General features: G+C 64.3%; 58 protein-coding genes, 1 tRNA gene, 1 pseudogene and 1 riboswitch (2 of these 61 running past the window's edge). Of the genes and pseudogenes, 32 read left to right on the forward strand and 28 right to left on the reverse strand.

Annotation, left to right across the window (positions count from 1 at the left end):
• Positions 1-1,055 carry the 5' portion of a sn-glycerol-3-phosphate ABC transporter ATP-binding protein UgpC gene (gene ugpC / locus CK226_RS23665; protein WP_095793196.1) on the reverse strand. The gene continues 31 nt to the left of window position 1, outside the view, so 1,055 of the gene's 1,086 nt are visible here — the first part of the coding sequence; its start codon is at positions 1,053-1,055; the stop codon falls past the left edge of the window.
• Positions 1,056-1,221: 166 nt separating this feature from the next.
• Here ugpC and CK226_RS23670 point away from each other — a divergent pair, with 166 nt between their 5' ends.
• Both CK226_RS23670 and CK226_RS23675 read left to right on the forward strand, forming a co-directional pair.
• Positions 1,222-2,730, forward strand: coding sequence for a multicopper oxidase family protein (locus CK226_RS23670; protein WP_095793277.1), 1,509 nt, complete (start codon positions 1,222-1,224; stop codon positions 2,728-2,730).
• 6 nt (positions 2,731-2,736) lie between these two features.
• Positions 2,737-3,159 carry a YqaA family protein gene (locus CK226_RS23675; RefSeq protein ID WP_095793197.1) on the forward strand — a complete coding sequence of 141 codons (423 nt, stop codon included), beginning with the start codon at positions 2,737-2,739 and terminating at the stop codon, positions 3,157-3,159.
• Positions 3,160-3,205: 46 nt separating this feature from the next.
• On the opposite strand, the gene CK226_RS23680 is transcribed toward CK226_RS23675, so the two are convergent.
• From CK226_RS23680 to CK226_RS23690, 3 genes are all read right to left on the reverse strand, one after another.
• Positions 3,206-3,748, reverse strand: coding sequence for a cytochrome b (locus CK226_RS23680; RefSeq protein WP_245437822.1), 543 nt, complete (start codon positions 3,746-3,748; stop codon positions 3,206-3,208).
• Between the two features lie 135 nt (positions 3,749-3,883).
• Positions 3,884-3,960: transfer RNA gene (locus CK226_RS23685), tRNA-Arg, on the reverse strand.
• Between the two features lie 84 nt (positions 3,961-4,044).
• A complete protein-coding gene (locus CK226_RS23690; RefSeq protein ID WP_095772362.1) occupies positions 4,045-5,208 on the reverse strand; it encodes a M20 aminoacylase family protein in 1,164 nt (387 codons plus the stop codon).
• Between the two features lie 253 nt (positions 5,209-5,461).
• Here CK226_RS23690 and CK226_RS23695 point away from each other — a divergent pair, with 253 nt between their 5' ends.
• Complete coding sequence (locus tag CK226_RS23695) at positions 5,462-6,628, forward strand: D-alanyl-D-alanine carboxypeptidase family protein (RefSeq protein ID WP_095793199.1); 1,167 nt, start codon at positions 5,462-5,464, stop codon at positions 6,626-6,628.
• 68 nt (positions 6,629-6,696) lie between these two features.
• A complete protein-coding gene (locus CK226_RS23700) occupies positions 6,697-7,806 on the forward strand; it encodes a GTP-binding protein (RefSeq protein WP_179301113.1) in 1,110 nt (369 codons plus the stop codon).
• 16 nt (positions 7,807-7,822) lie between these two features.
• Here the strand turns inward: CK226_RS23700 and CK226_RS23705 are convergent, their stop codons facing one another.
• The 5 genes from CK226_RS23705 to CK226_RS23725 form a co-directional block, all read right to left on the reverse strand.
• Positions 7,823-8,062 (reverse strand): sulfurtransferase TusA family protein, encoded by a 240-nt coding sequence (locus CK226_RS23705; protein WP_179301114.1) that lies wholly within the window; start codon positions 8,060-8,062, stop codon positions 7,823-7,825.
• 8 nt (positions 8,063-8,070) lie between these two features.
• Complete coding sequence (locus CK226_RS23710) at positions 8,071-9,402, reverse strand: murein L,D-transpeptidase family protein (protein ID WP_095793202.1); 1,332 nt, start codon at positions 9,400-9,402, stop codon at positions 8,071-8,073.
• 238 nt (positions 9,403-9,640) lie between these two features.
• Positions 9,641-10,591 carry an acetyl-CoA carboxylase carboxyltransferase subunit alpha gene (locus tag CK226_RS23715; protein ID WP_095772234.1) on the reverse strand — a complete coding sequence of 317 codons (951 nt, stop codon included), beginning with the start codon at positions 10,589-10,591 and terminating at the stop codon, positions 9,641-9,643.
• A gap of 98 nt (positions 10,592-10,689) precedes the next feature.
• Positions 10,690-11,607 (reverse strand): site-specific tyrosine recombinase XerD, encoded by a 918-nt coding sequence (locus tag CK226_RS23720; RefSeq protein ID WP_095793203.1) that lies wholly within the window; start codon positions 11,605-11,607, stop codon positions 10,690-10,692.
• 24 nt (positions 11,608-11,631) lie between these two features.
• Complete coding sequence (locus CK226_RS23725; RefSeq protein WP_019861463.1) at positions 11,632-11,784, reverse strand: hypothetical protein; 153 nt, start codon at positions 11,782-11,784, stop codon at positions 11,632-11,634.
• Between the two features lie 210 nt (positions 11,785-11,994).
• Here CK226_RS23725 and CK226_RS23730 point away from each other — a divergent pair, with 210 nt between their 5' ends.
• The 5 genes from CK226_RS23730 to CK226_RS23750 all read left to right on the forward strand — a co-directional run bounded on the left by CK226_RS23730 (position 11,995) and on the right by CK226_RS23750 (position 17,183).
• A complete protein-coding gene (locus CK226_RS23730) occupies positions 11,995-12,606 on the forward strand; it encodes a shikimate kinase (protein ID WP_095772363.1) in 612 nt (203 codons plus the stop codon).
• Positions 12,603-13,739, forward strand: coding sequence for a 3-dehydroquinate synthase (gene aroB, locus CK226_RS23735; protein WP_095793204.1), 1,137 nt, complete (start codon positions 12,603-12,605; stop codon positions 13,737-13,739). Before CK226_RS23730 ends, aroB begins: the two co-directional genes overlap by 4 nt.
• A gap of 1 nt (position 13,740) precedes the next feature.
• On the forward strand, positions 13,741-14,625 hold the full coding sequence (locus tag CK226_RS23740) for an HlyC/CorC family transporter (RefSeq protein ID WP_095772238.1): 885 nt from the start codon (positions 13,741-13,743) through the stop codon (positions 14,623-14,625).
• A gap of 85 nt (positions 14,626-14,710) precedes the next feature.
• Positions 14,711-15,511 (forward strand): alpha/beta hydrolase, encoded by an 801-nt coding sequence (locus CK226_RS23745; RefSeq protein WP_095793278.1) that lies wholly within the window; start codon positions 14,711-14,713, stop codon positions 15,509-15,511.
• 118 nt (positions 15,512-15,629) lie between these two features.
• Positions 15,630-17,183, forward strand: a complete 1,554-nt coding sequence (locus CK226_RS23750; RefSeq protein WP_095793205.1) for an acetolactate synthase large subunit — start codon at positions 15,630-15,632, stop codon at positions 17,181-17,183.
• A gap of 30 nt (positions 17,184-17,213) precedes the next feature.
• Here CK226_RS23750 and CK226_RS23755 read toward each other — a convergent pair whose 3' ends face one another.
• Positions 17,214-17,516: a BolA family transcriptional regulator gene (locus CK226_RS23755; RefSeq protein WP_095793206.1), complete on the reverse strand. Its 303-nt coding sequence runs from the start codon at positions 17,514-17,516 to the stop codon at positions 17,214-17,216.
• 158 nt (positions 17,517-17,674) lie between these two features.
• On the opposite strand from CK226_RS23755, the gene CK226_RS23760 reads away from it, so the two are divergent.
• The 4 genes from CK226_RS23760 (at position 17,675) to CK226_RS23775 (ending at position 22,349) form a co-directional block, all read left to right on the forward strand.
• On the forward strand, positions 17,675-18,304 hold the full coding sequence (locus CK226_RS23760) for a J domain-containing protein (protein ID WP_019861454.1): 630 nt from the start codon (positions 17,675-17,677) through the stop codon (positions 18,302-18,304).
• A gap of 123 nt (positions 18,305-18,427) precedes the next feature.
• Positions 18,428-19,414, forward strand: coding sequence for a cobaltochelatase subunit CobS (cobS, locus tag CK226_RS23765; protein WP_027047444.1), 987 nt, complete (start codon positions 18,428-18,430; stop codon positions 19,412-19,414).
• A gap of 11 nt (positions 19,415-19,425) precedes the next feature.
• Positions 19,426-21,324, forward strand: a complete 1,899-nt coding sequence (gene cobT / locus CK226_RS23770) for a cobaltochelatase subunit CobT (protein WP_095793207.1) — start codon at positions 19,426-19,428, stop codon at positions 21,322-21,324.
• Positions 21,321-22,349, forward strand: a complete 1,029-nt coding sequence (locus CK226_RS23775; protein ID WP_095793208.1) for an esterase-like activity of phytase family protein — start codon at positions 21,321-21,323, stop codon at positions 22,347-22,349. The genes cobT and CK226_RS23775 overlap by 4 nt, the downstream gene beginning before the upstream one ends.
• Before the next feature lie 67 nt (positions 22,350-22,416).
• Here the strand turns inward: CK226_RS23775 and CK226_RS23780 are convergent, their stop codons facing one another.
• From CK226_RS23780 to rpmB, 3 genes are all read right to left on the reverse strand, one after another.
• Positions 22,417-23,103, reverse strand: coding sequence for a spermidine synthase (locus CK226_RS23780; RefSeq protein ID WP_095793209.1), 687 nt, complete (start codon positions 23,101-23,103; stop codon positions 22,417-22,419).
• 3 nt (positions 23,104-23,106) lie between these two features.
• Entirely contained in the window at positions 23,107-23,787 is a 681-nt protein-coding gene (locus tag CK226_RS23785; protein ID WP_095793210.1) for a queuosine precursor transporter, read from the reverse strand.
• A 153-nt stretch (positions 23,788-23,940) separates the two neighbouring features.
• The gene (gene rpmB / locus CK226_RS23790) at positions 23,941-24,237 is read right to left on the reverse strand and encodes a 50S ribosomal protein L28 (RefSeq protein WP_010911765.1); all 297 of its coding nucleotides are present in this window, start codon (positions 24,235-24,237) and stop codon (positions 23,941-23,943) included.
• Between the two features lie 259 nt (positions 24,238-24,496).
• Between rpmB and CK226_RS23795 the strand changes: the two genes are divergently transcribed.
• The 3 genes from CK226_RS23795 (at position 24,497) to CK226_RS23805 (ending at position 26,950) form a co-directional block, all read left to right on the forward strand.
• Positions 24,497-25,285, forward strand: a complete 789-nt coding sequence (locus tag CK226_RS23795; protein WP_095793211.1) for a DUF3108 domain-containing protein — start codon at positions 24,497-24,499, stop codon at positions 25,283-25,285.
• Between the two features lie 82 nt (positions 25,286-25,367).
• Positions 25,368-26,279, forward strand: a complete 912-nt coding sequence (locus tag CK226_RS23800; RefSeq protein ID WP_095793212.1) for an EamA family transporter — start codon at positions 25,368-25,370, stop codon at positions 26,277-26,279.
• Entirely contained in the window at positions 26,276-26,950 is a 675-nt protein-coding gene (locus CK226_RS23805) for a lysoplasmalogenase family protein (protein WP_095793213.1), read from the forward strand. The genes CK226_RS23800 and CK226_RS23805 overlap by 4 nt, the downstream gene beginning before the upstream one ends.
• On the opposite strand, the gene CK226_RS23810 is transcribed toward CK226_RS23805, so the two are convergent.
• Positions 26,925-27,365 carry a cupin domain-containing protein gene (locus tag CK226_RS23810; RefSeq protein ID WP_095787899.1) on the reverse strand — a complete coding sequence of 147 codons (441 nt, stop codon included), beginning with the start codon at positions 27,363-27,365 and terminating at the stop codon, positions 26,925-26,927. The two genes, CK226_RS23805 and CK226_RS23810, sit on opposite strands and share 26 nt — an antisense overlap.
• 13 nt (positions 27,366-27,378) lie before the next feature.
• Positions 27,379-28,146 carry a hydroxyacylglutathione hydrolase gene (gene gloB / locus CK226_RS23815; protein ID WP_095793279.1) on the reverse strand — a complete coding sequence of 256 codons (768 nt, stop codon included), beginning with the start codon at positions 28,144-28,146 and terminating at the stop codon, positions 27,379-27,381.
• 141 nt (positions 28,147-28,287) lie between these two features.
• On the opposite strand from gloB, the gene CK226_RS23820 reads away from it, so the two are divergent.
• From CK226_RS23820 to CK226_RS23840, 5 genes are all read left to right on the forward strand, one after another.
• Positions 28,288-29,076 carry a methyltransferase domain-containing protein gene (locus CK226_RS23820; RefSeq protein ID WP_095793214.1) on the forward strand — a complete coding sequence of 263 codons (789 nt, stop codon included), beginning with the start codon at positions 28,288-28,290 and terminating at the stop codon, positions 29,074-29,076.
• Between the two features lie 129 nt (positions 29,077-29,205).
• Positions 29,206-31,026: an ABC transporter ATP-binding protein/permease gene (locus tag CK226_RS23825; protein ID WP_095793215.1), complete on the forward strand. Its 1,821-nt coding sequence runs from the start codon at positions 29,206-29,208 to the stop codon at positions 31,024-31,026.
• An 87-nt stretch (positions 31,027-31,113) separates the two neighbouring features.
• On the forward strand, positions 31,114-31,917 hold the full coding sequence (locus CK226_RS23830) for a DUF1194 domain-containing protein (RefSeq protein ID WP_095793216.1): 804 nt from the start codon (positions 31,114-31,116) through the stop codon (positions 31,915-31,917).
• A 139-nt stretch (positions 31,918-32,056) separates the two neighbouring features.
• Positions 32,057-32,377, forward strand: coding sequence for a DUF1330 domain-containing protein (locus CK226_RS23835; protein WP_095793217.1), 321 nt, complete (start codon positions 32,057-32,059; stop codon positions 32,375-32,377).
• Complete coding sequence (locus tag CK226_RS23840; protein ID WP_095793218.1) at positions 32,377-32,844, forward strand: macro domain-containing protein; 468 nt, start codon at positions 32,377-32,379, stop codon at positions 32,842-32,844. The genes CK226_RS23835 and CK226_RS23840 overlap by 1 nt, the downstream gene beginning before the upstream one ends.
• Before the next feature lie 2 nt (positions 32,845-32,846).
• Here the strand turns inward: CK226_RS23840 and metW are convergent, their stop codons facing one another.
• Together metW and CK226_RS23850 are read right to left on the reverse strand one after the other, a co-directional pair.
• On the reverse strand, positions 32,847-33,464 hold the full coding sequence (metW, locus tag CK226_RS23845) for a methionine biosynthesis protein MetW (protein WP_095793280.1): 618 nt from the start codon (positions 33,462-33,464) through the stop codon (positions 32,847-32,849).
• A 58-nt stretch (positions 33,465-33,522) separates the two neighbouring features.
• On the reverse strand, positions 33,523-34,692 hold the full coding sequence (locus tag CK226_RS23850) for a homoserine O-acetyltransferase (RefSeq protein WP_095772253.1): 1,170 nt from the start codon (positions 34,690-34,692) through the stop codon (positions 33,523-33,525).
• Positions 34,693-34,797: 105 nt separating this feature from the next.
• Positions 34,798-34,875: riboswitch (SAM riboswitch) on the reverse strand.
• 172 nt (positions 34,876-35,047) lie between these two features.
• On the opposite strand from CK226_RS23850, the gene hisC reads away from it, so the two are divergent.
• Positions 35,048-36,157, forward strand: a complete 1,110-nt coding sequence (hisC, locus tag CK226_RS23855; RefSeq protein ID WP_095793281.1) for a histidinol-phosphate transaminase — start codon at positions 35,048-35,050, stop codon at positions 36,155-36,157.
• 23 nt (positions 36,158-36,180) lie between these two features.
• A complete protein-coding gene (locus CK226_RS23860) occupies positions 36,181-37,116 on the forward strand; it encodes a prephenate/arogenate dehydrogenase family protein (protein ID WP_179301115.1) in 936 nt (311 codons plus the stop codon).
• Here the strand turns inward: CK226_RS23860 and CK226_RS23865 are convergent.
• Positions 37,113-38,042, reverse strand: coding sequence for a sugar kinase (locus CK226_RS23865; protein ID WP_095793219.1), 930 nt, complete (start codon positions 38,040-38,042; stop codon positions 37,113-37,115). The two genes, CK226_RS23860 and CK226_RS23865, sit on opposite strands and share 4 nt — an antisense overlap.
• A 6-nt stretch (positions 38,043-38,048) precedes the next feature.
• Positions 38,049-39,047 carry a DUF2125 domain-containing protein gene (locus tag CK226_RS23870; protein ID WP_095793220.1) on the reverse strand — a complete coding sequence of 333 codons (999 nt, stop codon included), beginning with the start codon at positions 39,045-39,047 and terminating at the stop codon, positions 38,049-38,051.
• A gap of 153 nt (positions 39,048-39,200) precedes the next feature.
• On the opposite strand from CK226_RS23870, the gene CK226_RS23875 reads away from it, so the two are divergent.
• The 3 genes from CK226_RS23875 (at position 39,201) to CK226_RS23885 (ending at position 41,507) form a co-directional block, all read left to right on the forward strand.
• The gene (locus CK226_RS23875) at positions 39,201-39,722 is read left to right on the forward strand and encodes a gamma-glutamylcyclotransferase (RefSeq protein WP_095793221.1); all 522 of its coding nucleotides are present in this window, start codon (positions 39,201-39,203) and stop codon (positions 39,720-39,722) included.
• A gap of 123 nt (positions 39,723-39,845) precedes the next feature.
• Positions 39,846-40,793, forward strand: a complete 948-nt coding sequence (locus CK226_RS23880; RefSeq protein ID WP_095793222.1) for an aldo/keto reductase — start codon at positions 39,846-39,848, stop codon at positions 40,791-40,793.
• Between the two features lie 87 nt (positions 40,794-40,880).
• Complete coding sequence (locus tag CK226_RS23885; RefSeq protein ID WP_095793223.1) at positions 40,881-41,507, forward strand: LysE family translocator; 627 nt, start codon at positions 40,881-40,883, stop codon at positions 41,505-41,507.
• A gap of 18 nt (positions 41,508-41,525) precedes the next feature.
• Here CK226_RS23885 and CK226_RS23890 read toward each other — a convergent pair whose 3' ends face one another.
• Together CK226_RS23890 and CK226_RS23895 are read right to left on the reverse strand one after the other, a co-directional pair.
• Positions 41,526-42,314 carry a 1-acyl-sn-glycerol-3-phosphate acyltransferase gene (locus CK226_RS23890; protein WP_095772260.1) on the reverse strand — a complete coding sequence of 263 codons (789 nt, stop codon included), beginning with the start codon at positions 42,312-42,314 and terminating at the stop codon, positions 41,526-41,528.
• Between the two features lie 114 nt (positions 42,315-42,428).
• Positions 42,429-43,330: pseudogene (locus CK226_RS23895) on the reverse strand (LysR family transcriptional regulator).
• A gap of 107 nt (positions 43,331-43,437) precedes the next feature.
• Between CK226_RS23895 and CK226_RS23900 the strand changes: the two are divergent.
• The gene (locus tag CK226_RS23900) at positions 43,438-43,908 is read left to right on the forward strand and encodes a DUF1348 family protein (RefSeq protein WP_095772261.1); all 471 of its coding nucleotides are present in this window, start codon (positions 43,438-43,440) and stop codon (positions 43,906-43,908) included.
• An 81-nt stretch (positions 43,909-43,989) separates the two neighbouring features.
• The gene (locus tag CK226_RS23905) at positions 43,990-44,622 is read left to right on the forward strand and encodes a pyridoxamine 5'-phosphate oxidase family protein (RefSeq protein WP_095793283.1); all 633 of its coding nucleotides are present in this window, start codon (positions 43,990-43,992) and stop codon (positions 44,620-44,622) included.
• An 18-nt stretch (positions 44,623-44,640) separates the two neighbouring features.
• On the opposite strand, the gene CK226_RS23910 is transcribed toward CK226_RS23905, so the two are convergent.
• The 3 genes from CK226_RS23910 to ftsE form a co-directional block, all read right to left on the reverse strand.
• The gene (locus tag CK226_RS23910; protein WP_095772263.1) at positions 44,641-45,366 is read right to left on the reverse strand and encodes a YdcF family protein; all 726 of its coding nucleotides are present in this window, start codon (positions 45,364-45,366) and stop codon (positions 44,641-44,643) included.
• Between the two features lie 110 nt (positions 45,367-45,476).
• Positions 45,477-46,469, reverse strand: a complete 993-nt coding sequence (locus tag CK226_RS23915) for an ABC transporter permease (protein WP_095772264.1) — start codon at positions 46,467-46,469, stop codon at positions 45,477-45,479.
• Positions 46,462-47,121, reverse strand: coding sequence for a cell division ATP-binding protein FtsE (gene ftsE, locus CK226_RS23920; RefSeq protein WP_010911739.1), 660 nt, complete (start codon positions 47,119-47,121; stop codon positions 46,462-46,464). Before ftsE ends, CK226_RS23915 begins: the two co-directional genes overlap by 8 nt.
• A 189-nt stretch (positions 47,122-47,310) precedes the next feature.
• Between ftsE and CK226_RS23925 the strand changes: the two genes are divergently transcribed.
• The 3 genes from CK226_RS23925 to CK226_RS23935 all read left to right on the forward strand — a co-directional run bounded on the left by CK226_RS23925 (position 47,311) and on the right by CK226_RS23935 (position 49,164).
• Complete coding sequence (locus CK226_RS23925) at positions 47,311-47,952, forward strand: hypothetical protein (protein ID WP_095793224.1); 642 nt, start codon at positions 47,311-47,313, stop codon at positions 47,950-47,952.
• A gap of 178 nt (positions 47,953-48,130) precedes the next feature.
• A complete protein-coding gene (gene hpt / locus CK226_RS23930; protein ID WP_010911737.1) occupies positions 48,131-48,673 on the forward strand; it encodes a hypoxanthine phosphoribosyltransferase in 543 nt (180 codons plus the stop codon).
• A 119-nt stretch (positions 48,674-48,792) separates the two neighbouring features.
• Complete coding sequence (locus tag CK226_RS23935; RefSeq protein WP_010911735.1) at positions 48,793-49,164, forward strand: response regulator; 372 nt, start codon at positions 48,793-48,795, stop codon at positions 49,162-49,164.
• On the opposite strand, the gene CK226_RS23940 is transcribed toward CK226_RS23935, so the two are convergent.
• Positions 49,165-50,112, reverse strand: coding sequence for a DMT family transporter (locus CK226_RS23940; protein ID WP_095793225.1), 948 nt, complete (start codon positions 50,110-50,112; stop codon positions 49,165-49,167).
• 224 nt (positions 50,113-50,336) lie between these two features.
• Here CK226_RS23940 and CK226_RS23945 point away from each other — a divergent pair, with 224 nt between their 5' ends.
• Entirely contained in the window at positions 50,337-51,218 is an 882-nt protein-coding gene (locus tag CK226_RS23945; RefSeq protein ID WP_095793284.1) for a LysR family transcriptional regulator, read from the forward strand.
• Here the strand turns inward: CK226_RS23945 and CK226_RS23950 are convergent.
• The 3 genes from CK226_RS23950 to CK226_RS23960 form a co-directional block, all read right to left on the reverse strand.
• Positions 51,197-51,568: a glyoxalase superfamily protein gene (locus CK226_RS23950; RefSeq protein ID WP_095793226.1), complete on the reverse strand. Its 372-nt coding sequence runs from the start codon at positions 51,566-51,568 to the stop codon at positions 51,197-51,199. The two genes, CK226_RS23945 and CK226_RS23950, sit on opposite strands and share 22 nt — an antisense overlap.
• 47 nt (positions 51,569-51,615) lie before the next feature.
• Positions 51,616-54,222, reverse strand: coding sequence for a TIGR02302 family protein (locus CK226_RS23955; protein ID WP_095793227.1), 2,607 nt, complete (start codon positions 54,220-54,222; stop codon positions 51,616-51,618).
• 116 nt (positions 54,223-54,338) lie between these two features.
• Positions 54,339-54,444 carry the 3' end of a threonine/serine dehydratase gene (locus CK226_RS23960; RefSeq protein ID WP_095793228.1) on the reverse strand. 836 nt of this gene lie beyond the right edge of the window, so the window shows 106 of its 942 coding nt (coding positions 837-942); its start codon lies off the right edge, out of view — the gene reads right to left on this strand; its stop codon occupies positions 54,339-54,341.

Raw genomic sequence — 54,444 nt, forward strand, 5'->3', positions numbered from 1 at the left:
GATCCGTCCGCGGCGAAGAGATGCAAGGCCGTGGTGTCGAGCTTCAGCCGAACGGCGTCGCCCGGTTTGACGCTCGAAAGCCCACGGTCCTGTGCCGTGACCTGCGTCCCATCCGCAAGCCGCGCATAGACCAGCGTTCGCTCGCCAAGGCGCTCGACGACGGTGGCCGTGGCCGATGTTTCACCGCCTTCGGCGACGACAGTCAGCGATTCCGGCCGCACCCCGAGTTCGTGCCAGTCCATGTTGACCTGCGCGCTGGGAAGTTCGACCAGCGATCCGTCGGTCAAGCGCGCATTGAGCCTGTCGCCCGAGCCCGAAACCGTGACAGGCAGAATGTTCATCGCCGGAGACCCGACGAAGGTCGCGACGAATCGCGACGCCGGACGTGCATAGACATCGACGGGTCTGCCCATCTGCTCTATCCGGCAATTGTTGAGGATGACAATGCGGTCGGCGAGCGTCATCGCTTCCACCTGGTCGTGGGTGACGTAGATCATCGTCGACTTCAAACGCTGATGCAGTTCGGCAAGCTCGACGCGCGTGCGGGCTCTAAGCGCCGCGTCCAGATTGGAGAGCGGCTCGTCGAACAGGAATGCCTTGGGCTCCTTGACGATCGCACGCCCGATGGCCACGCGCTGGCGCTGCCCGCCAGAGAGCTGCGACGGCCGCCGCTGAAGCAGCGCTTCGATCTCCAGGATACGCGCAGCCTCACCGATCCGATGGCGTATGACATCCGGCGCGACCCGAATGTTCCTCAGCCCAAAGGCCATGTTCTCCGCGACCGTCATATGCGGGTAAAGCGCATAGTTCTGGAAGACCATTGCAACGTTGCGCCTGCCCGGCGCAAGGTTCTCCGAGCGCACCCCGTCGATCGTCAGCGTGCCTTCGTCAATGCTTTCGAGGCCGGCGATCATCCGCAGCAGCGTCGTCTTGCCGGAACCGGACGGACCGAGAAACACGACCAGCTCTCCTGGCTGAATGTCCAAGCTCACGTCGCGGATCACCTCGACTGTGCCAAAGTGCTTTGATACGCCCGAAAGCGCGATTCCGGCCATGCCTGCGATCCTTCTTTCCTACATAATTTCGGATAAATACCCGATGTCAAGGAACTATGGGCGCCGAGTCGATCAGGCGGCCCAAACGCCGCATTGACCTGGCCAGGCATCGGCAGTCTTCTAGGATTGCCCTTGGGTGTTCAACGACTGGTCGAGGAAACGAAAGATGCATCGGCGAGGTTTTCTGGCGGCAGGTCTTGCGACGGTTCTTGTGAGCAAGCGTGCCGTAGCGCAGATGAAGATGGACGACATGCCCGGCATGGATATGGGCGGTCACTCAGGTCACGATATGGCCGCCGTGCCGCAAGGCACGGTGGTTCTGCCCGAGGGCGAGGCGCTACGCGAATTGCCCCTGCTGGCGAACCAAGCCAGCAGGCCGGGCCTGTTCAAGGCGACGCTGACGGCCGGGTCCGCCACGGCACGTTTTGCGGAGGGATTGGACACGCCGATCCTCGCTTATAACGGCACCAGCCCCGGACCGCTGATCGAGGCAGTCGAGGGCGACCGCGTCGAGATCACCTTCGCCAACCGGATCGCGAACGAGGCAAGCACCATTCATTGGCACGGCATGCCGGTGCCGGCCGATCAGGACGGCAACCCGATGGACCCGGTCGTCGCCGGCACCGACCGCACCTACAGTTTCGATCTGCCGGAAGGCAGCGCCGGCTCCTATTGGTATCACCCGCATCCGCACGGCAAGACCGCCGAGCAGGTCTACCGCGGCCTTGCCGGCGCGTTCGTGGTCAAGCCGAAGGCCGATCCGATCCCGGCCGCCTATGGCGATACCGTGCTGGTGTTCACCGACCTGCGCCTTGCGGCCGATGGCAGCTTGCCCGACAACACGATGACGGACCTGATGAACGGGCGCGTCGGCGACCATGTGCTGGTCAACGGCCAGAAGAATCCCACACTGACGGTGCCCTTTCGTGCGAAGCGGCGCTTCCGGCTTTACAATGCGACCAACGCGCGCTTTCTGCGGCTCTCCTTTGACGGCGCGGCGATGACAATCATCGGAACCGACGGCGGTCTGCTGGAGATCCCGGTCGCGGCCGGCGACATCCTGCTCAGCCCGGCGGAACGGCTCGAACTGGTCGTCTCTTTCAACAAGCCCGGCGCGGCCGCGCTTACCACGCAAGATTATGACCGCGGCTGGATGGGTCCCGGGCGACCAGCCGATGCCGGACTGACGTTGCTGACGGTCAATGTCTCGCAGACCGAGGCGGACCCAGTTCCGCCAATTCCCGACAGGCTGCGGCCGATCGCGCAACTCGGCGCTCCGGCTGTCAGCCGCCGGTTCGTCTTCACCGAAACCATGGCCATGAACGCCGGCGGCATGGAGATGGGCTTCCTCATCAACGGCGCCGCTTTCGACATGAAGCGCATCGACGTGGTCGCCAAGGCCGGTCAGGTCGAACTCTGGGAGATCGTCAACGAGGCGGACATGGATCATCCATTCCATGTGCATGGGACGCAGTTCCAGGTGATCGAACACGAACGCGGCGGCAACGTATCAAAGCCGGCCTATCGCGCCTGGAAAGACACCGTCAATGTCGCGCGCGGGGAGACGGTAAGGCTGCTGCTGCGGCAGGACCGGCCGGGGCCGAGGATGTATCACTGCCATATCCTCGAGCATGAGCAGCTCGGCATGATGGGCGTAGTCGACGTGCAGGCATAGTCCGGCGTGGCGGCGCTCTATGGCGCACTGTTCCTCAGCGCCTTCCTCGCCGCAACCGTCCTGCCGGTTTCGTCGGAGGCGGTGCTCGCCGGCCTTGTCGTCTCGGGCCGCGGTGACCCCTGGCTGCTCCTTATGGTGGCAACGATCGGCAACACGCTCGGCTCCGTGTTGAACTGGGTTCTGGGGCGTGGCATTGACGGGCTGCGCAACAGGCGCTGGTTTCCGGTCACCGCCGATCGCTACGAGCAGGCGTCTCGAACGTTCCGGCGCTTTGGCGAATGGACACTTTTGTTTGCCTGGCTGCCGGATGTCGGAGATGCTCTCACCCTTGCCGCGGGCGCTGCGCGTACGAACCTCGGTGTGTTCGTCGCTCTTGTCGCGACGGGCAAGGCTGCACGCTATGCGGTGATCGTCGCGGCAGGGTTGTAGGCGACGGCGTGAGCCATCTCCACATCATCGACCGCAAGCAGCATTGTCATCCGCGCGAGGCCGTTTTCGGCCGGCCGAAGACCATGCTTCGCATGACGCCATCGCGCAACAGCCCCAAATGCACCGTGGCAGCCAGGACGTGAATGCCGACAAGTCCAAGCATTATCCAGACCAGCTTCTGATGCACGAACGCGAAACCCCTTGCCGACAGCGCGCCAACCGATGGCGCCAGCGGCACGGGCAAGGTTCCAAAAAGCCGTGCGGGGGGCATGAAAGGCATTGGCCGGTAGCCCAGCCATCCCGTTATCAGGACGGCGAGGATGGTGACGTAGAGTAACATGTGGAAGAAAGCCGTCGCGAACCGCACGAACCGTGAGGTTGGCCTGGCCGGGGCCCGGGTGAAGCTGCGCCAGCAAAGCCTGAGGACGATGATGGCCAGGATCGTCGCGCCGATCGACATGTGAAGCGGCAGCCAGTTCATCATCGCCATGCCCGGCCCCCGCATCGGCCCGAAGGCAATAGCGATTTGCGCCGCGAGCGCCGCCACGGTCAGCCAATGCAGCAGACGAATGCCGAAATGCCAATGCAAGCGAGGTTTCCCGCTCACCTTCGCGGCCCGACATCTATCAAGGGGGCGCATGAGGGCGTGATGTCTTCGTCCTCTTCAACGGACCTGATTTCGCAAAGAGGTACAGTACTTCTTCGCCAAGCACTTGAAAATGCATGGTGATCCCGACAGGAATCGAACCTGTGACCTACAGATTAGGAATCTGCCGCTCTATCCTACTGAGCTACGGGACCACGCGGCCCGACACATAACCGCTTCGGACCGTTTCGCCAAGAGGCCGGCCGCATGCAATCGGCCGGCCTCTTGTGCAGTGCTCATCACGCGGCCAGCGCGGTTTCCGCCAGCTTCACCCAGTAGCTCATGCCGTGCGGGATGGCCTCGTCGTTGAAATCGTAGGCCGGGTTGTGAAGACCGGCGGTGTCGCCATTGCCGATGAAGATGAAGGCGCCGGGGCGGGCTTCCAGCATGTAGGAGAAATCCTCGCCGCCCATCACCGGCTGGATGCCGCGGTGGACATGGGCGTCGCCGGCGACATCGGCCGCTATATCGCTGGCAAACACCGTCTCATCGGCATGGTTGAAGGTCACGGGGTAGTTTGCCTGGTAGTCGATCTCGATCTTGGCGCCGAAAGCGGTCGCCAGGCCGTCACAGATGGTGCGGATGCGCTCTTCGGATTTCTTGGCGATCTCCTTGCGCAAGGTGCGCACGGTGCCGGCGATCTCCGCCGATTCCGGGATGATGTTGTAGGCGTCGCCGGCATGGAACTTGGTCACCGACACCACCACGGCCTCGACCGGATCGGTGCTGCGCGAGGCGATCGTCTGCAGCGCGCCGACCAGCTGGCTGGTGATGACGATCGGGTCGATCGTGCCGTGCGGCATCGCGGCGTGACCGCCCTTGCCTTTCACGGTGATGGTGAATTCGGCCGTCGCCGCCATGATGGGGCCAGGACGGATGGCGAACTGGCCGACGGGCAGGCCCGGCATGTTGTGCATTCCGAACACCTTGGAGATGTCGAATCGCTCCATCATGCCGTCCTTGACCATCTCGTTGCCGCCGCCGCCGCCTTCTTCCGCCGGCTGGAAGATCACCGCCACGGAGCCGGCGAAGTTGCGCGTCTCGGCGAGGTATTTCGCGGCACCCAAAAGCATCGCCGTGTGGCCGTCATGGCCGCAGGCGTGCATCTTGCCGGGAACGGTCGAGGCATAGGGCTTGCCGGTGATTTCGTTGAGCGGCAGCGCATCCATGTCGGCGCGCAGGCCGATGGTGGCGCCTTCGCCTTGGCGGCCGCGTATGATGCCGACGACGCCGGTCTTGCCGAGACCGCTGACCACATCGTCGCAGCCGAACTCTTTCAGCTTTTCGGTGACGAAAGCCGCCGTCTTGAAGACATCGAAGTTCAGCTCCGGCGTCTGGTGCAGATGCCGGCGCCAGCCGGCGACTTCGTCCTGCATTTCAGCGGCGCGGTTCAGGATTGGCATGATGGTTCCATTCGTTGTTGGAGCAGCCGGCTTCAGCCTGGTCTTCTGCAATTGTGCCCGGGGTTTTGCAATTGTGCCGGGGCTTTGGAATTGTGATTGTCAGGCACTTTGCCATGTTGGCGTCACATAGGGTAAATAGCACCGCACCGATGTGGTCCGTTTTTGAGGGTCGGACTCATTGTGCTGGCGGTCGCGTAACGAAATCTTACGGAGCCAGGGGCAATCAGGGCAAGAGGCGATTTCGGATTAGATCATGCGGCACAGGCATTTCCTCAAACTATTCTCGGCTGGCGCGATCATGCTGTCGGTCCTGGCCGGACCGGCGCTGGCCAATCCGGTGGTTGTCTTCGATTTGAAGAACGGCCAGATCCTGCAGCACCAGGATGCCTTCAAACGCTGGTATCCGGCCTCGCTGAGCAAGCTGATGACCGCCTATGTGACCTTCCGGGCGATCGCGGCCGGCGAGGTCCAGCTCGATTCGCCGATCAAGGTGACCAAGCACTCGGCCGGTGAGCCGCCAAGCAAGATGGGTTTCAAGCCGGGCTCGGTGATGCGGCTCGACAATGCGCTGAAGATGATGCTGGTCAAATCGGCCAATGACATCGCCATGGCTGTCGGCGAGAATGTCGGCGGCTCGCAGGCCGCCTTCGCCGAAAGGATGAATGCCGAAGCAGCACGGCTCGGCATGAACGGCACCCATTTCGTCAATCCGAACGGCCTCTATTCGCCCGACCAGTACACGACGGCGCGCGACCTCGCCGTGCTGGTGATGGCGATCCGCCGCGAGTTCCCGCAATATGCGCCGTGGTTCTCGATCGAAGGTCTTGCGGTCGGCAAGAAGGCCATTTCGAACTACAATCTGCTGATCGGCCGCTATCCCGGCGCCGACGGCATGAAGACGGGCTTCGTCTGCCCTTCCGGCTTCAACATGATCGGTTCGGCGACGCGCAACGGCCGCACGCTGGTCGCGATTGTGCTGGGCGAGAAGTCGGCGGTCAGCCGCGCCGAAACCGCGGCAAAACTGCTCGACCAGGGGTTTGACACGCCCACGGCCGGTTCGGCCACCGTCGCCACGCTGGCGCCCTATGGCGACACGGTTTCGCCCAACGACATGCATGACGAGGTCTGCAAGAAGAAGACGAAGGAGGAGCAGTCCGAGGCGCCGCCGGCGGCCGCTGCCAAGGACGCGCCGAAATCGCCCTATCAGGAAAAGCTCGACCATGTGCCGACGCTAGTCGCCGTTGGCCTCGGCGGCGCCACCGGCCCGGCGCCGAAGGCGATGCTCGACCAGGGCGGCCAGGAATATGCCGACGTGCCGATCCCGAGCTGGCGGCCCGATCGGCCGGCGCCGACCGGCTCCGGTCCGGCCGTTGCCGGTTCCGCCGCGCAGGGCGACCAGCCGGTCAAGGTCGCGAACTAGAGCATGATCCCGAACAGTGGAATCCGGTTTTCGGAAAAGATCATGCTCAAACAAAGAGACAGAGCCTGATGAATGGGTTCCCGATACCCGTCTCGGTGCTGACCGGCTTCCTCGGCGCCGGCAAGACGACACTGCTCAACCGGCTGTTGAAGGACCCGGCGCTGGCCGACACCGCGGTCATCATCAACGAGTATGGCGAGGTGGCGATCGACCATCTGCTGGTCGAGCAGGCTTCCGACGGCATCATCCAGCTTTCCGACGGCTGCCTGTGCTGCACCGTGCGCGGCGAACTGGTCGATACGCTGGCCGATTTGGTCGACCGGCTGCAGACCGGCCGTATCGTCCGGCTTGCCCGCGTCATCGTCGAGACCACGGGTCTGGCCGACCCGGCGCCGGTGCTGCAGTCGATCATGGCGCATCCTGCGCTCGTCCAGGCTTTCCGGCTCGACGGCGTCATCACCCTGGTCGATGCGGTCAATGGCAATGCCACGCTCGATGCCCATGTCGAGGCGGTCAAGCAGGTCGCCGTCGCCGACCGCATCGTGCTGAGCAAGGCCGACTTGGTGACGGATGCCGGCGATCTCGACACGCTGCGGGCGCGCCTGCGGCAGATCAATCCGGGTGCCGAACTGCTTGATGCCGGCCATTCAACGACCGGCGTGGCGGGGCTGTTTGATTGCGGCCTCTACAATCCCGCCACCAAATCCGCCGATGTGCGCCGCTGGCTCGGCGAGGAAGCGGCGCATGACCACGACCATCACCACGATGGTCATGACCATGATCACAGTCATGGGCATGGCCATCGCCACGATTCCCGCGTGCGCTCCTATTCGCTTGTCCATGACGGTCCGGTGCCGTTTTCAGCGATAGAAATGTTCCTCGACCTGTTGCGTTCGACGCATGGCGAGAAGCTGCTGCGCATGAAGGGCGTGATCGAACTCAGCGAAGATCCGTCACGCCCGCTGGTCATCCACGGCGTGCAGAAGATCCTGCATCCGCCGGCAAGGTTGCCCGCCTGGCCGGACGGCCAGCGCGGCACGCGGCTGGTGCTGATCACACTCGACATGCCGGAAGACTATGTGCGCAGGCTGTTCGCCGCCTTCACCAACCGGCCGTCGATCGACACACCCGACCGCGCGGCGCTGGAGAACAATCCGCTGGCGATCGCCGGAAGATAGCGCTTCACACCGAAATTCAGACGGTCTCGCCACGCTCGACCAGGAACCGATGGCCGCCTGATACCGCCGCTGTTTCAATGAGCTGGTGGCCGGCATCGGAGCAAAAGGCGGGAATATCGATGACAGCGAGCGGGTCGGTGGTCTCGAGCCACAGCCGACTGCCCGGCTGCATTCCCGCCAGCCGCTTCTTTGCCTTCAGTACCGGCAAAGGGCAGTTCAGCCCTTTCAGATCGTAGACAGCGGTATCCCCGGCCAAGACCAAGCTCAGCCGCCGAACATGCCGAGCAGCTTGTTCTTCAGCTTGGTCACCCGGCTCTCATCGGCGCTCGCTGCCTGCGTTTCGGCTTCCGGCGCGGCCTCCGTCGGGGCGGCTATGGTGGCGGTGGCGACCGGGGCTTCCTTGGCGGCCTTGGCCGCTTCCTTTGCCGCCACGGCTTGCGCCTTGGCCGCTTCCTTTTCGGCCAGCGCCTGTGCCTTTGCGGCCTCCTTGGCTTGCTTGGCGGCCTCTATGGCGGCCAGCCTCTGCTCGTCGGCCTTCTGCTTGGCGGCCTTTTCGGCGTCGAGTGCCGCCATCTTGCGACCGGCCGGCGAATCGATGCGGCCCATGCGCGCCGTTTCGGTCACCGTGCCGTCATTGTTGAGCGAAGGCGGATCGATCGGCACGCGCTCGCCGCGCGCCCGGCGCTTCGACCAGTCGGAGACGATGCTGGCTTCCTTGATACCGGCGATGGTCGGCTTCGGTGGCGGCACGCTTGCCTTGAGCGCGCTGTTGAAGGCCGCGTCATAGGTGCTCTGATAGGCGTTGTAGGCGCTCTTCAGCGAGTCCGGCTGGGTGGTCGCCGGGCATGGTCCGGTCGGATCGAATGTCTGGCCATCGGCGGCGACCTGGTTGAAGACGTAGCGCTTCTCGCAGACATCGACCTTCGGCGGCACCTTGGTGACCTCGAAATTGTCGTAGCCGACCTTCAGCATCTTCCAGAACTCGTAGTTCGGGTCGCTGCGATAGCGGGCCATGTTGGCGGCAGTCATGCGGAATGGGAAGGCCTGAACCTGGAACTCGGTCTGGCCGCCCTGGAAAGCGTCGCGGCCGAAGGCATAGATCTGCTCGATCTGCGCGTCGGTCATCGAATAGCAGCCCGAGGACGAACAGGCGCCATGCACCATCAGGTTCTGGCCGGTGCGGCCGTTGGCGCGGTCATAGGCGTTGGGAAAGCCGATGTTGAAGGACAGATGGTAGTTGGAGCGCGGATTCATCTGCGACGGGCGGACCGTGTAGAAGCCTTCAGGCGCCTGGCGGTCGCCTTCGGTGTATTTGGGACCGAGCTTGCCCGACCATTTGCAGATGTCGTAGCTCGCCACCATGTCGTAGCGGCCATTGGTCTTGGCCTTCCAGATCTCGAGCTTGCCCTCTTCCTTGAAGATGCGCGCCATCACCGAGGAGGTGCGCACCATGCCCTTGGCCTTCATGTCGGCAAGGATCTTGTCCGGCAGCGGCTTGTTGGCTTCCGGGGCAAAGTCCTTCATCGACGAATCATTGCAGCCGGCGATGGCTATCGAGGCGGCGAGGACTCCGGTGCGGGCGAGCTTGGCAAACATGGATACGGCTATGTCTTTTCCCTCGGGCCAGGCTGCGAAACTGCCGAGCCCATATGCTGAACACCGACGGACCGTAAGCCCGTTAACCTTGAAAATTCCTTACCGCAAGCGTCGACCAACCCCTCACGGCAATTTCATTGACCCGAATCCGGCGGCATTTTTGTGGCGAAATTGCACATTGCCGCCACATTGCCGCGCGCGCGGGGCTTCCAATGGCCTTGTCCGCTGGCGGATGCCGTCAGAGGCTGCGGCCCATCGCCAGATATTTCTCGCGGCGCTGTTCGCGGAAATCGGTGTTGGCGCCGGCAAATTCCTTCATCGTCCTGGCAATGAGGTCGCCGGTCGCGGCAATCACCGTTTCGGGCGCGCGCTGGGCGCCGCCCATCGGCTCGGGGATGATGGCGTCGATGATCTTCAGTTCCAGAAGATCCTGCGCGGTGATCTTCATGTTGGTCGCCGCGTCCTTGGAGCGCGTGGTGTCGCGCCAAAGGATCGAGGCCGCCCCTTCCGGCGAAATCACCGAATAAATGGCGTGTTCGAGCATGTAGACACGGTTGGCGGTGGCGATGGCGATGGCGCCGCCCGAACCGCCTTCGCCGATCACCACCGAGATCGACGGCACCTTCAGCGCAAGGCAGGCCGAGGTCGAGCGGGCAATGGCTTCGGCCTGGCCACGCTCCTCGGCTCCGACGCCGGGATAGGCGCCTGCCGTGTCGACCAGCGTCAACAGAGGGATCTTGAAGCGGTCGGCCAGTTCCATCAGCCGCACCGCCTTGCGGTAGCCTTCCGGGCGCACCGAACCGAAATTGTGCCTCAGGCGGCTGGTCGTGTCCGAGCCCTTCTCCTGGCCGATGATCGCGACAGGCTCGCCGCGAAAGCGGGCAAAACCGCCAACGATCGCCTGGTCCTCGCCGAAATTGCGGTCGCCGGCGAGCGGCGTGAAGTCGCTGAACAGGCCCTTGATGTAGTCGACGCAGTGCGGCCTGTCGGAATGGCGGGCCACCTGCACTTTCTGCCAGGGCGTCAGCGCCTTGTAGAGATCGCGCAGCGCGTCGCGCGAACGCTTCTCCAGCCGGGTGATCTCATCGGCGACATCGACCGCTTCGCCATTCTCGGCAAGCTTCTTGAGCTCGAGGATCTTGAGCTCGAGATCCTGCACCGGCTTTTCGAAATCGAGGTAATTGTACATGCTTGAGCGGACCGATACGTCGGAAGGCAAGGACTGCGGAACCCTTGAAACCAAGGCCCCCGGCGGTGAAATGTCGTCCTCACATAGCGATATGAGGCCTAGTCGGCAAGCGGATGATGATCGTTGACCAGCCGCACCAGCCGCTCCTCCAGCACATGGGTGTAAATCTGTGTCGTCGATATGTCGGCATGGCCGAGCAGCTGCTGCACCGCCCTGAGATCGGCGCCGTTCTGCAGGAGATGGCTGGCGAAAGCATGGCGCAGCACATGCGGCGATATCTTCGCCGAGGCGATGCCCGCCCGTGCCGCCAGTCCTTTCAGGTCGCGGGCAAAGACCTGGCGCGAGAGGTAGCCGCTGTCGGACGCGGCCGGAAACAGGAACGGGCTTTCGGCGAAAGCCGCCACGCCGGCCCGGGCGGCAAGCCAGGCGCGCATCGCCACCCGCGCCTTGGCCGACAGCGGCACCATGCGTTCCTTGTCGCCCTTGCCGCGCACCATGAAGAAACGGTCGTCGCGCTGCGCCACCGTCACCGGCAGGCCGACCAGCTCGGAAACGCGCAGGCCGGTGGCGTAGAGCACCTCGACCAGCGCATGCAGGCGCAGCGCGGCCAGCCTGTCACTGTAGCCGAGCCCGGCGTCGCCGGCTTCCACCGCGGCGCGGTCGATCAGCCGGCCGGTCTCGGCCTCGCTCATCGTCTTGGGCAGCGGACGGCCTTTTTTCGGGCTGTCCAGCGTGCCGGTCGGGTCGTCGATGCGCAGGCCCTCGGCGTAGAGGAATTTGAAGAACTGGCGTATCGCCGACAGTTTGCGCGCCTGCGACGTCGGCGCGAAGCCGCGCGCCGCGATATCGTCGAGATAGGCACGGATATCGGCGGCGGCAGCACCGGCAAGCCCGCCATCGATCCCGCTCGAAGCGTCTTCGAGGTCACGTCGGTAGGAGGACAGCGTGTTTTCGGCGGCGCCGCGCTCGGCGCTCATCATTTCCAGGAAGGCCTCGATGCGGGCGGCGCTGTTCATCCTCGGGGATCAGCTTTTCTGCTGTCAGTTTTTCTTGGGGTTCAGCTTTTCCGGCGGGATGCGCACGCTCATCTCCGCTTTTTTGGGCTCGACGAACATTACCAATGCGAACATCGTACCATAGGCAATGCCGGCCAGAATCGCGAGGATCACGACAAAGCGAAACAGTGTCGGCATCAATTTTCGCCCGTCTTCTTGTTCTGCGTTTCCAAACCCTGTGCCCTTATGGGACGCCAATCCGACCAATTCAAGGAAGAAGCGGAGGCCTGTCGGCAACTTCTGATGCAGGCATCCTCCGCCCGATATAAGCTTGCCTATACTCGGCACGCTTGACGCAAACCGGCTTTTCATGTCGATACGCCGGCAAAGAGGCCCAAGAAACAACTGATGAACGCGCACCAGGCAAATCCTCCAGGCGAGAGCCACGCCGCGCTGCTTGGCCGGCTGGGCAGCCGGTCCATCGTCTTTGTCGGCCTGATGGGCGCCGGCAAGACGGCGATCGGGCGCAAGGTGGCGACGATGCTTTCGCTGCCTTTCATCGACAGCGACCAGGAGATCGAAAGCGTCTCGCGCATGACCGTGCCGGAGCTGTTCGAACGCTATGGCGAGACCGAGTTCAGGGCCCTGGAACAGCGCGTCATCCTGCGCGTGCTTGAGAATGGCCCGCAGGTGCTTTCGACCGGCGGCGGCGCCTTCATGAACGCGCAGACGCGCGAGGCCATCGCCGGCCATGGCGTGTCGGTGTGGCTGAAGGCCGAACTCGATCTTCTTATGGACCGGGTGTCGAAGAAGCAGAACCGGCCGCTGTTGAAAAGCGCTGATCCCCGCGCCGTGCTGGAGCGGCTGATGGGCGAGCGCTATCCGGTCTACGCGACATCAGATGTCACCGTGCCGACCCGCGACGACCGCAAGGAGGTCATCGCCGCGGAGGTGCTGAACGCGCTGTGCCGGCATTTCGGCATCGATGAAATTGCAGCGACGGGCGAGATCGAATCGTGAGCGTGGACCAGCCAGTCACCGTCGAAGTCGGGCTTGGCGACCGGGCCTACGACATATTGATCGGCTCCGGCCTTCTGTCGCGCGCCGGCGAGGAGATTGCGCGCCGGCTGCCGGGTACGCGTGCGGCTGTCGTCACCGACGAGAATGTCGCCGCCGCGCATCTCGATACGCTGAAGGCAGGGCTCGAGAAGGGTGGTATCCAGCCCACCGTCATCACGATGCCGCCTGGCGAGAAGACCAAGAGCTTTTCCCATCTCGAAGAGGTGGTCGACGGCGTTCTGGCCGCCAGGCTGGAGCGTGGCGACGTCGTCGTCGCGCTGGGCGGCGGCGTCATCGGCGATCTCACCGGTTTTGCCGCCGGCATCGTGCGGCGCGGCATGAATTTCGTGCAGATCCCGACCTCGCTGCTGGCGCAGGTCGATTCCTCTGTCGGCGGCAAGACCGGCATCAACAGCCCGCGCGGCAAGAACCTTGTCGGCGTCTTCCTGCAGCCGAAACTGGTGCTGGCCGACACGGAAGTGCTCGACACGCTGCCGATCCGCGAATTCCGCGCCGGCTACGCCGAACTCGCAAAGTACGGGCTGATCGACCGGCCGGAACTTTTCGCCTGGCTTGAGGCGAACTGGCAAAAAGTGTTCGCCGGCGGGCCGGAGCGGGCGCAGGCGATTGCCGAAGCCTGCCGTGCCAAGGCCGATGTCGTCGCCCGCGACGAATTCGAGACCGGCGACCGGGCGCTGCTCAATCTCGGCCACACATTCGGCCATGCGCTCGAAGCCGCCACGCAGTATGACGGCGCCCGGCTCGTCCATGGCGAGGGGGTCGCCATCGGCATGGCGCTGGCGCATCGCTTCTCCTCGCGGCTCAATCTGGCGAGTCCCGACGACGCGGCACGCGTCGAGACGCATCTGCGCGCGGTCGGTCTGCCGTGGCGGATGGCCGATATTCCGGGTGAATTGCCCGATGCCGAGGCGCTGCTTTCCTTCATCACCCAGGACAAGAAGGTGTCGCGCGGCGCGCTGACCTTCATCCTGACGCGCGGCATCGGCCAGGCTTTTATCGCCAAGGACGTTCCGGCTTCGGAAGTGCTGTCGTTCCTGCGGGAAAACCACCCAGCCAGCCGGAAAGCCGGCTGAAATGGACAATGGCTGGATCGTCGTCGCCGTTCTTGCCATCCTCATCCTGCTGGTCGTTGCCGTGCGCACACGCCTTCTCGCGATGTTCGGCTATGAGCTGTCGCGCATCGAGCCGCAGCGCTCGAGCCAGGATGAGTTGCGCGGTGCTGTCGACGATTTCCGCCGCGACGGCCAGGTGGTGCGCGAGGACCGCGACCGTATCGGCGGCCTGTTCGACCTCGAAGAGCTCGAAGTCTCCGATATCATGGTCCACCGCACCAACATGCGCTCGGTCAATGCCGACAACGCCCCGGAAGCAGTGGTGCGCGAGATCCTGCAGAGCCCGCACACCCGCATGCCGCTGTGGAAGGGCTCGCTCGACAACATTGTCGGCGTGCTGCATGCCAAGGATCTGCTGCGTGCGCTGAACGAAGTCGGCAACGACTTTTCCAAGATCGACGTGATGAAGATCGCCTCGAAGCCCTGGTTCGTGCCCGACACCACGACCTTGCAGGAACAGCTCAACGCCTTCCTGCGCCGCAAGGCGCATTTCGCCGTCGTCGTCGACGAATATGGCGAGGTCGAAGGGCTGGTGACGCTGGAGGACATCATCGAGGAGATCGTCGGCGAGATCGCCGACGAGCACGATGTCGATATCCAGGGCGTCAAGCAGGAGGCCGACGGCTCCGTTGTCGTCGACGGCAATGTGCCGATCCGCGACCTGAACCGGGCGCTCGACTGGAACCTGCCGGACGAGGAGGCGACCACGATTGCCGGCCTCGTCATCCACGAGGCGCAGTCGATCCCCGAGGAGAAGCAGGCTTTCACCTTCCACGGCAAGCGCTTCATCGTCATGAAGCGCGACAAGAACCGGATCGCCCGGTTGAGGATCAGGCCGATCGCGTAGCGCCACTTTCGGCCACCTTACCGATCCTTCATTGGAACTTCGCGGCGTCCCGGTGCATTTTGCGCCGGGCAGTCAGGAGAAGATGATGATCGATCGGCGAACCCTGCTTCTGGCTTCGATGGCGGCTTTTGTGCCGGCCACGACGCTCGCGCACCAATCCTCACCATCTCCCAAAACCTTCGACTACGGACCGGCCAAGCTCGACATCTATGCGCCCGACGGCGCAAGCGGGTTGCCTGTCGTCTTCTTCGCCCATGGCGGGGCCTGGGAGTTCGGCAAGCGCAGCCAGGTCGGCGCTAAGCCGGCCTTCCTGCTCGCCAACGGCTTCTGCTTCGTCTCCATCGACTACCGCATGCTGCCCGAGGCCGATGTCGCCACGCAGGCCAGTGACGTCGAAAAGGCCTATGCCTATATCGGCGCAAATATCGCCAAGCATGGTGGCGACCCCAAGCGCGTTGTCGGCATGGGCCATTCCGCCGGCTGCCATCTGATCGCGCTGACCGGCATGCGCGGCGGGCTGCCCGGCGTCGCCGGCCTGCTTCTCGACGACACCAGGGCCTATGATCTTGCGGCGCTCGAGAAGAATGGCCGCATGGTGCGTGCCTATGCGCGGGTCTTTTCCGACCCTTCGCAATGGGCGGCACTTTCGCCCGCCAGCTATGTCGATGGCCGCAAGCATCCGCCGACCTTCATCGCGTATTCGGGGGCGTCAGGCCGTGGCGAGGAGTCGAAAGCCTTCGCCGAGCGCTTGCGCGCCACGGGCACCGAGGTAACGCTGTTCGACGGCAGCGCCTATACGCACATGTCGATCAACCGCGATTTCGGCAGGGATGGCGACACGCTGACCGCTGCCGCCCTGGCCTTCCTGAAATCGACGGTCGGCTGATCCCGTCGACTTCCGCTCGCCAACTTCTGCGACTGGATCATGCCAAAAGCGGCGGCGGGATATTGCCGTGCGGACATCCCTAAGTGCAATTGGTCCTCATGACTTGGAGAAAAATTGCATGAATGGCGCCGATGTCCTGTGCGACGTGCTGCTGGCCAACGATGTGACGGTCTGCTTTGCCAATCCCGGCACCTCCGAAATGCATTTCGTTGCGGCACTCGATCGCAAGCCTGAGATGCGCTGCGTGCTTGGCCTGTTCGAGGGCGTGGTGACGGGCGCGGCCGACGGCTATGCGCGCATGACTGACCGCCCGGCCGCGACTTTGCTGCACACCGGTCCGGGCCTCGCCAATGGGCTGGCCAACATGCACAACGCCCGGCGTGCGTTCAGCCCGACGATCAACATCGTCGGCGACCACGCTTCCTATCATTTGCCGCTCGACGCGCCACTCACCAGCGACATCGAAGGCCTGGCGGCGCCGATGTCCAACTGGGTTCGCCGCATCGCCGGGCCGGCCGATGTCCAGCCGGCCACGGAGGCGGCCTTCCGCGCCTCGCTGACGCCGCCCGGGGTCACGACGCTGATCCTCCCGGCGGATGCCGCCTGGGGCGATGCTGCCCCGGCCTCGCCGGGCAAGGTCAGGCTTTCGCCGCCGCCGGCCGTCGATAGGGACGCCATGCGCGCGACCGCCGCGGCGATCCGTGCGGCTCCGGGCCGTGTCGGCATGATCGTTCGCGGGCGAGCGGCGCGCGCCGATGCGCTGGAGATCGCCGGCCAGATCTCGGCGGCCTGCGATGTCCGATTGTTCAGCGAGGTCCTGATCGCCCGGATGCAACGCGGGCGCGGGCGCGTCGCGCCGACACGCATCCCCTATCCGATCGATGCGGCGACGGCGCTGCTGGCGGATATCGACGTGCTGGTGCTGGTCGGCGGCAAGGAGCCGGTTGCCTTCTTCGCCTATCCAGGAAAACCGGGACGGCTTGTGCGCGACGGCTGCCAGGTGCTGACGCTCGCTGCCCATGGGCAGGACCTGCATGCGGCGCTGGAAGCGCTGCGCGACGAACTCGGCGTCAAACCATCGCAACCGACTGACTTCGCAACCGCTTTTCCCGACGAGGCCACGCCGAGCGGCGGGCTGACGGAGGACGCCATCGCGCAGTCGGTGGCGCGCAAGCTGCCGGATAATGCGATCGTCTGCGACGAAGCAGTCACTTCGGCCCGGCGTTTCTTCGCCCTGTCGGCCTTTGCCGCGCCGCATGACTACCTGATGGGCACCGGCGGATCGATCGGCGGCGGCATCCCGATGGCGACAGGAGCGGCGATCGCCTGTCCCAACCGCAAGGTGATCAATCTGGAGGCCGATGGCAGCGGCATGTACACCGTGCAGGGCCTGTGGACGCAGGCGCGGGAAAATCTCGACGTGGTGACGATCGTCTTTTCCAACCGCACCTACGCGATCCTGCATGGCGAGGTGAAGAATGTCGGCGTCAACGCGATAGGCGAGAACGCACGGCGCATGCTCGACCTCGACCATCCCGCGCTCGACTGGGTGTCGCTGGCCAAGGGCATGGGGGTGGAGGCGGCGCGCGCCGACACATGCGAGCGGTTCGACGCGCTGCTGGACAGTGCCCTGTCACGGCGCGGGCCGTTCCTTATCGAAGCAGTGATCTGACCGCGCCGCGGAGGGTCAGGGTGGACTGACCTACCAACGGATCTTTTCGCCGGGCGCCGCCGGTTCGATCGCCAATGCATGAACGCCGGCCTTCAGTTCGTCGGCAAGCAATTCGTTGACGGCGCGATGGCGGTCGATGCGGCTCATGCCGGCAAAGGTCGAAGAGACGACGCGAACGCGAAAATGCGTCTCGCCGGTGCCGTCATAAGCGCCATGGTGGTCCGAGCCATGGTGATGGTGGCCGGCGTGGAGATGGCTTTCGTTGATGATGACCAGCCGCTCCGGCGAAAATGCCTTGTTGAGCTTGTCTTCCATGGTCGCCTGTATGGACATTGCCGTCTCCGTTCACCACATATGGCTGGCGCGCTAGCCTGGGGGCCACTATCGCGCAACTAAATCCGCAATTCGCCTGCTTTATGCCGCGATTCAGCGGTTAGGGCGATGATCGCGGAAATGTCAATTCTTGTTTCGCATTTGCGAACGCCCCATAAATGGGTGAAATGAAGCCGTACCCCAAATATTTCGAGAAGATTCGCATCCGCCCGGAGAAGGATGCGGAGCTGAAGTCGCACTCGCCGATCTGCCAGTGGGACGGCTGCAAGGAGCCTGGCACCCATCGCGCGCCGGTCGGGCGCATGAAGGAGGGCGAGTATTTCCGCTTCTGCTTCGATCATGTGCGCGAGTACAACAAGGGCTTCAACTACTTCTCCGGCGTGCCGGACACCGAGGTCGCGCGCTTCCAGAAGGAGGCCATGACCGGCCATCGACCGACCTGGAAGATGGGCGTCAACGGCGCCTCGACACGTTCGTCACCCGATATGGCGCAGATGCGCTCCGGCCGTGCCGGCTATTACAACCGCATGCGCGACCCGTTCGACCTGTTCAAGGGGCCGAAGGATCCGCGCGAGGCGCGCGAGCGCAAGGCCAAGCCGCTTGAGGCCAAGGCGCTGGAAACGCTTGGCCTTGATACAAAGGCGACTGGCAAGGATATCAAGGCGCGCTATAAGGAACTGGTGAAACGCCACCATCCGGATGCGAATGGCGGCGACAGAGGTTCGGAAGACCGGTTCCGCGATGTGCTGCAGGCCTATCGCGTGCTCAAACAGGCGGGCCTGTGCTGAGCGACCCTACGGTTTGTGTCGCTTTCCAACTTTCATAAGGTTGGAAAAGGCTCTAAGACCGCCCCCGAACAAAATCGATTGCCGGCGAAACGGGACGTTTCGCCCGTGGAGACGTTGAGAGATATGAACAAGGTCGATCGCGACATCGCCAACCTGCCCGACACGACGGTGTCGGTGAAGGACAAATTCGGCTTCGACTCCAAGATGGTGGTGCCGGCCTATTCGGTGACATCAGAACATGTGCCTGACGTCGATCCGGACTATCTGTTCGACAAGGCAACGACGCTGGCGATCCTGGCGGGCTTTGCCTACAACCGCCGCGTCATGGTGTCGGGCTATCACGGCACCGGCAAGTCGACCCATATCGAACAGGTCGCCGCCCGTCTCAACTGGCCTTGCGTGCGCGTCAACCTCGACAGCCATGTCAGCCGTATCGACCTCGTCGGCAAGGATGCGATCGTCGTCAAGGACGGGCTGCAGATCACCGAATTCCGCGACGGCATCCTACCCTGGGCCTACCAGCACAATGTCGCGCTCTGCTTCGACGAATACGATGCCGGCCGTCCGGACGTGATGTTCGTCATCCAGCGCGTGCTGGAATCCTCGGGCCGGCTGACGCTGCTCGACCAGAGCCGGGTCATCCGTCCGCATCCGGCCTTCCGGCTGTTCTCGACCGCCAACACGGTCGGCCTCGGTGACACGACCGGCCTCTATCACGGCACGCAGCAGATCAACCAGGCGCAGATGGACCGCTGGTCGATCGTCACCACGCTGAACTACCTGCCGCACGACAATGAAGTGAACATCGTGCTGGCCAAGGCCAAGCACTATCGCGACAACAAGGGCAAGGACATCGTCAACAAGATGGTGCGCGTCGCCGACATGACGCGCTCGGCCTTCATCAATGGCGATCTGTCGACCGTGATGAGCCCACGTACCGTCATCACCTGGGCCGAGAACGCCGAGATTTTCGGCAATATCGGCATGGCGTTCCGGCTGACCTTCCTCAACAAGTGCGACGAGCTGGAGCGCTCGGTGGTGGCCGAGTTCTACCAGCGCGCCTTCGGCGAGGATCTGCCCGAGAGCGCCGCCAACGTGGTGCTGGGCTAAGCAGAGCCTCGATGGCGGGTCCGGGCGACAACACGCGCAACAAGTCGAAGACGGGGTCTGAAGCCGACAGCTTCAAGCGCGCCGTCACCGTCTGCATGCGCGCCATTGCCGGCGACAAGGACATGGAAGTCGGCTTCGCCAAGGACAGGCCGGCGCTCGCCGGCAGCCGGGCGCGCTTGCCGGAACTTCCGAAGAAGGCATCGAAGACCGATATCGCGATTACCCGCGGCCTCGGCGATTCCATGGCGCTGAAGCGCGCCTGTCATGATGCGCGCATCCACACCAAGCTGGCGCCGGAAGGCAAGGCGGCGCGCGCCATCTATGACGCGGTCGAGCAGGCCCGTGTCGAGGCGATCGGCAGCCGCGCCATGCAGGGCGTTGCCGACAATATCGGCTCGATGCTGGAGGACAAATACGCCAAGGCCAATCTTGTCGACGTCAAGGACAAGGCCGACGCTCCGATCGAGGAAGCGCTGGCGCTCATGGTGCGCGAGAAGCTGACCGGCCGGGCGGTCCCGAAAAGCGGCGAGCGGCTGGTCGAGCTCTGGCGCCCCTGGGTCGAGGAAAAGGCCAAGGCCGACCTCGACGGCCTGTCGGCCAAGCTCGACGACCAGCAGGCCTTCGCCCGCGTCGTGCGCGAGATGCTCGCCTCCATGGAGATGGCCGAGGAACTCGGTGACGACCAGGAGACGGAAGATTCCGAGGACAATGACGACAACCAGCCGCAAGGCGAGGAGCAGAGCGAGGAGGGCGGGGAAGAGGATTCCGGCTCCGAGCAGTCGCAGTCCGAGGATGCCGAGGCTTCGGCCGATGACGAGCAGTCGTCCGAGACGGAAGCCTCCGACGCCACCGCCGACGATCTGTCCGACGACGACGATGCCGACGCCGAAACGCCCGGCGAGGCGCGCCGCAACGACAACCCCTTCACCAATCTGCCGAAGGAAATCGACTACAAGGTCTACACCGCCGCTTTCGACGAGACGGTCGGCGCCGAAGAGCTTTGCGAAGAGGAAGAGCTCGACCGGCTGCGCGCCTTCCTCGACAAGCAGCTGGCCAATCTGTCTGGTGTCGTCGGGCGGCTGGCCAACCGGCTGCAGCGCCGGCTGATGGCGCAGCAGAACCGGTCGTGGGATTTCGACCTGGAAGAGGGCTATCTCGACCCGGCGCGGCTGGTGCGCGTCGTCATCGACCCGATGCAGCCGCTGTCCTTCAAGCAGGAACGCGACACCAAATTCCGCGACACGGTGGTGACGCTGGTGCTCGACAATTCGGGCTCGATGCGCGGCCGGCCGATCACGGTCGCCGCCACCTGCGCCGACATTCTTGCCCGTACGCTGGAACGCTGCGGCGTTTCGGTCGAGATTCTCGGCTTCACCACGCGGGCGTGGAAGGGCGGGCAGGCGCGCGAGAAGTGGCTGAAGGACGGCAAGCCGCCGAACCCCGGCCGCCTCAACGATCTGCGCCACATCATCTACAAGTCGGCCGACCATCCGTGGCGGCGGGCACGGCGCAATCTCGGCCTGATGATGCGCGAAGGCCTGCTCAAGGAAAACATCGACGGCGAGGCGCTGCTGTGGGCGCACAGCCGCCTGATCGCCCGGCCCGAACAGCGCAAGATCCTGATGATGATCTCGGACGGCGCGCCGGTCGACGATTCGACGCTTTCGGTGAATCCCGGCAATTATCTCGAACGCCATTTGCGCGCCGTCATCGAGCTGATCGAGACGCGCTCGCCGGTGGAACTGCTGGCCATCGGCATCGGCCATGACGTCACGCGCTATTATCGGCGCGCCGTCACCATCGTCGATGCCGAGGAACTGGCCGGCGCCATGACCGAGCAACTGGCCTCGCTGTTTGCCGAGGAAAGCGCGCGCGACACGCGGCGCGGCGGCATGCGGCGTGCCGGATGATCCTTTCGCGCGGCGGGTTTCGGCAAACGCTCTTCGCCGCCATCGCCCTGTTCGCCGGCGTGGCTTCGGCGCCAGCCGGTGCGGTTGGCTCGGCCTCGGTTGAACCCATCGAGGTTTCGTCCCGCCCGATCACCGAGTTCCGCATTGGCCGGACCGACAAGCAGTTCGGCTCGCTCGAATTCGTCGGCGGGCTGGAAATGACCTCGAAATCGCGTGATTTCGGCGCGCTGTCGGCCCTCCGCTTTCTGAAAGCGGGCAGCGATTTCATCGGCGTGGCCGACACCGGCTACTGGTTTTTCGGCACGGTGGCCCGCGATGCCGACAGGCGGCCCGTGGGCATCCAGAACTTCCGCATGCAGCAGATGGTCGACCAGGGCGGCCAGCCGATCGACGAGAAATGGGAAGTCGACGCCGAAGGCCTTGCGGTCAAGGATGGCATCGCCACCGTCGGCTTTGAGCGCAACCACCGCGTCGCCCAGTTCAAGATCGATCCGACTGATATGAAGGCGCCGTACCGGCAGCTGGATTTCCTGGTGCCGGCGCGCGAGCTGCGCCAGAATCGCGGCTTCGAGACCGTTACCCATGCCAATGCCAACGGCCAGCATCAGGGCGGTCTGGTCGTGGTGTCAGAGAAAAGCCTCGACAGAGCCGGCAACATCTACGCCGCCATCATCGAAGGGCCGCACAAGGGCGTCTTCACCGTCAAGCGCAACGGCGACTTCGACATCACCGACGGCGCCTTCCTGCCGGACGGCGACCTTTTGCTGCTGGAGCGCAGTTTCACCATGGCGGGCGGGCTCAAGATGCGGCTGCGGCGCATCCATGGCGAGAGTGTCGAGAAGGGCGCCGTCGCCGACGGACCCGTGCTGCTGGACGCCGACATGGGCTACCAGATCGACAATATGGAAGGTCTCGACGTCTGGACGCGCGATGACGGCGCGGTGATGGTGTCGCTGATCTCCGACGACAACCACTCGATCCTGCAGCGCAACCTCTACCTGGAATTCGTCCTGCACCAGGACTGAGAAGCGGTCCAACTGCCAAGCTGAAGCGTTTTCAACGGCGGGTTCGGTTTGGGCGGGTTCGATCTGGTCAGGCGCCTTCCCGGGAGCCGTTGGTGGCGATCCAGATGACGTGGCGCGCGCCGCGCTTGCCGTTGGCGCGCGTGTTGACCTCCTCCACGGCAAAGCCTGCCTGCTTCAGCCGCCGCGTGAAGCCGCTGTCAGGTCCTTGCGACCACACCGCCAGCACGCCGCCCGGCTTGAGGGCAGTGCGTGCGGCGCCGAGGCCCGCGAGGCTGTAGAGCGCGTCGTTGCCCTTGTGGACGATGCCTTCGGGGCCGTTGTCGACGTCGAGCAGGATGGCGTCCCAGGTCGCGGACCCAGACCGGATCAATTGCCCGACATCGGTCTCATGGATGGCGACGCGGGGGTCGTCGAGACAGCCGCCAAACACCTCCGCCATCGGGTCGCGTGCCCAGGCGACGACCGCCGGCACCAGTTCCGCGACAACGATGCCGGCGTCCTTGCCGAGTTCGGCCAGAGCGGCGCGCAATGTAAAACCCATGCCGAGGCCGCCGATCAGGATCCTCGGCTGGCGATGGCCCGCAATCCTTTGGCAAGACAGTTTCGCCAGCATTTGCTCGGAGCCGCTGAGGCGGCTGTTCATCAGCTCGTTGGTGCCGAGCATGATCGAGAACTCGCTGCCGCGCCGCTTGAGGCGAAGTTCCTGGGCACCATCCCCGGTCTTTGCCGAATCGAGGTGAACCCAGGGGATCATGGTTTAGACGGCCAGCGCCGGCTGGCTCCAGCGAGCGGCGAGCAGCCGGTAGGGGATGAGCGCGACCACCGCGATGATCAGCTTCACCGAGAGATCGCCCAGCGCCCAGGAAACCCAGCGCATGGCCTCGACGTGGAAGACGCCCATCAGCGGCGCCGTCTCGAGCGCGAAACTGTCGTTCGGGCCCGCAAAAGCGAAAGCGGCCGAGAAAGCGACGGTGAAGAACACCATGGTGTCGAAGACCGACCCGACCAGTGTGCCGACGATCGGCGCGCGCCACCAGCTCTGCCGGCGCAGCCGGTTGAACACGGTGACGTCGAGCAGTTGCGCGGACAGGAACGCCGCGCCTGAAGCGGCTGCGATGCGCACCAGCCGGGCGGCCGCGGTCTCGAATTCGATCAGGCCATGGCGAAACAGGAAGGGCGGGACAAGGATCGAGCAGACCACCGCCGTCATGAAGCCGACGAAGACTATGCGGCGCGCCACGGCAGGGCCATAGCGGCGGTTGGCGAGGTCGGTGACCAAGAAGGAAAAGGGATAGGTGAAAGCCCCCCAGGTCAAAAGGTCGGCCAGCGACAGGCCGCCGATCTGGCCCTGCATCGGGAACTGCACGAGAATGTTCGATGCCACGACGACAAGCGCCATGGCGGCCACGAAGGGCAGATATCGCGAGAGGGAAGTCATTTTTTTATCCTGGGTAATGGAACCAGAGGAGCATCATGCCCATCGGGCGCTGCTCGCTTCGTAGTCGAGCACCGGATTGTCGAACCTTGCGGATCCATCCGATGCTCAAGGCCAACAAAGTTGGCCCGGGCGGTCCCCCGCCTTTATACGATGTCAGGCAGCGACCTGTTCGGCCAGCTTCTTGGCAATCTGCTTCTTCAGCAGGCGCGCGCGCTGCGACAGCTCCTTGACGTCGGCCTTGGCCAGGAAGGCGTCGAGGCCGCCGCGATGTTCGACCGAACGCAGCGCGTTGGCCGAAATGCGCAGGCGCACATTCTGGTTCAGCGCTTCCGAGATCAGCGTCACATTGACGAGATTCGGCAGGAAGCGACGCTTGGTCTTGTTGTTGGCGTGGCTCACATTGTTGCCGGTCTGGACTGCCTTGGCAGTGAGTTCGCAGGTGCGGGACATAATTCTAACCTTCAATTCTCTCGGGACCTGCCAAACCTTTGTGCCCACGCCGGGTGGCGCGCGGTTCTGGTCAGGCGGCCTTATGGAAAAAGTTGGCGTTCCATAGTTGCATTTCACCGGGGCGTCAAGCTCCGGCTTCGCCACGGAAGCGCCCGGCATTTCATATTAAGGCCGGATTTCATCCTATAAGCGGTCTCATAGGGACACGCCAGACCGGAGTCGCCCGCCTCCGGCCGAAAATCAAGGATCCGATCCCGTCATGCTTCGTTTGTCTCACGCGCTTGTTGCCGTGCTCGCCGTCGCCTTGCCGTCCGCCGCGTCGGCTGCCTCGCCGCAGTCGTTCAAGGGTGAGTACACGGTGTCATTCCTTGGTCTCTCGATCGCGAAATCGACCTTCTCCAGCCATTACGAGAACGGCGCCTACGCGATCGAAGGTAGCGTGACCGCTGCGGGCCTCGCCAAATTATTCGACGACACGCGCGGCACGGTCTCGTCGAAGGGCACGATTTCCGGCAAGAAAATGGTGCCCCAGGCGTTCCGTGCCGATTATACCTCCGGCAAGAAGGTGTCGGCGATCGACATTCGCTTTGCCAACGGCGCCGTCACCTCGACGCAGGTCATCCCGGCGCCTGGCAAGCGCGATCCCAACGACTGGGTGCCGATCGGCGCCGGCGACCTGGCATCGGTACTCGATCCGATGGCCGCCACCGTCATCCAGGCCGACAGCCTCGACCAGGTCTGCGGCCGCACGGTCAAGTTCTATGATGGCGAGATGCGCGCCGACCTGACGCTGACCTATGATTCGAAAGGCACCATCTCGGTGCCGGGCTACAAGGGCGACACCATCACCTGCCGGATGGGTTTCGAGCCGGTGGCCGGCTATCGCAAGGGCCGCAAGGCGCTGAACTATCTCAGGAACAAAAGCCGGATGATGGTGACGTTTGCACCGCTCGGCCAAACCGGCGTATATGCGCCGATCCACGCTACGGTAGGGACCCAGATCGGTCCGCTGACCATAAGCGCGAGACGGTTCGAAGCAGTCGAGTAATCTTACGCAATTTCGGGACGACCACCGCCACGCGGTTTCCCGAGATTGTGGTGGGCGCCTCGGTGCGCCGTCGGGGGCAGGAATGGGGCGCGCAACACTGATCGGTTTTTCAGCGGTCGCCATGTGGGCGCTTCTGGCGCTGCTCACCGATGCGTCCGGCAAGGTGCCGCCGTTCCTTTTGTCGGCGCTCACCTTCTCGATCGGCACCGGCGTCGGCCTTGTCGCGCGGTTGTTCATGCCGGCCGCCGAGAGCCAGAAAATACCGCCGCAGGTCTGGCTGATCGGTATTGCCGGCCTGTTCGGCTACCACTTTTTCTATTTCACAGCGCTACGCAACGCGCCGGCGGTGGAGGCGAGCCTGATCGCCTATCTGTGGCCGCTGCTGATCGTGCTCGGCTCCGCCCTTATGCCGGGCGAAAAGCTGGCGTGGAACCATGTCGTCGGCGCGTTGCTCGGCCTGGCCGGCACCGTGCTGATCGTCACCAAGGGCGGCGGGCTGGCCTTCGATGCGCGCTACGCCTTCGGTTACGCCATGGCGGCCGTCTGCGCCCTGCTCTGGTCGTCCTATTCGCTTTTGTCACGGCGCTTTCCCTCGGTGCCGACCAGCATCGTCACCTGGTTCTGCGCGGCGACCGCCGTGCTGTCGCTCGTCTGCCATCTGGCGCTGGAACAAACCGTTCTGCCAAATGGCGCGGGCCAGTGGCTGGCCGTGCTCGGACTTGGCCTGATGCCGGTGGGTGCGGCCTTCTATGCCTGGGACATCGGCGTCAAGCGCGGCAACATTCAGGTGCTGGGCGCGGCAAGCTACTTGGCGCCGTTGCTCTCGACGCTGGTGCTGATTGCGGCCGGCGTTGCCGAGCCGTCGCTGCGTATCCTCGCCGCCTGCGTGCTCATCACCGGTGGCGCGGCCCTGGCGGCGAAGTCGCTGTTCCTGCGCAAGCCGGCCCAGGCCGAGAGCCAAGCCAAGGCATCCGAAAGCGGAGCCGCGGCATGACGATGCCGTTTGCCGGCGGCATCGACGCCAATGCCAATGCGACGCTGATCTTCTCGCTGGTGGCGGCGGTGATCTATGCCTTCACGCTGGGCATGCCGCCGAGCCTCGCCCGCTCCGCGGCCAAGACGCTCGCGGTCGCGATGCTTGCCGTGCTTTCGGCGCTGCAAGGCGGCCCGCTGCTGCTGGTCGCGGCCCTTGCGCTCAGCGCGGCGGGCGACGCGTTCTTGTCGCGCGACGGCGAAAAGGCGTTTCTCGGTGGGCTCGCCAGCTTCCTTGTCGCCCACATCGTCTACATCGCGCTGTTCCTGCGCAGCGGCGGCGGGTTGGGACTGCTTGGGGCCGAGCCCTGGCGCGGGGCGATCGCGCTGGCACTGGCGGTGTTCGTCATCGTCATGCTGGCCGCGCTCTGGCGCCGTGTCGGCCCCGGCCTGCGCGTGCCGATCGCCATCTATGTCGTGGCGATCCTGGCGATGGGCATGGCGGCGCTGACCACCAACAGCGCCTGGGTCATCGGCGGCGCGGTGCTGTTCATGGCATCGGACGGTCTGCTGGCCACCGAGAAATTTCTGGTGGCGGCCATCTCGCCGCATCGCGCCTGGATGCGTTTGGCCGTCTGGGTGCTGTACTACGCAGCCCAGCTTGGGATTACGCTGGGGTTCCTGCTGGGTTAGGATTCCAGCCCGGCTCGGCCAGTTCGAAGGCGGCGAAATCAAAGCCCGGCGCGACCGTACAGCCGACCAGCGTCCATTCGCCCAGGCTGCGCGCCGACTGCCACCAGCCCGCCGGCACGACGATCTGCGGCCGTTCGCCGGCCGCGAGGCCGATGCCGAGCACCTGCTCAATGACGGCAGCGCCTTCTTGCCACATCGACAGCGCCAGCGGCGCGCCGGCATGGAAATGCCAGACCTCGGCTGCGTCCTTGACCCGGTGCCAGGCGGAAAGCTGGTGCTGTTCCAGCAGGAAATAGATGGCGGTCGAATGGCCGCGCGCTCCGCCGGCCTCGTCACGAAAGGTTTCCGCGTACCAGCCGCCTTCCGGATGCGGCTTCAGTCCGAGGGTGGCGATGATTTCTGCTGCGCTGGTCATCGGTCGGAGCTGCTCAGAAATTGTCCTTGCGCTTGCGGATCTCGGCGAACACCTCGGCGTCCCCGGCCTTTTCCATGCCGAGATGCTTGCGGATCGCCGGATCGTGCCAGCGCAGGAAGGGATTGGTCGACAGTTCCTCGCCGATCGTCGTCGGCAGTGTCGGCTTGTTGTCGACCCGCAGTGCCTCGATCCTGGCGGCGCGCTCCTTCAAGGCCGAATTGGTCGGGTCGACGGTCAGCGCGAAACGGGCGTTGGCGAGCGTGTATTCATGGCCGCAATAGATCGTCGTCGCGGCGGGAAGGGCTGCGAGTTTCTTCAGCGAGTCGTACATCACCGGCGGCTTGCATTCGAACAGCCGCCCACAGCCCAGCGCAAACAGCGTGTCGGCGGTGAACGCCACCTGCGATGCCGGCAGATGATAGGAGACATGGCCGGCGGTATGGCCGGGTGTGGCGATCACCTCGATGCGCTCGTCGCCAAGATGAAGGACGGAGCCCTCCTCGACGGTTTCGTCGATGCCGGGGATCTTGGCCTTTTCCGCCTCCGGGCCGACGATGCGCAGCTTGAAGCGCTCCTTCAGCGCCAGATTGGCCTCGACGTGGTCCATATGATGATGCGTGGTCAGGATCATCGTCGGCGTCCAGCCGGTGCGCTTGATCGCGGCCAGGATCGGCGCTTCCTCGGGCGCGTCGATGATCGCCGTCTGCCCGCTTTTGGGGTCATGCACCAGCACGCCGAAATTGTCGCTCCGGCACATGAACTGTTCGATTTCGACCGCCATCTCGGCTTTCTCCATTGTCGCCGCAGACATAGGGCGCCAGCGCGGGAATGTCATCCAGGGATGTCGAGTAACATCTCGTGACGCGGACCTCTTTCGAGGCCTTTTGTTGAAACACGCCGATATCGCGGCTACATCCCTCACATGCATTCCGACATCGTCGACCTTCGCTCCTTCTATTCGACAACGCTTGGCCGGTTCGCCGAGCGTTCGATCACCATGGCACTGTCGTCGATATGGGCGGCTGTCCCCAATGAACGGCTGGTCGGGCTCGGCTATACCTTGCCCTGGCTGGAGCGTTTCGGCTCCGATGCGGAGCGGGTCTTTGCCTTCATGCCGGCGACGCAGGGCGCCGTGGTCTGGCCGGCAACCGGGCCGACGGCGACCGCTTTGGTCTTCGACGAGGAACTGCCGCTGGTCGATTCTTCCATCGACCGCATGCTGCTCGTCCATTCGCTCGAACATGTCGAAAACCCGCGCGAGACGCTGAACGAGATCTGGCGGGTGCTGTCGCCCGCGGGGCGCGTCGTCATCGTCGTGCCCAACCGGCGCGGTGTCTGGGCGCGCTTCGAGCACACACCGTTCGGCAATGGCCGCCCGTTCTCGCGCGGGCAACTGACGGAACTGCTGCGCGAGGCGAATTTCACGCCGGCCGCCTGGTCGGATGCCCTGTTCTTCCCGCCATCGCGGCGGCGCTTCATGATGCGCTTCCACAATGTGCTGGAGCGCGCCGGCCGGCGGCTGTGGCCGATCTTTTCCGGCGTCATCATCGTCGAGGCGCAGAAGCGGCTCTATCAGGGCGTGCCGGTCGCCCAGCGCGCCTCGCGCCGCGTCTTCGTGCCGGTGCTGTCGCCACACGGCGCGACGCGGCTCGGCCGCCGGGCCGAGGCGACAGGCGGGGCCATGCCGTCTCGCCAGGTGAAACCTTCGTGATCATGCTAGAAACGCGCACGGCGCGTCCCTCCTCGACCTATCTGTCGTGGTGAACTCGCTACCTGCCTGATATGCGGATGCCGTCATCATCCGGTTTCAGCATCGCACCTGAACGCAAGGACCTCTGACATGGCTGATCAACTTGACAATCAGGCCACCGTTCAGCCGGTCGCTGTCGAGGCCAGCAGCCTGCGTGATCAGGTTGCGACGATCAGGCGGGCGCTGGTGGTGTCGCCGGTCCGCAAATGGCTGCTGAGGACGTCGGTCGGCATCATGGCCGTCATCATCGCGACCTCGATCGGCCAGGTCCTGCTCAACCGCTGGAACCAGCCCTTCTACGATGCGCTGGCACGCCGCGACATGGCGGCCTTCGTGCACCAGCTCCTTGTCTTTGCGATGATCGCCGGCGGGCTGCTGGTGCTCAATATCGGCCAGACCTGGCTCAACCAGATGATCCGGCTGAAGCTGCGCGAGGCGCTGACGCTCGACCTGATCGACCAGTGGATGCGGCCGGCACGCGCCTTCCGGCTGGCCAATGCCGGCGCCATCGGCGTCAATCCCGACCAGCGCATGCAGCAGGATGCGGCGCATCTGTCCGACCTGTCCACCGATCTCGGCGTCGGGCTCCTGCAGTCGCTCATCCTGCTCGTGTCCTTCGTCGGCGTATTGTGGGAACTGTCTTCGGGTTTCGTCTTCCACATCAACGACTGGTCGCTGGCCATACCGGGCTACATGGTCTGGGCGGCGTTCCTCTATGCCGGCACAGCCTCCTGGCTGAGCTGGCTGGTCGGCCGGCCGCTCATCAAACTGAACAGCGACCGCTACACACGAGAGGCGGAGCTGCGCTCCTCGATGGTGCGCGTCAACGAAAATGTCGATGCCATCGCGCTGTACCATGGCGAGGCCGACGCCAGGCAGCGGCTCGAACTCGACCTCGGCACGGTGCTGGGCGCCATGCGGCGCATCTATACCGCGCAGATCAACCTGTCCTGGGTGACCGATACCTATGGCTGGATCACCGTCGTGGCGCCGATCCTGGTTGCCTCGCCCGTCTATTTCTCGGGCGACATCAGCTTTGGTGGGCTGATGATGGCGGTCGGCGCCTTCAACCAGGTCCATTCCTCGTTGCGCTGGTTCATCAACAATATCGGCAGCATCGCCGATTGGCGGGCCACGCTGATGCGTGTCGCCGACTTCCGCATCGCGCTCGATGAAACCGATGTGCTGCACGACACCGAAAGGCGCATCACCTTCGATCAGAACGCCAATGGCAGCCTGACGTTCGAGAAGCTCCAGGTGGCCTCGCCGGAGGGCTGCACAAAACTCTCCGAGCAGCATGTCGAGATCCGCGCCGGCGATCGCGTGATGATCACCGGCGAACCCGGCGCCGGCAAGACGCTGTTCTTCCGCGCCATTGCCGGGCTGTGGCCCTGGGGCAGGGGAAAAATCGGCCTGCCGGCCGGAGAACCCCTCATCTTCGTGCCACGCGTGCCGTATTTGCCGGCCGGCACGTTGCGCGAAGTGCTCAATCACGCCAACGGGCATGCGCCCGCGAGTGACGCCGACATTGTGGCGGTGCTGGCCGAGGTTGGCCTGGAACGGCTGTCGTCCTCGCTCGACCGCGTCGGGCGCTGGGACCATGAACTGGGCGATGACGAGCAGCGCTTGCTGGGCGTGGCCAGGCTCGCCTTGCGGCAGCCGAAATGGGTGATCATCGACGAAGCCATGGATGCGTTCGACGGCCCCTCGCTGCGGCGTGTTCTGGCGATGCTGGAAAAGCATCTGAAGGGCGCCACGATCATCAACATCGGGCGCGGGCAGCACAATATTCAGTTCTTTCCGCGCGGCCTGACGATCGTCAAGGATTCCGGTGCGCCAGCGCTGAAGCCCGCCCACGTCAGGGCCGGCGCCATCGATCCGCCGCCGGTCGCGGTCCGCCGCAAGAAGTAGGGCCGTTTCCCGCACTCTCGCTGCAAGCTTTATTTCGCCGCGATCGCGAAGGAAGATTTCCCCGAGAAACAAAACTTGGCGGTGGCGATGCTTGATGCTCTGCGCCTGCTTGCCTGTCTTGCCTGTGTCCAGCCAACGCCCGTTGCCTCGCCATCGGGTGCGCTGGCTGTCGACGTCGAATTGGTGTTGGCGGTCGATATATCCCTGTCGATGGACGAGAAGGAATTCGCCCTGCAACGCGCCGGCTATGTCGAGGCGCTGCGCCATCCCGACTTCATCCAGGCCGTCCGGTCCGGCAATACCGGCCGCATCGCGATTGCCTATTTCGAATGGGCCGGCACGGTGCGCGACGACGCGGTCATCGACTGGCAGATCATCGATGGCGCGCAAAGCGCCAACAGCTTTGCCGACAAGGTGGCGGCGCGCCCGTTCCGGAGTTTTCGCGGCACCTCGATTTCCACGGCAATTGCCTTCGGCACGGGGCTGTTCGGCAGGACGAATTTCGCCAGTGAGCGCAGCGTCATCGATATATCGGGCGATGGCCCCAACAATATCGGGCCGCCGGTCACCGCGACGCGCGATGCGGCAACCGCAAAAGGCATCGTCATCAACGGCCTGCCGATCCTGATCAATCCATCGCCCACCTTCAAGCATCTCGACCAGTACTATGCGCAGTGCGTGACCGGCGGACCCGGCTCTTTCGTGCTGCCCATCTACTCGGCTGCCGAATTTTCCACAGCCATCCGGCGCAAGCTGATCCTCGAAGTGAGCGGTATTCAGGACAAGGCCAGGATCATCCCCGTCGACGCGGACGCGCCGATCGACTGCCTGCAAGGCGAACGCGACAGGCGGTTCCTTTCGGATCCGTATTTTCCGGAACTCGACCGGTGAAAATGCGCAAGAGCGCCTGTCGCCGGCCGTCGAAGGCGCCGATTCCATTACCTCGGGCGTAATCGCTTTGTGTCAGGTGTTCCGGCAGATTGCCCTGGCGAGGCCGGTTGGTCGGTCTCGATGCAAAGGGAGTTACGTCATGACCGCTTACGCCATCGCCCATATGCGCCAAGTCACGATGGGTCCGCAGATCGTCGAGTATCTGCACAGGATCGATGCCACGCTGGAGCCTTTCGGCGGCCGTTTCCTGGTCCATGGCGGCGATGTGGAGGTGATCGAGAACGATTGGCCGGGCAACCTCATCGTCATCGAATTTCCTGACCGCCAGCATGTGCGCGAGTGGTATGCTTCGCCCGCCTATCAGGCGATCCTTTCACTGCGCACCGATAATTCGGACTCCGACGTAATCATCGTTGACGGCGTCGAGCATCCGCACAAGGCTACCGATGTGCTTGGCTGATGGAACTGCCCATGCGGACGATTCGTGGCGATCTGTTGCAACTTGCGCTCGACGGAGAGTTCGACGCGATCCTGCATGGCTGCAATTGCCAATGCCAGATGGGCAAGGGCATTGCCCTTTCCATCAAGCAGCGGTTTCCAGAGGCCTACGCCGCGGATATCGCGACCGTGAAAGGCGACCGCTCCAAGCTGGGTACTATCTCGGTTGCCGAGATCCGGCGCGAAGATCGAAATTTCCACGTCATCAATGGCTACACCCAGTTCCATTGGCAGGGCCAGGGCGTGAAGGCTGACTATGGCGCCATCCGCAGTGTCATGAAGGCGGTCAAGGCTGGATTCGCCGGCCGGAGGATCGGCTATCCCAGGATTGGCGCGGGTCTGGCGGGAGGCGATTGGGCAACGATTGCTTCAATCATCGATGAGGAGCTTGCGGACGAGAACCACCAGCTGGTCGAATACGCGCCGTAACGTCAGCTCCGTTTCAGCAGAAACACCGCCTGCTGGCCAAAGAAGTTCCAGAACCACCAGGGCATGGACAGGCCGATCTTCTGGCCGGCGGCGTCGAGCGCGGTCGCCTTTTCCACCGTCGCGCCAAGCTCCTCGCACAGGTTGACGAAGTCGCGGATGGTGCAGAAGTGGATATTGGGGGTGTCGTACCAGGAATAGGGCAGGTCCTGCGTCACCGGCATGCGGCCCTTGACGAACAGCGACAGACGTACCCGCCAATGGCCGAAATTGGGGAAGGAGACGATCGCCCGGTTGCCGATGCGGAGCAACTCGTCGAGCACCAGCTTCGGGTTGCGCGTCGCCTGCAAGGTCTGCGACAGGACGACGAAGTCAAAGCCCTTGTCGGGATAGAATTCGAGATCCTTGTCGGCATCGCCCTGGATGACGGAGAGGCCGCGCGCCACGCATTCGTTGACGCCGCGCTGCGACAGTTCCAGTCCGCGGCCGTCGACCTGCTTGGTGTCCTGCAGCAATTCAAGCAGCGAACCGTCGCCCGAACCGACGTCGAGCACGCGGGACTGCGGCGGGATGAGGTTGGCGACGACCTCTAGGTCGACGCGCTGGCTGCCGTTGACACTCATGATGTCATCTCCTTTGCGGCGCATGATCCCGATCCTGAAAGGCTGCAACTTTCCGGGGTCATGCGCTTAGCCCTCTCGCCCGCGCCGCGGAACCGATGAAGCCGTTGATGGCGGCGAACAGTTCCGGCTCGTCGAGCAGGAAGGCATCGTGGCCGCGATCGGTCTCGATCTCGACGAAGGACACCGAGGCGCCGGCGGCGTTGAGCGCGTGCACGATGGAGCGGCTTTCTTCGGTCGGAAACAGCCAGTCCGATGTGAACGACACCAGGCAAAAGCGGGTCTTGGTTCCGGCAAAGGCGTCCGCCAGCCTGCCGCCATGGTCGGCGGCGAGGTCGAAATAATCCATCGACCGCGTCATGTAGAGATAGGAATTGGCGTCGAAGCGGTCGACGAAGGTCATGCCCTGGTGGCGCAGATAGCTTTCGATCTGGAAGTCGGCGTCGAAGCCGAAGGTCAGCGCTTCGCGGTCCTGCAGGTTGCGGCCGAATTTTCGATGCAGGGCGGCTTCGGAGAGATAGGTGATGTGGGCGGCCATGCGCGCCACCGCCAGGCCTTTTTCCGGGCGCTTGCCGTGTTCGAAATATTTGCCACCATGCCAGTCCGGATCGGCCATGACGGCCTGCCGGCCGACCTCGTGGAAGGCAATGTTCTGCGAGGAATGGCGCGCGCCGGTGGCGATCGGCAGCGCCGAAAAGACGCGCTCGGGATAGCTCGACGCCCACTCCAGCACCTGCATGCCGCCCATCGAGCCGCCGAGCACGCAGAACAGTTTCTCGATGCCGAAATGGTCGATCAGCATCTGCTGCGCACGCACCATGTCGCGGATGGTGATGACGGGCAGGTCAAGCCCATAGGGCTTGCCGGTGGCGGGGTTGGTGGAAGCTGGCCCGGTGGAGCCCAGGCAGCCGCCGATGACGTTGGAGCAGATGACGAAGAAACGGTTGGTGTCGATGATCCTGCCGGGGCCGATCAGCACTTCCCACCAGCCCGGCTTGCCGGTCACCGGATTGGTGCTGGCGACATGTTGGTCGCCGGTCAGCGCATGGCAGACGAGGATGGCATTGGAGCGTGCATCGTTCAGCGTGCCGTAGGTCTGGTAGGCGATCTGGAACGGCGACAGCAGCGTGCCGGCGTCGAGCTTGAGCGGCTTGTCCGCCCCGAAGCGCAACACCGGGCTCGACGGCTGGTCGGCCTCGTTGTTGGTCTTTCCTGCGCGCAGAGCGGCCATTCTCGTCTCACCTACTGCATCATATCGGGCGAAAAATCGCCGCCGATGCGTCCGTCCGGCCGGCCGCGGACAATAAAAAACCGGCATTGCCTTCGCAAAGCCGGTTACGTCACGCAAACGGCCCTTTAGCGAATTGTTTAACGTGGCTGCAAGCCGACCGGCCAAATCACCACGGAACTGTTGCTGTCCTTCTAGAACTCGCCCGCCCTGCCGTCAATGCCGACATCTGGGCCGACATCTCGGCCGGCATCTGGACCGGCTGCTGGCACCACTGCCACCTCTCGACATTATCGGCCACGGCTTGTATTTCCGCTGCGGCCTCCGGATCGAGGCATTTTCGATGGATTTTGCAAAAATGAACCAGACACCGGATCAGGCACGTCCAACCCCGCGCGCGGGCATCATGGACATTGACGCCTATGTGCCGGGCAAGAGCGCCGCACCCGCCGGTGTCGCCAAGGTCTACAAGCTGTCGTCCAACGAGAACCCGCTTGGCCCGTCGCCGAAGGCGATCGAGGCCGCGCGTGAAGTCGCCGCCAGGCTCGACATCTATCCCGACGGCACCGCCAGACGGCTGCGCGAGGCGATCGCGGAAGTGCATGGCCTCAACGCGCAGAACATCATCTGCTCCAACGGCTCCGACGAGATCCTCGGCCTGCTGGCGCAGACCTATCTCGCACCCGGCGACGAGGCCATATTCACCGAACACGCCTTCATGGTCTACAAGATCTACATCCAGTCGGCAGGGGCTGCGCCGATCGCGGTCAAGGAGACCGACGAGCGCGCCGACATCGATGCGATACTGGCGGCCGTCACGCCGCGAACCAAGATCGTGTTTCTCGCCAATCCCAACAATCCGACCGGCACCTATGTGCCGTTCCAGGAGGTGCGCCGCCTGCATGCCGGCCTGCCAAAACATGTGCTGCTGGTGCTCGACGCGGCCTATGCCGAATATGTCCGCCGCAATGACTATGAAGCCGGCATCGAACTGGTCGGCAGCGCCGAGAATGTGGTCATGACCCGCACCTTCTCCAAGATCGGCCTCGGTGGCGCGCGGATCGGCTGGATGTATGCGCCCATGCACATCGTCGACGCCATCAACCGCGTGCGCGGTCCCTTCAACGTCAACGCGACGGCGATCGAGGCCGGCATCGCGGCAATCCGCGACCGCGCCCATGTCGAGCGCAGCGTAGCGCATAACGAGACCTGGCTGACCTGGCTGAGCCAGGAGATGACCGGGCTCGGGCTGCGGGTGACGCCCAGCGTCGGCAATTTCCTGCTCATTCACTTTCCCGACGATCAAAAGCATTCGGCGGCCGCGGCGGACGACTATCTGACCGGGCGCGGCTATATCCTAAGGCGCGTTTCCGGCTACGGCTTCCCCAACGCGCTGCGCATGACCGTTGGCACGGAAGAGGCCAATCGCGGCGTTGTCGCCGCGCTCACGACATTCCTGAAAAGCTAGAACGCCCGAAAAGCAGGAACACCATGACATCACCGATGTTTGAAAAGATCGCGCTGGTCGGCATCGGCCTGATCGGCTCGTCGCTGGCCCGCGTCATCCGACGCGAGGGCCTTGCCGGCCGCGTTGCCATCTCGACCCGCAGCGCCGCGACGCTGAAGCGGACGGAGGAACTTGGACTGGGCGATTCATACACGACGGATGCGAAGGAAGCGGTCCGCGATGCCGACCTGATTATCGTCTCGGTGCCGGTCGGCTCGTCCGGCGCGGTGGCTGGGGAGATCGCGCCGGCGCTGAAGAAGGGCGCCATCCTCACCGATGTCGGCTCGACCAAGGCCTCGGTCATCGCGCAGATGCAGCCGCATGTGCCTGATGGCGTTCATTTCATTCCCGGCCATCCGCTGGCGGGCACGGAAAAATCCGGACCGGATGCCGGTTTCGCCGATCTGTTCGACAATCGCTGGTGCATCTTCACGCCGCTGCCGGGCACCGATCCGGACGCGCTCGAGAGGCTGTCGGAATTCTGGCGCCGCTGCGGCGCCAACATCGACACGATGGATCCCCAGCATCACGACATGACGCTGGCCATCGTCTCGCATCTGCCGCACATCATCGCCTACAACATCGTCGGCACCGCCGACGATCTGGAATCGGTGACCAAGACGGAAGTCATCAAATATTCGGCCTCCGGCTTTCGCGACTTCACCCGTCTGGCCGCCTCCGACCCGACCATGTGGCGGGACGTCTGCCTGCACAACAAGGATGCGATCCTGGAAATGCTGGCGCGGTTCTCGGAAGATCTGGCATTCCTGCAGCGGGCGATCCGCTGGGGCGATGGCGACAAATTGTTCGATCTGTTCACCCGCACCCGCGCCGTGCGCCGCTCGATCATCGAGGCCGGCCAGGATATCGACGTGCCCGATTTCGGCCGCCAGGCGGTGGAGCATCCGTCGAAGAACTAGGCTGTTTCGGGCCAGGTCGCCATGACCATGGCCAGCGTCTCGGCCCGGTCCGGCGCGCCGAGCCTGCCGCCAAAGCGCAAGCATTTGAGCGCGGCGGCGGCACTTGCAAAGCGCAAGGCCCGCTCGACTGGCATGGCCTCCGCCAGTCCGACGGCAAAGGCGCCGTGAAAGACGTCTCCGGCGGCGAGCGTGTCGATCGCCTTGATCCTTGGCGCCGCGACATGGCGGGATGATCCCGACGCGCGATCGAACCACCAGGTGCCTGCCGCGCCGCCGGTGACGGCGACGAACGCATCGGTGCGGGAAGCCATTTCGGTGCAAGCGCTCGCCAGATCCAGCGCCTGGCCGCATATGATGCGCACCGCGGGCTCCGAGGCGACGATGTGCGAAGCCAGCGGCAACAACTGCTCCAGCACCGCCAGCGGCGCCGTATCGGCATCGAGGATTGCCGGCCGACCGGCCGCGCGCGCCGCCTCGAGGGCAAGTGTCGCTGCACCGGGCCACCGCACGTCCACTAGCACGGCATCGAATGCCGTGATGTCCGCGAAAGGCAATGCCCCGGGGTCGGCCTGGGCCAGGCTGTCATAGAAAGGCACGATGATGCGCTCGCCATGCGCGTCGACCAGGATCGAGGCCAATGCCGAGCGGGCGCCGCTGACGCGGCGGACATAGCTGCAGTCGACACCCTCGGCCTCGATCCCGGCGATCAGCTGATCGCCGACCGGATCGTCGCCGGCGCTCGCCCACAGCGACACCTCGGCGCCCAGCCGATGCGCGGCGCAGGCAGCGCTGGTGGCCATGCCTGAGGCGATCTGCACGCCATCGGCGGCGATGAACTTTCCCTGATGCGTGGGCAGCGTCTCGACACGCAGGATGGTGTCCAGCGTCAGCGCGCCGACACTGAGGAGCCTCGGGGGTCCCGGCATGGCGCGCTATTGCACCGGCTTGATCTTGCCGAGCGGGATGAAGCCGAGCGAGGCCTTGCCCTTGACCACTTTCAGCGGCATCGACGGTTCGCTGCCGAGCATGGCAAGCGCGGCAAAACCCTGTTCGATCGCATTCTTCTGCTCGGGTATGGCACCGGCCAGAATGGCCGCCACGGCCTTCGGATCCTTGATCCTGATCATCAGATCTGCGTCGACCAGGCCTTCGGCGTCGACCGACAGCGGCCCGGAAACAGTGACTCGCGCCGTGCCTGACGACAAATCGAGGTTGCGGATCTCGACCCTTTGGCCGCGAAGGCTCTTCACCTGCGTTCCGATCAGCGCGACGCCATTCTTCAGCGTGGCGTCGCCGCTGGCATCGAGCGCCGGCAGCACGCGGCCGCCGATCGCATCCGGGTCGATTTCCAGATCGGTGAAGCTGCCGACATAATCGACGTCCTGACCGTTCGGCTGCAGCTGGCCGGCCGCCCTGCCGGCGCTGAACAGTTCCACCGGATCGGTGTCGTCGGCTGGATCGGTCTGGCCCGACAGGCCTTCCGCTTGCAGCGCGATGCGCTGCGGCAGCGGCCATGACAGTTTGACCTTGGCCTGCAGATTGTCCCAGTCGATCCACAGCGGCACCATGCCGGGGACGGAGGTCCTGAGCGGACCGCGCAGATCGGCGACCGGCGACAAGGGCTGGATGATCTGGGCGACGGCATTGAAGGAGCCGGCCGAGGCCGCGATGTTCTTGGCATCGTCCTCATACGCCAGATTGTCGCAAGAGACGGTAAAGCTCAGGGGATAGCCGCTGACCTGGAGATTGGCGCAGCCGGCTTCGATGCCGCTCTTGTTGAGCGTGGCGACCGCCTTGTCTGCCTCGGTCCTGACCCTGTTGGCCAGATAGAACCAGCCGCCGCTGTAGATGGCGAACAGCACAACGATGAACGCCGCAAGCCAGAACAGGCCGCGGCGGGACTTTGGTTGGCGTTCGTCACTTGACGTCATGCTTTGGCTCTCATTAACCCACGGTGTTGGTGGACGGACCTTCGATTCCGACAACACTTGGTAGACATTGACGAATAGGTAGCCGGGGACGGACGGAAAAACACCGGATTCCGGTGCGGTGTGGCCATTCTTTTTGCAATCAGGCACGGCGATATGGGCGATTTTTGGGTGTTTGGCTACGGTTCGCTGATCTGGCGGCCGGGTTTCGCACATGTCGAGACGCGGCGCGCCCATTTGCACGGCTATCGCCGCTCGCTGTGTGTCTATTCCTTCGTGCACCGTGGCACGCGTGAGCGGCCCGGGCTGGTGCTTGGCCTCGACCATGGCGGCTCTTGCGTCGGCCTGGCTTTCCGCGTGCCCGGAGAATTGCGCGACGAGGTGATCGCCTATCTGCGTGAGCGCGAACTCGTCACCAGCGTCTATCTCGAGCGCACGCTCAAGGTCCGCCTCGACGGCGGCGGCACGGTCGAAGCGGTCGCCTACATCGTCGACCGCAAGCATGAGCAATATGCCGGCGCGCTGGATGCCGCGCATGCGGCGGCGGTGGTGCGCGGCGCCGCCGGCCAATCCGGCAACAACGAGGATTATGTGCTCAGCACGCTGAAGCATCTGGAGGCACTGGGTATCCGCGACCACTGGCTGGAGGATGTGGCACGGGGGATAGCGCCATCGTGAAGCACTGGCTCTGCTCAAATAGGCGGTCAGGCCTTTGACCTCGACGCGGGACGACCTAGCTTAGGCTCCGAACCCAGCCAGCGGGCGGCATGCGCCCCAACCCAATCATCACGGAGAACCATCTTGCAGAAACGCCGTCTCGGTCGCACCGACCTTTCCATCGCGCCGCTGGTTCTGGGCGGCAACGTCTTCGGCTGGACCGCCGACGAGAAAACCTCCTTCGACCTGCTCGACCGCTTCGTCGCGGGCGGACTGAACGCCATCGATACGGCCGACGCCTATTCACGCTGGGTGCCCGGCAACACGGGCGGCGAATCGGAAACCATCATCGGCAACTGGATGAAGGACCGTGGCAACCGGGACAAGGTCGTGGTGATCACCAAGGTCGGCTCGGATATGGGGCAGGGGCACAAGGACCTCTCCGCCGCCTATATCGAAAAGGCCGTCGAGGCCTCGCTGAAGCGACTGCGGACCGATGTCATCGACCTCTATCTGTCGCACTGGCCGGACCCGGCCACGCCCTATGAGGAGACGCTTGGCGCCTATGAGAAGCTGCTTGCCAAGGGCAAGGTCCGCCATATCGGCTGCTCGAACCTCGACGCCGGCCAATTGCGCGCCGCGCTCGATGTGGCGAGCCTGCGCAGCTTGCCGCGCTATGAGGTGCTGCAGCCGGAATACAATCTCTACGACCGCTCCTCCTTCGATGGGCCGTTGCGCGATCTGTGCGTGGCCGAGGATATCGGCGTCATCACCTATTTCAGCCTGGCCAAGGGTTTCCTGAGCGGCAAATACCGCAGCGAGGCCGATCTCGGCCAAAGCGAGCGCGGCGAGGACGTCGGCAGTTATCTCAATGCGCGCGGCATGCGCATTCTGGCCGCTCTGGATGCCATATCCGCCAAGCATTCGGCGAAACAGGCGGAAGTCGCTCTTGCCTGGGCGATCGCGCGGCCAGGTGTCACCGCACCGATCGCCAGCGCCACCAAGCCCAGCCAGATGGACAGCCTGATCAAGGCGGCGTCGTTGAAATTGACCGCCGACGACATGGCCGAGCTCGACAAAGCGAGCGACTGAGGCTTCGGCCGCCCCACGCACGAACGTCCAAGACCACGCTCCCGTCTTGCCATAGCGTCCTTCGCCATTGGCAAGACAGAGGGTGCGATGACCGAGCCGCTTCTTTCGCAGCCGCAGCTTTGGCGGCCTCTGCTCGCCCTGGTGCTGGCCGCCACGGTGGTCATGGGCAGTCCAGGGCCGGCAACGATAAGCGTCACCGCTGTTGGCGCCGCCTTCGGTCTGCGCGATTCTGTGCGCTACACCTTGGGGATCGTTCTCGGCACGGTCGCCGTGCTGCTGGTCGTGGCGACCGGGATCATGGCGGTGCTTGGCTCGATGCCGAAGCTGGCGCCGGTGCTGGTTGTCGCCTCGGCAGCCTATATCCTCTATCTCGCGTTCAGGATCGCCACGGCGCCGCCGCTGGCGGCGCGCACGGCCGACGCTGCGCGCCCGACCTGGCTGGCCGGGTTCCTGCTGGCTGTCGCCAACCCGAAAGCCTATGTGGCGATCGCCGCCGTGTTCGCCGGCGCCTCGTCCAGCCAGGACGGCGCGGAACTCGGCCTATGGCTGAAGCTGGCGGTTCTGGCGGCGATGATCGTTGTCATCCATGCCGTGTGGCTGCTTGCCGGTGCGGCGTTCGCGCGCTTCCTGCGCAGGCCTGTCGCTTCGCGGATCATCAATCTGATCTTTGCCGCCACGCTGGTGCTGACCACCGCGCTGGCCGTCTACGGCTGATCGCCCGGCTGGAGGCGTTCAGGCCTTCGCGCCGAGCTCCCGCAGCCGCTTCAACGCCGTCGGCGGGAAGGCGGGCGGGTTGGGGGCGCGCGATGCCTCGATGAGGAGCTGGTCGCAAGCCGCTTCCGTCTCGCCGATCAGCCTCGCCATGAACTCGTCCTTGCCGAGGCCCGGTGGGATCGGCGGCAGAAAACGCGCCTTGATGGTGCCGGGATAACGCAGGAATTTGCGGCGCGGCCAATAGAGGCCGGCGACATGGGCAACCGGCACCACGGGAACACCAAGCTGCGTGTAGATTTCGACGATGCCGTATTTGTAGGCCGGCTCGTCGCCCGGCGCCCGGCGCGTGCCCTCGGGATAGATGATCAACTGGCGCGGGTTGCGCGCCATCTCTTGCTTGGTCGCCGCGACCACTGCCTTCAGGGCCTTGGAGCGGCTGCCGCGATCGACCGGGATCATGCGCATCTTCATGATGTACCAGCCGAAAAACGGGATCCAGGTCAGCTCGCGCTTGAGGATGTAGAGCGGGTCCTGGAGGAAAGGGAAGAAGGCGATCGCATCCCAGAACGACTGGTGCTTGGGCGCCAGGATGAAGGAGCCTTCGGGCAGGTTTTCCTGCCCGGTGATGTCGTTCTTCGTTCCGGCGATCTTGTCGTAGAGCCACATGCAACTGCGCGACCAGAATTTCGGCACGAACCAGGCGCGGTGGCGGGGCGACAGGAAATAATAGGGGGTCCAGAGGATCATCTGGACGATCAGATTGACGTAGAAGACGAAATTGAACGCCAGCGATCTGACATGGAGCATGGGGGAGGTCCGGTGAGGAAGTGTGCGTTGGTTACACCAAGCGCGGGGAAAAAGGAAATGGCGCAGCAGTGTCCCGGCCGATGCTGAAGCATGGCTCACGCCAGCGCAGGCACGCTACTCCAATCGCGCCAGCCGCTCCTTCAGACGCGGTGCGGCAAAGTCGAGGAAGGCGCGCAGCTTGACCGGCAGCAGGCCGTGGCCCGCATGCACCAGGCTCACTGGCCACGGTTCCGGCTCGAACTCTTGCAGCAGGATGCGCAGCATGCCGGACCGCACGGCGGCATCGACCTGATAGGAAAGCACTTTCGTCGGCCCGACGCCGGCAATCGCGGCATCGATCGCCGCCTCGGCGGTGTTGACCTGCAGGCGCGAGCGGACCTGGACCGTGACGTCCGTCTTGCCTCTGGCGAAGCTCCAACGGGCGGCGGAGGAAAGTCCCTCGAAGGTGATGCAACTGTGGGTGCCTAGATCTTCCGGGATCGTGGCGTGCCGTGTTCGGCCAGATAGGCCGGGCTGGCGCAGACAACGCGGCGGATCGCGCCGACGCCAATGGCGACCAGGCTCGGATCCGGCAACTGGGCGATGCGCAGCGCGAGGTCGAAATGGTCCTCGACCAGCTGGGTTATGCGGTCCGCCAGGGTCAGGCGGATATCCACGTCGGGATAGGCCGAGAGAAAGCCGGTGACCACCGGCAACACATGGAGACGGCTAAACACGACCGGCGCGGTGATGGCCAGTTCACCGGTCGGAGCGCTGTACTCGCCGGCCGCGCCGCGTTCAGCCTCGCCAACGTCATCAAGGATGCGGCGGCAGGCCGCAAGATAGGCTTCGCCGGCATCGGTCGGCGTCAGCCGGCGCGTCGAACGGTTCAGGAGCCGGGTGTTGAGATGGCGCTCAAGATCGGAAACCTTGCGGCTGACGGTCGCCAGGGGAATGCCGAAACGGCAGGCCGCGACGGAAAGGCTGCCGGCCTCCACCGCCGCGACGAAGAGCGACATGGCTTCGAGACGATCCACAACTTCTTCCGGAAAATGGAAGGAACGGTTGCAAATATGCCATCTCCATTTCAGGAATGGAAGGGGCTATATGTCAGTTCGCAGCAGAGCCGCGCCATGGAGTTCTCATGTCTGAAAGTCGCCCACCCCTTCCGCCGTTCAACGCCGAGACCGCCGCGCAAAAGGCCCGCATGGCCGAGGATGCGTGGAATTCGCGCGATCCGGCACGGGTGGCGCTCGCCTATACGATCGACAGCCGCTGGCGCAACCGCGCCGAATTCCTGCAGGGCCGCGATGCCATCCAGGCTTTCCTGACGCGCAAATGGAGCCGCGAACTCGACTACCGGCTGATCAAGGAGATCTGGGCCTTCCACGGCAACCGCATCGCCGTGCGCTTCGCCTATGAATGGCACGACGACAGCGGCTCCTGGTTCCGCAGCTATGGCAATGAGAACTGGGAGTTCGACGAGCACGGGCTGATGCGTCTGCGCATCGCCAGCATCAACGACTTGGCGATCAGCGAGGCTGATCGCAAGTACCATTGGCCGTTGGGGCGTCGCCCGGACGACCATCCGACTTTGTCGGCGCTCGGGCTTTAGAGCAGTTCCAGGAAAAGTGTGAAGCGGTTTTCTGTCGGGAATTGCGTCGGCTGGAAGCCGGTTTCAGGCAAGGAGGTTTCGATGGACGCGCATGCTTTCACCAGCGATGTCGCCTTCACGCCGACCGTCAAGGCGATCCAGGCGCGCAAGGGTTCGCGCCAGTCCTACGCCCGCGTCGAGGAGCGTGGTGGCTGGCAGGCTGTCATCACGCCGGACCTAGCCGCCTTCATTGAGATGCAGACCAGCGTCTTCCTGTCGACGGCCAATGGCGATGGCCAGCCCTACATCCAGCATCGCGGCGGCCCGGCCGGCTTTCTCAAGGTGCTGGACGAAAAGACGATCGGCTTCGCGGATTTTTCCGGCAACAGGCAGTTCATCACGCAAGGCAATCTGGCGGACAATCCACGCGCCTTCCTGTTCCTGATCGATTACATGCTGCGCCAGCGCATCAAGATCTGGGGCACGGCGCGCGTCGTCGAGAACGATGCCGAGCTGATGGCGAGGCTGATGCCGCAGGATTACAAGGCACGTCCCGAGCAGATCATCCTGTTCACCGTCTCGGCCTGGGATGCCAATTGCCCGCAACACATCCCGCAGCGCTTCGAAGCGGCTGATGTGGCGGCAGCGCTTGGGGAGCGGGAGAGGCGCATTCAACAGCTCGAGCAGGAGGTCAGCCGCCTGAAGGCCGTGTCGAAGGGGACAGACAAGGAATGATGATGGAACGCCGGGGGCTCAGCCGCCGGCCGCGGTCTCGGCCAGCGCAATGCCGTCCGGGGTCGGTTTCACCGGCACGATGCCGCGCGCCAGCGCCAGCAGGTATTTGGTGTATTCGGTGAACAGCACGCGCAACGCCCGCGGCTTGGTCAGCCAGCCGCCATTGTCGAGATTGGAATTGACCACTGGATAGGGTTCCAGCTTGGCGCCATGCAGCAGGCGGCCCATTTCCAGCAGGCTGCGCGGCATGTGGTAATTGTTGGTGACCAGGATCACCGTGCCATAGGCGTGGCTTTCGACCCATTTGGCGCTTTCCTCGGCATTGCCGATCGTATCCAACGCGGCACGGTCGATGTCGACGCAGCAGGAAAACAGGTTCTTGTCGCCGCCGGTGGCTGCCTGGAGCTGGCGCCGGCTGGCGGACGGATGCACGCCGCTGATCAACAGCCGCTCGCCCTTGCCGGATGCCAGCAGATCCATCGCCGCGTCAAGGCGCGACTGGCCGCCGGTCAGCACGATGATGGCATCGGCCTTGGCCGGATTGGCTGGCGTGGTGAGATGGGCGACCTTGTTGGCGAACCAGCCGAAGCCGCCGGCAAACAGCGTTGCGAAAATGAGGAGGGAGAGCGCGGATATCCGCACTGCGGTCTTTAAACGGCTAATCCCGCTATGGTCGCGCAGACGCGCAACCACCACTGGCATCTGTCCAACCGTCCCGGTCGAATCCCGCACGTCCATGGCCATATGGTTAATCCTGAAATGCGGCCTTGGGTAGGTAAAAGACGCACTTTGCGTTACGTCGTTTCTCCATCCGTGATCATCCTGCTTCGATTTCCGCCAGAGCAAGTTGCTTTTCATGCGTCGGGTTGGCGAACATCGATGTCGCTGAGATAGGCGACGACGGTGGCATGCGAGGTTGCCGCCGTCAGCGCGCCGATCACCAGCACCATGAGGACGACGCCGAGATAGCCCGCCGACCCAATGGCGAAATTGCCGAACAGGGCAGTCGCCTGGTCGGCCTGCGGCGTCGCCATATTGCGTGACGACCACCAGGAAAAGACGATGAAAACCAGCACCGCCGCAGCACCTCCGGCGGCCGCGCCCTTCATGCCGGTGACCAGGAAATGCCGGCGGAATTCGCGCGCGATGAAGGCGGCCTCGGCGCCGACGAAATGCAGCACCTCGATGATGTGGCCATTGCCGGCCATGGCGCCGCGGGTCGCGAACACCACGGTCAGCACCGTCGCCGACAGCATCAGCGCCAGCACGGCAATGCCGATGGTCACCGTGGTGCGGGCCATGGCCACCAGCCGGTCGACCCAGGTGCGGTGATCGTCGAGCGACGCGCTCGGCAGTTTCGGCGTGATGGCGGCGCGCATGGCGGCGAAGTCGGGCGGGTTGTTCTCATCGATGGTGACGATGATCAGGCGCGGCACCGGCAGCTCGTCGATGTTGAGGCCCGAACCAAGCCATGGCTCCAGCAGCCTGGCGGTCGCATCGCGGTCGATGATCCTTGTCGACTTCACGCCGGGGAATTCGCCCGCGATCTGCGAGGCCTGGGCAAGGGCGGCCTCCATGTCGAGGCCGTCGGCCGGCTTGATCTGGATCGTCGCCTCGCGCGAGATCTGGTTCTCCCAGACCGAGGCGGTGTCGCGCACCAGCGTCACCGCGCCGAAGGTCAGGCAGGACAGGAAGGTCATGATGGCGATGACCAGGACGAGCGCCCGGCCGGCGATGTTCTGCGCCGGGACGATCGGCGCCATTCGGCGCTGGGCGCGCGGTCTTGCTTCAGCCGCCTCGGCTTCCTGCTCATGCTCTTCGAAGTGTTCGGCGGACAGATCAGTCATAGATGTCCAGCCTTCCGCCGGCCAGGATCATGCGGCGCGCATCGACCTGTTCCATCAGGCCAAGGTCATGGGTGGCGATCACCACGGCGGTGCCGAGACGATTGAGCTCGATGAAGAGCCGCAGCAGCCGCCGCGCCAGCGGCGGATCGACGTTGCCGGTCGGTTCGTCCGCGAGCAGGATCTCGGGCTGCTCGATCAGGGCGCGCGCGATGGCGGCGCGCTGCTTCTCGCCGCCCGACAGGACCGGCGGCAGCACATGCATGCGCTCGCCCAGCCCCACCCATTTCAGCAGCTCCGTGACATCGGTGCGGTAGCTTGCTTCCTCGCGCCCGCGCACGCGCAGCGGCAGCGCGACATTCTCATAGGTGGTCATGTGGTCGAGCAGGCGAAAATCCTGGAACACCACGCCGATGCGGCGCCGCAGATGCGGCAGTTCGGTGCGCGAAATGCGCGAGCGGTCCTTGCCGAAAATGGTGATCAGCCCGCGCGTCGGCTTCAGCGACATGAACAGAAGCCGCAGCAACGTCGTCTTGCCGGCGCCCGAGGGTCCGCTCAGGAACTGGAAGGAGCGCTCCGGGATGTGCAGGGAGATGTCGCGGAGGATTTCCGGACCCATGCCATAGCGGAGGCCGACATTTTCGAAGCGAATCAATTTCGACGACCTGAAATTCCTGGCAGTGCTGAGCCTGCCTGTTCTGCGAAAAGACCATCGGCCGGCATGGTTAACCGGCGGTTAATTTCTGGCTTGTTTCGGCGCGTCACGAGGGCTCCGGTGGGGAAGCGTTAACCATTTTTGTTTAGGCAAAAGAAACGAAAAGCGAACACGCGCAATAACGGGGCCATGATGGCTGACGAACGAACCGCGCGCCCGGTTTCCGGCGAAATCATGACCGATCCCCCGGCAATCGTCGCGGCGGAGCGGATCGTGCGCGGCCCGGCGGCTGATATCGTCGATGCCGACTATGAAGTGATGCCGCGCTTTGTCCCCGCCGTGGAAAGCGTTTCACCGCCGCGCCTGATTGCCACGCCGTCCATCGAGGGCATGGACATGCTGCGCAGGCCGGAAGCGCCGGCGGAACGGCCGCCGGCCGCGCGCGGCGGGCCGATCTTCTGGATCGCCGGCGTCGGTGCCGCCTTGGCCGCTTTCTGGGTCTCCGGCGGACATGCGCTGGTGCGCCAGGCGCCGTTCCTGACCGGCGCGCAAGCCTCGGCGCTGACCATTTCAGGCGTCACCTCGCGTGTCGACGCCTCGGGCGCCAATCCGGTGCTGTTCGTCGATGGCGAGGCCGCCAATGACGGGGCGGGGCCTGCGACAATGCCGTCGCTCGAAATCCGCGTGACCGGCAATGATGGGCGCGTAACCCGCTATACGTTGGGGACATCCGGCCATTCGCTGGCATCGGGCGAAAGATTCGGCTTTGCCAGCCGGCTCGACGTGCCTAAGAACGGCGTAAGGACCGTTTTGGTTACTTTCGCTGAATAGCGTGTGTCGATATTCAGGTGAGGCCGGCCTGCAAACGGCGGTTCCCTGCGCTTCCGGTGCTCACGTACTTAAGTACGCTCCGCTCCGGTTCTCGGAAACCACCGTTTTCGACTCGGCCTGACCTGAATCTCAACACTCGGTGTGAAGGCGTTTGGGCAAAAAACTTGAGGGGCGAAAAATGCCAATCGTACGCGACAAGGACATCGAAGTCCTGTTTTCGGCGTCGGCGATCGCGCGGCGCAATCTCGAACTCGCCAAGGAGATCGCCGGGCACGACTATCATGATCTCCTGGTGATTTCGGTGCTGAAGGGCTCGTTCATCTTCGCCGCCGACCTGATCCGCGCCATGCACGATGTCGGCCTGTCGCCGGAGGTCGAGTTCATCTTCATTTCCAGCTATGGCGCCGGCACCACCAGTGGCGAGGTGAGGGTGCTGCGCGACATCGACAATGAGGTCGCCGGCCGCGACGTGCTGCTGATCGACGACATTCTGGAATCGGGCAAGACACTGACCTTCACCCGCGACCTGATGCTGTCGCGCGGCGCGAAAAGCTGTTCCATCGCCGTGCTGCTCGACAAGCGCATGCGCCGCCAGACCGCGCTCGTCGCCGACTATGTCGGCTTCGACTGCCCCGATTATTTCGTCGTCGGTTACGGCATGGATGTCGCGCACGCCTTCCGTGAATTGCCGTTCGTGGGTGTTGTGAAAGGCGATGCGTGAGGCCACTGCCTTGCGCCGACAAGTTCTGAAAAAGGCCTTAACGGCGCCGGAAAAATTAGCCCGGTCGGAGGCTGGGCGCTTTCAGGAAAAGTCAACTTTTCGCGGCCAAATTGCCGGCCATGGCAAAGCTTTTGATCGTCGAGGACGATGAGTCCGTCCGCACCCTCGCTGCCCGCGCGCTTGAACGCGCAGGCCACGCAATCGATATCGCCGCCGACGGCGCTCAAGGCTTGGCGCTGATACGCGCCGCGCATGGTGGTTACGATCTTGTCGTCTCCGACATCCGCATGCCCGAGATGGACGGCATCGAGATGGCGATCGCTGCGGCCGCCCTTTTTCCGGCGATGAAGATCATGCTGATGACCGGTTATGCCGACCAGCGCGAGCGCGCCGAGGAGTTGAACGGCATCATCCTCGATGTCGTGCAGAAGCCGTTCACGCTGGCCGAAATCCGCTCGCGCGTCGAGCGGGCGCTGATCTGCTTCGCCTGATCAGGCCGGATCGACGGCGGCAAGCACGGGCGCCGCGCTCTTGCGCCGCCCAGTGTTGAGCGCGAGCAGACCGGCGCCGATGATCAGCGTCGCGCCGATCACGGTCGTCGACCGCGGCACCTCGGCGAAGAACAGGAAACCCCAGAGCGGCGACCACAGAATGCCGGTGTATTCGAAGGTCGCTACCCGGTTGGCCGGCGCCAGCCTGTAGCCCTGCGACAGGAGGATCATGCCGGCGGAGGCGACGAAACCGCAGGCGGCCATCTTGAGGAAATCCGGCAGCGTCGGCCATATCCAGGGCCGCACCAGGAATTCGACGCTGGGGTGGACGGCGTGACTTATGCCGGCGAGATGGAACGTGCCGGCAACCACGGCGGCGCCGATGAGATAGGCGCCGTTCTGGTAGAAAGCCATGACGGTGGACGATTCGGTATCGCCGATCTTGCGCGCCATCAGTTGCGAGAAGCCGTAGAGCGCCGCCGAGCCGAGCGACAGCAGTGCCGCCCAGTCGAACAGGCCGGCGCCGGGGCGCACCATCACGATGACGCCAAGCATGCCGATGAGCACCGTCGCCAGCGTCCGCCAGGAGACGCGTTCGCCGAGATAGGGTCCGGCCAGCGCCATGATGAACAGCGGCGCCATGAAATAGAGTGCCACGGCGTCGGCCAGCGGCAGCGCGGCGATGGCCAGATAATAGACCGTGTAGGAGGTGAACTGGATGAAGGCGCGGATTGTCAGCAAGCCGAACCGCTTCGACAGGATTGCCGACAGCCCGACATCGGCATGGACGAGAATGATCAGGATCGGCAGGGCGACGATCGACCGGATCGCCATCACCTCGGTCACCGGATAGCCGCTCGACACGGCCTTGACGAGCGGGTCCTGCAGCGAGAACACCAGCACGCCCAGGCACAGGCTCAGGATGCCGCGCACCATCCTATTCTGCATCTGCGTTCCGGCTCCTGCGCGTACGATCCGAAGCAGCCCGCCTCCAGATCAAAAAGAACCCGCCACCGTTTCGGGCAGCGGGTACGAGTGAGGACTCTTTGATTGGTCCGCGGCCGATTTCGCAGCCGCATATCCAATGGGTAAGGCAACTATCGTCCGGTGTTTGACATGTTGCAAACGAATTGGAATGATGCCTGCAATCAAATCTGCTTATGATGGATAGCATGCGTCCAACCCTCGACAGCGATCTCCTGCGCACCTTCGTCGCCATCGCCGAGACCGGCAATTTCACCCGTGCGGCTGAGCAGGCCGGGCGCACCCAGTCGGCCGTATCGATGCAGATGAAGAAGCTCGAGGAGCTGGTCGGCGACAGCCTGTTCGAGCGCGGCTCGCGCGGCGTCGCATTGACGCGGCGCGGCGGCGAACTCATCGTCAATGCCCGCCGCATCGTCTCGCTGCTCGACGAAACGGCGGCGTCGATGGCGGCGCCGCCGCTCGGCGGACCGGTGCGCATCGGCATTCCGGAGGAATATGGCCACGCCATCCTGTCGCGCGCGCTCAGCGCGTTTTCGAAACGCCACACCAAGGTCGAGGTCACCGTGCGCTACGCGCATTCGGAGGCGCAGCTGGCGGCGCTCGCCGCCGGCGAACTCGATCTGTGCGTGGTGTTCGAATGGCAGGATCCGGCCGGCGGCGAAGTGCTGATGCACGACCCGACGGTCTGGGTGACGTCGACCCTGCATCACATGCACGAGGAACGACCGGTGCCGATCGCGCTCTACAACCGGGTCAGCTGGTGCAAGGACTTCGCCATCAAGTCGCTGGAGCAGCGCGGTCTTGGCTATCGCGTCGCCTATACCAGCGACACCACCGGCGGCCTGAAGCTTGCGGTCACGTCAGGGCTGGCGATCGCGCCGATCTCGCGCAGCAACATCCCGGACGGCTGCCGCGAATTGACCTCCGCCGATGGATTCGGCGACATCGATTCCTCCAATGTGGTGATGCATCGCAACCCGAACGCGTCGGGCGAGGCGATCGACGGCATGCAGGAGGCGATCCGCGAGGCGTTCGTTAACCGGTTAGCTCAGTCCTTCACATCCTCATAGAAGGTCAGGCCGTTGCCGAACGGATCGTCGACCGTGACCTCTTTCGTCTTCCAGGGCGTCTCCTCCAACCCCGGCCTGGCGAAGCGGTACTTTCTTTCGGTCAAGTCGTGGTGGAGCCCCGCAATGTCGGTCGTCTCGATCCGGATGTGGGAGCCCGGCGTGCCGTCGCCATGATGTTCGCTCAGATGCAAGACACAGCCGTCGCGTGAAACGCCTGTGTAGAGCGGCGCGTTGTCATCGTAGCGATGCTCGAACCGCACTTCGAAACCGAGAAACCCCACGTAGAATTCATGCGCCTTGGCAACATCGAAGATGCGCAGGATGGGCGTGACGGCACCGAGCTTCGGCATGGTGTTGCAACCGTTCGAGGGGGGCGGGCGGGGTGTGGGGGCGGTCCCTATTTCAGCTCGAGCAGCCGTTCGAGATAGCTGCGCTCGATATCCGGGCTGAGCGCGTTGCCGAGCCGCTTGCGGATCGCTTCCAGGATCTGGCGCGCGCGCTGGACGTCGATCTCGTCGGGGACCTTCACCGAATCGCCGAAATCGGGACCCTGGCTGGCGCGCGGCCGGCCGAGCGGGTCGCGGTCGGCATTCTGCTGACGCCCGCCTTCCTGGCTGCCGCCCTGGTCGCCCTGCATGGCCTGCATCTGCTTCATCATGTCCTTGGCGCCCTTGCGCAGCGCCTCGAGTGCCCGGCCCTGGTGGCCGACGGCCTCGTCGCCCTGGCCCTCGCCAAGCGCCTGCTCGGCGCTGCCCATCGACTTGCCGGCCTCGCCAAATCCTTCATTGGGCTCCATGCCCATGCCTTCGAGGTTCTTCTTCAACTGCTCGAGATCGCTCTTCAGCTGGCCCTGGCCTTCCTGCAATTGCTTCAGCGCATCGGCGAATTCCTGCGGCGTCATCGGCTTTTGCCTGGCCAGCGGATCGCGGTCCTCGCCGGCGCCTGGCTTGTCCTGGCCCTCGCCACCGCCCTGGCCAAGCTGCTCATCGCGGTTCTGCCCGCGCTGGCGCTCGCCACGCTGCATCTGGTCCATGCGGAAAGTGTCGTTCATCATCTCCTGCTGGCGTCGCAGGATCTCGCCGAGCTTGTCCATCTGCTGGCGCATCTGGCTGTCCTGCTCGCCGCCCTGCTGCTGACGCCCGGCCTGGAGATTGTTCATCATGTCCTGCAACTGCGACAGCAATTGCTGCGCCTTGTCGCGGTCGCCCGACTTCGCCAGGTTCTCGATCTGGTCCATCATCCGGTCGATGTCGCTCTGGCGCAGTTCCTGGCCGTTCTGCTGCATCTGCGGCGCATTCGGGTTCTGCTTGGCGCGTTCGGCGAATTCCTGCAGGAACTGGTTCATCGCCTCGCGCAGTTCCTTCATCGCCTTCTCGATTTCGGCATCGCTGGCGCCGTTCTTGATGGCGTCCTGCAGCGCCTGCTGCGCCTGGCGCAACCGCTTCTCGGCGGCCGAGAGGTTGCCCTCCTCGATGCCGAGCGCGATTTCCCAGAGATAGGCGACCTCGCCGCGCAGCTGATCGTCGTTGCCGGCCAGTTTCAGCCGGCTGCGCGCGCTCATGATGGCAAGGTAGTGGGACATGTTGTCGAACGTGTCCTCCGGCCGCAGCGTGATGGCGTCGATCAGGTCGAGCACGTGCGGCTTGGCATTGGCGTCGAGGGCCAGCAGGCGGCGCTGTTCGATTACAGCCCGCGCCAGCGGGTTGGAGAAAGGCCGCTCCGGCATCACCAGCGTCCTGGTCTCGCTCGACGCGGTGTGGCCGGCGTCGTCGGTGGCGACCAGCGTCAGCTTGATGCTGCTGCCGGCCCAGACATGCTCGGTCAAGTCCTTGGTGGTCTTGGCGGCATTGGACTTGCCGCCGCGGCGCGGCAGCGCCAACGGCATTTCGGGCGGGCCGTAGAGCGGATGCGCGCCCGGCGCCTGCGGGTCGACCAGCGCGAAGACCGCCTTGGCGGTGGCGGCGCCATAGTCGTCGTCGATCTGGTAGTTGAGTTCGAAAGCGCCGTTGGCGGCGCGCTTGGGCTCGCCGACGAAGCGGATCTGTGGCGGTTTGTCCTCGATCACGGCGAAGGCCCAGCGGCCGAGCTGATCCTCGCCCGATTTCAGCGTCAGCGTGCCGTCGCCGGTCAGCTTGCCGATGAACTGGCGCACCTTCGACGGGGATGCGGGGGTCGGCGCCGCCGGGCTCGCGGCTGACTTGGCGCTGGCCGCCTGTGGTCCGGCGGGGTCGATGGTGCGCGCATTGCCATCCTTGTCGGCATAGGCGAGCGTTTCCTCGCCCGAGCCTCCGGTGACGCGCAAGGAGACGTCGCTGCCCTCAGGCACATGAAACGTCGGCGTTGCCTGGTTGGCGTCGGCGGTCAGGAAGATCGGCGGCTTGCCGGTATAAGCAGGCGGCGTTACCCAGGCATCGATGCGTGGCGGCACGGCATCGTGCGCGCCGTGGGTGCTGAAGCCGTCGGCTATCCTGCCGCCTGTCGGCCCGAAGGAGAAGGCAAAGGCGGTGACGAGCAGCAGCGCGGCCACGGCGCGCAGCCCCCAAGGATCGCGCTCCGGCACGCGGGTGCGCGGCAGGTCGGCGCCAAGGCTGTCGAGCCTGGCGGCCATGCGCTTCTGGTGTTCACGCCACAGCGCCTGCGAGAAGCTGCTTTCGCGGCCGCTTGGCCGGTCGGCCTGCACCAGCACAGGGCTGTGCAGCAATTCGTTGGCGGCCTCGATGCGGCGGTCGACCTCGGCGGCGCCGGGCAGGCGGAAGAAACGCAGCGGATAGAGCGCCGCCAGCCCTGCCAGGCCGAATGCGGCGACAAGGCCGATGCGCGCGATATCCGGCAACCGTGAGAAAACGCCGAACCAGGAGATGCTCAGGAACAGGGTGGCGATAAGGATCAGCGGCAGCAGCAGCGGCCAGCCGCGCTCGACCATCATCGAGACCCGCGTCGCCAGCCGGCTGAGTGCAAGGCGCCCGGCGAGACCGCGATCGCTAGAGGTGGGTCGTTGCGTCATCGGCCCTTCCTGGAATCAGGCGGGATAGCCCGATCCTCACGACTCGAAGAATACCAGCAAACACGGCAAAGGCGAGGCGTTCTCAGAAAATGTGAACCCGGCCGAAATGGTTGCAATCAGAAATTGGCGGGGTTTGCGTTGGCGCCACAGACCAGCACGGCGACGCGTTCGCCCGGTGCCGGCGTGTAGCGGCCGGACAGGATCGCGGCGAAGGCGGCCGCC

The sequence above is a fragment of the Mesorhizobium sp. WSM4311 genome, assembly GCF_002295115.1.
GTDB lineage: Bacteria > Pseudomonadota > Alphaproteobacteria > Rhizobiales > Rhizobiaceae > Mesorhizobium.

Excerpts from the sequence above, each read along its gene's own strand:
- CK226_RS23670 (WP_095793277.1), top strand. The coding sequence starts at position 1,222 with ATGCATCGGCGAGGTTTTCTGGCGGCAGGTCTTGCGACGGTTCTTGTG.
- CK226_RS23690 (WP_095772362.1), bottom strand. The coding sequence starts at position 5,208 with ATGCCAATCCTGAACCGCGCCGCTGAAATGCAGGACGAAGTCGCCGGC.
- CK226_RS23695 (WP_095793199.1), top strand. The coding sequence starts at position 5,462 with ATGCGGCACAGGCATTTCCTCAAACTATTCTCGGCTGGCGCGATCATG.
- CK226_RS23700 (WP_179301113.1), top strand. The coding sequence starts at position 6,697 with ATGAATGGGTTCCCGATACCCGTCTCGGTGCTGACCGGCTTCCTCGGC.
- CK226_RS23710 (WP_095793202.1), bottom strand. The coding sequence starts at position 9,402 with ATGTTTGCCAAGCTCGCCCGCACCGGAGTCCTCGCCGCCTCGATAGCC.
- CK226_RS23715 (WP_095772234.1), bottom strand. The coding sequence starts at position 10,591 with ATGTACAATTACCTCGATTTCGAAAAGCCGGTGCAGGATCTCGAGCTC.
- CK226_RS23720 (WP_095793203.1), bottom strand. The coding sequence starts at position 11,607 with ATGAACAGCGCCGCCCGCATCGAGGCCTTCCTGGAAATGATGAGCGCC.
- CK226_RS23725 (WP_019861463.1), bottom strand. The coding sequence starts at position 11,784 with ATGCCGACACTGTTTCGCTTTGTCGTGATCCTCGCGATTCTGGCCGGC.
- CK226_RS23730 (WP_095772363.1), top strand. The coding sequence starts at position 11,995 with ATGAACGCGCACCAGGCAAATCCTCCAGGCGAGAGCCACGCCGCGCTG.
- CK226_RS23740 (WP_095772238.1), top strand. The coding sequence starts at position 13,741 with ATGGACAATGGCTGGATCGTCGTCGCCGTTCTTGCCATCCTCATCCTG.
- CK226_RS23745 (WP_095793278.1), top strand. The coding sequence starts at position 14,711 with ATGATCGATCGGCGAACCCTGCTTCTGGCTTCGATGGCGGCTTTTGTG.
- CK226_RS23750 (WP_095793205.1), top strand. The coding sequence starts at position 15,630 with ATGAATGGCGCCGATGTCCTGTGCGACGTGCTGCTGGCCAACGATGTG.
- CK226_RS23755 (WP_095793206.1), bottom strand. The coding sequence starts at position 17,516 with ATGTCCATACAGGCGACCATGGAAGACAAGCTCAACAAGGCATTTTCG.
- CK226_RS23760 (WP_019861454.1), top strand. The coding sequence starts at position 17,675 with ATGGGTGAAATGAAGCCGTACCCCAAATATTTCGAGAAGATTCGCATC.
- cobS (WP_027047444.1), top strand. The coding sequence starts at position 18,428 with ATGAACAAGGTCGATCGCGACATCGCCAACCTGCCCGACACGACGGTG.
- cobT (WP_095793207.1), top strand. The coding sequence starts at position 19,426 with ATGGCGGGTCCGGGCGACAACACGCGCAACAAGTCGAAGACGGGGTCT.
- CK226_RS23775 (WP_095793208.1), top strand. The coding sequence starts at position 21,321 with ATGATCCTTTCGCGCGGCGGGTTTCGGCAAACGCTCTTCGCCGCCATC.
- CK226_RS23780 (WP_095793209.1), bottom strand. The coding sequence starts at position 23,103 with ATGATCCCCTGGGTTCACCTCGATTCGGCAAAGACCGGGGATGGTGCC.
- CK226_RS23785 (WP_095793210.1), bottom strand. The coding sequence starts at position 23,787 with ATGACTTCCCTCTCGCGATATCTGCCCTTCGTGGCCGCCATGGCGCTT.
- rpmB (WP_010911765.1), bottom strand. The coding sequence starts at position 24,237 with ATGTCCCGCACCTGCGAACTCACTGCCAAGGCAGTCCAGACCGGCAAC.
- CK226_RS23795 (WP_095793211.1), top strand. The coding sequence starts at position 24,497 with ATGCTTCGTTTGTCTCACGCGCTTGTTGCCGTGCTCGCCGTCGCCTTG.
- CK226_RS23800 (WP_095793212.1), top strand. The coding sequence starts at position 25,368 with ATGGGGCGCGCAACACTGATCGGTTTTTCAGCGGTCGCCATGTGGGCG.
- CK226_RS23805 (WP_095793213.1), top strand. The coding sequence starts at position 26,276 with ATGACGATGCCGTTTGCCGGCGGCATCGACGCCAATGCCAATGCGACG.
- CK226_RS23810 (WP_095787899.1), bottom strand. The coding sequence starts at position 27,365 with ATGACCAGCGCAGCAGAAATCATCGCCACCCTCGGACTGAAGCCGCAT.
- gloB (WP_095793279.1), bottom strand. The coding sequence starts at position 28,146 with ATGGCGGTCGAAATCGAACAGTTCATGTGCCGGAGCGACAATTTCGGC.
- CK226_RS23820 (WP_095793214.1), top strand. The coding sequence starts at position 28,288 with ATGCATTCCGACATCGTCGACCTTCGCTCCTTCTATTCGACAACGCTT.
- CK226_RS23825 (WP_095793215.1), top strand. The coding sequence starts at position 29,206 with ATGGCTGATCAACTTGACAATCAGGCCACCGTTCAGCCGGTCGCTGTC.
- CK226_RS23830 (WP_095793216.1), top strand. The coding sequence starts at position 31,114 with ATGCTTGATGCTCTGCGCCTGCTTGCCTGTCTTGCCTGTGTCCAGCCA.
- CK226_RS23835 (WP_095793217.1), top strand. The coding sequence starts at position 32,057 with ATGACCGCTTACGCCATCGCCCATATGCGCCAAGTCACGATGGGTCCG.
- CK226_RS23840 (WP_095793218.1), top strand. The coding sequence starts at position 32,377 with ATGGAACTGCCCATGCGGACGATTCGTGGCGATCTGTTGCAACTTGCG.
- metW (WP_095793280.1), bottom strand. The coding sequence starts at position 33,464 with ATGAGTGTCAACGGCAGCCAGCGCGTCGACCTAGAGGTCGTCGCCAAC.
- CK226_RS23850 (WP_095772253.1), bottom strand. The coding sequence starts at position 34,692 with ATGGCCGCTCTGCGCGCAGGAAAGACCAACAACGAGGCCGACCAGCCG.
- hisC (WP_095793281.1), top strand. The coding sequence starts at position 35,048 with ATGAACCAGACACCGGATCAGGCACGTCCAACCCCGCGCGCGGGCATC.
- CK226_RS23860 (WP_179301115.1), top strand. The coding sequence starts at position 36,181 with ATGACATCACCGATGTTTGAAAAGATCGCGCTGGTCGGCATCGGCCTG.
- CK226_RS23865 (WP_095793219.1), bottom strand. The coding sequence starts at position 38,042 with ATGCCGGGACCCCCGAGGCTCCTCAGTGTCGGCGCGCTGACGCTGGAC.
- CK226_RS23870 (WP_095793220.1), bottom strand. The coding sequence starts at position 39,047 with ATGACGTCAAGTGACGAACGCCAACCAAAGTCCCGCCGCGGCCTGTTC.
- CK226_RS23875 (WP_095793221.1), top strand. The coding sequence starts at position 39,201 with ATGGGCGATTTTTGGGTGTTTGGCTACGGTTCGCTGATCTGGCGGCCG.
- CK226_RS23885 (WP_095793223.1), top strand. The coding sequence starts at position 40,881 with ATGACCGAGCCGCTTCTTTCGCAGCCGCAGCTTTGGCGGCCTCTGCTC.
- CK226_RS23890 (WP_095772260.1), bottom strand. The coding sequence starts at position 42,314 with ATGCTCCATGTCAGATCGCTGGCGTTCAATTTCGTCTTCTACGTCAAT.
- CK226_RS23900 (WP_095772261.1), top strand. The coding sequence starts at position 43,438 with ATGTCTGAAAGTCGCCCACCCCTTCCGCCGTTCAACGCCGAGACCGCC.
- CK226_RS23905 (WP_095793283.1), top strand. The coding sequence starts at position 43,990 with ATGGACGCGCATGCTTTCACCAGCGATGTCGCCTTCACGCCGACCGTC.
- CK226_RS23910 (WP_095772263.1), bottom strand. The coding sequence starts at position 45,366 with ATGGCCATGGACGTGCGGGATTCGACCGGGACGGTTGGACAGATGCCA.
- CK226_RS23915 (WP_095772264.1), bottom strand. The coding sequence starts at position 46,469 with ATGACTGATCTGTCCGCCGAACACTTCGAAGAGCATGAGCAGGAAGCC.
- CK226_RS23925 (WP_095793224.1), top strand. The coding sequence starts at position 47,311 with ATGATGGCTGACGAACGAACCGCGCGCCCGGTTTCCGGCGAAATCATG.
- hpt (WP_010911737.1), top strand. The coding sequence starts at position 48,131 with ATGCCAATCGTACGCGACAAGGACATCGAAGTCCTGTTTTCGGCGTCG.
- CK226_RS23935 (WP_010911735.1), top strand. The coding sequence starts at position 48,793 with ATGGCAAAGCTTTTGATCGTCGAGGACGATGAGTCCGTCCGCACCCTC.
- CK226_RS23940 (WP_095793225.1), bottom strand. The coding sequence starts at position 50,112 with ATGCAGAATAGGATGGTGCGCGGCATCCTGAGCCTGTGCCTGGGCGTG.
- CK226_RS23945 (WP_095793284.1), top strand. The coding sequence starts at position 50,337 with ATGCGTCCAACCCTCGACAGCGATCTCCTGCGCACCTTCGTCGCCATC.
- CK226_RS23950 (WP_095793226.1), bottom strand. The coding sequence starts at position 51,568 with ATGCCGAAGCTCGGTGCCGTCACGCCCATCCTGCGCATCTTCGATGTT.
- CK226_RS23955 (WP_095793227.1), bottom strand. The coding sequence starts at position 54,222 with ATGACGCAACGACCCACCTCTAGCGATCGCGGTCTCGCCGGGCGCCTT.